Annotated in this window: 47 protein-coding genes and 3 pseudogenes (1 of these 50 only partly in view); 31 read left to right on the top strand and 19 right to left on the bottom strand. The window is 70.2% G+C overall.

From position 1 onward, the window contains the following. Positions 1–603: 603 nt before the first annotated feature. Both ACWCPF_RS32605 and ACWCPF_RS32610 read left to right on the top strand, forming a co-directional pair. Complete coding sequence (locus tag ACWCPF_RS32605; protein WP_451048705.1) at positions 604–1,767, top strand: ATP-binding protein; 1,164 nt, start codon at positions 604–606, stop codon at positions 1,765–1,767. Further along, positions 1,695–2,432, top strand: coding sequence for a DUF4240 domain-containing protein (locus ACWCPF_RS32610; RefSeq protein ID WP_451048706.1), 738 nt, complete (start codon positions 1,695–1,697; stop codon positions 2,430–2,432). The genes ACWCPF_RS32605 and ACWCPF_RS32610 overlap by 73 nt, the downstream gene beginning before the upstream one ends. Before the next feature lie 117 nt (positions 2,433–2,549). Here ACWCPF_RS32610 and ACWCPF_RS32615 read toward each other — a convergent pair whose 3' ends face one another. Then, a complete protein-coding gene (locus tag ACWCPF_RS32615; RefSeq protein WP_451048707.1) occupies positions 2,550–3,104 on the bottom strand; it encodes a TetR/AcrR family transcriptional regulator in 555 nt (184 codons plus the stop codon). A 111-nt stretch (positions 3,105–3,215) separates the two neighbouring features. Between ACWCPF_RS32615 and ACWCPF_RS32620 the strand changes: the two genes are divergently transcribed. The 3 genes from ACWCPF_RS32620 to ACWCPF_RS32630 all read left to right on the top strand — a co-directional run bounded on the left by ACWCPF_RS32620 (position 3,216) and on the right by ACWCPF_RS32630 (position 5,071). Then, a complete protein-coding gene (locus tag ACWCPF_RS32620) occupies positions 3,216–3,638 on the top strand; it encodes a nuclear transport factor 2 family protein (RefSeq protein ID WP_451048708.1) in 423 nt (140 codons plus the stop codon). 428 nt (positions 3,639–4,066) lie between these two features. Further along, the gene (locus tag ACWCPF_RS32625; RefSeq protein WP_451048709.1) at positions 4,067–4,471 is read left to right on the top strand and encodes a nuclear transport factor 2 family protein; all 405 of its coding nucleotides are present in this window, start codon (positions 4,067–4,069) and stop codon (positions 4,469–4,471) included. Between the two features lie 138 nt (positions 4,472–4,609). Continuing rightward, positions 4,610–5,071, top strand: a complete 462-nt coding sequence (locus ACWCPF_RS32630; protein WP_451048761.1) for a GNAT family N-acetyltransferase — start codon at positions 4,610–4,612, stop codon at positions 5,069–5,071. Positions 5,072–5,142: 71 nt separating this feature from the next. Here the strand turns inward: ACWCPF_RS32630 and ACWCPF_RS32635 are convergent, their stop codons facing one another. Beyond that, entirely contained in the window at positions 5,143–5,508 is a 366-nt protein-coding gene (locus tag ACWCPF_RS32635; protein WP_451048710.1) for a hypothetical protein, read from the bottom strand. Positions 5,509–5,903: 395 nt separating this feature from the next. On the opposite strand from ACWCPF_RS32635, the pseudogene ACWCPF_RS32640 reads away from it, so the two are divergent. After that, positions 5,904–6,260, top strand: a pseudogene (locus ACWCPF_RS32640) (DUF5060 domain-containing protein); the annotation flags it as partial. Here the strand turns inward: ACWCPF_RS32640 and ACWCPF_RS32645 are convergent. Further along, on the bottom strand, positions 6,254–6,472 hold the full coding sequence (locus ACWCPF_RS32645; RefSeq protein WP_451048763.1) for a hypothetical protein: 219 nt from the start codon (positions 6,470–6,472) through the stop codon (positions 6,254–6,256). The pseudogene ACWCPF_RS32640 and the gene ACWCPF_RS32645 sit on opposite strands and share 7 nt — an antisense overlap. Between ACWCPF_RS32645 and ACWCPF_RS32650 the strand changes: the two genes are divergently transcribed. Then, positions 6,449–7,402 (top strand): apiosidase-like domain-containing protein, encoded by a 954-nt coding sequence (locus ACWCPF_RS32650; RefSeq protein ID WP_451048711.1) that lies wholly within the window; start codon positions 6,449–6,451, stop codon positions 7,400–7,402. The two genes, ACWCPF_RS32645 and ACWCPF_RS32650, sit on opposite strands and share 24 nt — an antisense overlap. 379 nt (positions 7,403–7,781) lie before the next feature. Here the strand turns inward: ACWCPF_RS32650 and ACWCPF_RS32655 are convergent, their stop codons facing one another. After that, a complete protein-coding gene (locus tag ACWCPF_RS32655; protein ID WP_451048712.1) occupies positions 7,782–7,919 on the bottom strand; it encodes a hypothetical protein in 138 nt (45 codons plus the stop codon). A gap of 566 nt (positions 7,920–8,485) precedes the next feature. On the opposite strand from ACWCPF_RS32655, the gene ACWCPF_RS32660 reads away from it, so the two are divergent. The 4 genes from ACWCPF_RS32660 (at position 8,486) to ACWCPF_RS32675 (ending at position 14,375) form a co-directional block, all read left to right on the top strand. Then, positions 8,486–11,821, top strand: a complete 3,336-nt coding sequence (locus ACWCPF_RS32660) for a glycosyl hydrolase (protein WP_451048713.1) — start codon at positions 8,486–8,488, stop codon at positions 11,819–11,821. Positions 11,822–12,094: 273 nt separating this feature from the next. Then, a complete protein-coding gene (locus tag ACWCPF_RS32665; RefSeq protein ID WP_451048714.1) occupies positions 12,095–13,147 on the top strand; it encodes an MFS transporter in 1,053 nt (350 codons plus the stop codon). Between the two features lie 78 nt (positions 13,148–13,225). After that, a complete protein-coding gene (locus ACWCPF_RS32670; RefSeq protein ID WP_451048715.1) occupies positions 13,226–13,807 on the top strand; it encodes a sugar O-acetyltransferase in 582 nt (193 codons plus the stop codon). Positions 13,808–13,817: 10 nt separating this feature from the next. Continuing rightward, entirely contained in the window at positions 13,818–14,375 is a 558-nt protein-coding gene (locus tag ACWCPF_RS32675; RefSeq protein ID WP_451048716.1) for a TetR/AcrR family transcriptional regulator, read from the top strand. 594 nt (positions 14,376–14,969) lie between these two features. Here the strand turns inward: ACWCPF_RS32675 and ACWCPF_RS32680 are convergent. Beyond that, the gene (locus ACWCPF_RS32680) at positions 14,970–15,635 is read right to left on the bottom strand and encodes a hypothetical protein (protein WP_451048717.1); all 666 of its coding nucleotides are present in this window, start codon (positions 15,633–15,635) and stop codon (positions 14,970–14,972) included. Positions 15,636–15,895: 260 nt separating this feature from the next. Between ACWCPF_RS32680 and ACWCPF_RS32685 the strand changes: the two genes are divergently transcribed. Both ACWCPF_RS32685 and ACWCPF_RS32690 read left to right on the top strand, forming a co-directional pair. Beyond that, on the top strand, positions 15,896–16,609 hold the full coding sequence (locus ACWCPF_RS32685) for an AAA family ATPase (protein WP_451048718.1): 714 nt from the start codon (positions 15,896–15,898) through the stop codon (positions 16,607–16,609). A 454-nt stretch (positions 16,610–17,063) separates the two neighbouring features. After that, positions 17,064–17,738 (top strand): hypothetical protein, encoded by a 675-nt coding sequence (locus tag ACWCPF_RS32690; protein WP_451048719.1) that lies wholly within the window; start codon positions 17,064–17,066, stop codon positions 17,736–17,738. A 307-nt stretch (positions 17,739–18,045) separates the two neighbouring features. Here ACWCPF_RS32690 and ACWCPF_RS32695 read toward each other — a convergent pair whose 3' ends face one another. Next, a complete protein-coding gene (locus ACWCPF_RS32695) occupies positions 18,046–18,477 on the bottom strand; it encodes a hypothetical protein (protein WP_451048720.1) in 432 nt (143 codons plus the stop codon). A gap of 64 nt (positions 18,478–18,541) precedes the next feature. Beyond that, positions 18,542–18,952 (bottom strand): hypothetical protein, encoded by a 411-nt coding sequence (locus ACWCPF_RS32700; RefSeq protein ID WP_451048721.1) that lies wholly within the window; start codon positions 18,950–18,952, stop codon positions 18,542–18,544. A gap of 341 nt (positions 18,953–19,293) precedes the next feature. Between ACWCPF_RS32700 and ACWCPF_RS32705 the strand changes: the two genes are divergently transcribed. The 5 genes and pseudogenes from ACWCPF_RS32705 to ACWCPF_RS32725 all read left to right on the top strand — a co-directional run bounded on the left by ACWCPF_RS32705 (position 19,294) and on the right by ACWCPF_RS32725 (position 24,151). Then, positions 19,294–19,893: a hypothetical protein gene (locus tag ACWCPF_RS32705; RefSeq protein ID WP_451048722.1), complete on the top strand. Its 600-nt coding sequence runs from the start codon at positions 19,294–19,296 to the stop codon at positions 19,891–19,893. Positions 19,894–20,394: 501 nt separating this feature from the next. Continuing rightward, entirely contained in the window at positions 20,395–21,669 is a 1,275-nt protein-coding gene (locus tag ACWCPF_RS32710) for an APC family permease (protein WP_451048723.1), read from the top strand. 747 nt (positions 21,670–22,416) lie between these two features. Beyond that, a complete protein-coding gene (locus ACWCPF_RS32715; protein WP_451048724.1) occupies positions 22,417–23,370 on the top strand; it encodes a phosphotransferase family protein in 954 nt (317 codons plus the stop codon). 170 nt (positions 23,371–23,540) lie between these two features. Next, a pseudogene (locus tag ACWCPF_RS32720) lies at positions 23,541–23,762 on the top strand (DUF5959 family protein); the annotation flags it as partial. A 47-nt stretch (positions 23,763–23,809) separates the two neighbouring features. After that, positions 23,810–24,151, top strand: coding sequence for a hypothetical protein (locus ACWCPF_RS32725; RefSeq protein WP_451048725.1), 342 nt, complete (start codon positions 23,810–23,812; stop codon positions 24,149–24,151). Here ACWCPF_RS32725 and ACWCPF_RS32730 read toward each other — a convergent pair. After that, positions 24,122–24,649, bottom strand: coding sequence for a transposase (locus ACWCPF_RS32730; protein WP_451048726.1), 528 nt, complete (start codon positions 24,647–24,649; stop codon positions 24,122–24,124). The genes ACWCPF_RS32725 and ACWCPF_RS32730 overlap by 30 nt on opposite strands. Before the next feature lie 135 nt (positions 24,650–24,784). Here ACWCPF_RS32730 and ACWCPF_RS32735 point away from each other — a divergent pair, with 135 nt between their 5' ends. From ACWCPF_RS32735 to ACWCPF_RS32745, 3 genes are all read left to right on the top strand, one after another. After that, a complete protein-coding gene (locus ACWCPF_RS32735) occupies positions 24,785–26,137 on the top strand; it encodes a DUF4241 domain-containing protein (RefSeq protein ID WP_451048727.1) in 1,353 nt (450 codons plus the stop codon). A 1,512-nt stretch (positions 26,138–27,649) separates the two neighbouring features. Beyond that, positions 27,650–28,459 (top strand): alpha/beta fold hydrolase, encoded by an 810-nt coding sequence (locus ACWCPF_RS32740; protein ID WP_451048728.1) that lies wholly within the window; start codon positions 27,650–27,652, stop codon positions 28,457–28,459. Positions 28,460–28,926: 467 nt separating this feature from the next. After that, the gene (locus ACWCPF_RS32745; RefSeq protein ID WP_451048729.1) at positions 28,927–32,649 is read left to right on the top strand and encodes a S8 family serine peptidase; all 3,723 of its coding nucleotides are present in this window, start codon (positions 28,927–28,929) and stop codon (positions 32,647–32,649) included. Positions 32,650–32,730: 81 nt separating this feature from the next. Here the strand turns inward: ACWCPF_RS32745 and ACWCPF_RS32750 are convergent, their stop codons facing one another. Both ACWCPF_RS32750 and ACWCPF_RS32755 read right to left on the bottom strand, forming a co-directional pair. Continuing rightward, positions 32,731–33,645 carry a hypothetical protein gene (locus ACWCPF_RS32750; RefSeq protein WP_451048730.1) on the bottom strand — a complete coding sequence of 305 codons (915 nt, stop codon included), beginning with the start codon at positions 33,643–33,645 and terminating at the stop codon, positions 32,731–32,733. Next, complete coding sequence (locus tag ACWCPF_RS32755) at positions 33,642–34,091, bottom strand: hypothetical protein (protein ID WP_451048731.1); 450 nt, start codon at positions 34,089–34,091, stop codon at positions 33,642–33,644. The genes ACWCPF_RS32750 and ACWCPF_RS32755 overlap by 4 nt, the downstream gene beginning before the upstream one ends. A gap of 80 nt (positions 34,092–34,171) precedes the next feature. On the opposite strand from ACWCPF_RS32755, the gene ACWCPF_RS32760 reads away from it, so the two are divergent. Beyond that, positions 34,172–37,579, top strand: a complete 3,408-nt coding sequence (locus ACWCPF_RS32760; RefSeq protein ID WP_451048732.1) for a CHAT domain-containing protein — start codon at positions 34,172–34,174, stop codon at positions 37,577–37,579. 141 nt (positions 37,580–37,720) lie between these two features. After that, positions 37,721–38,782: a tetratricopeptide repeat protein gene (locus ACWCPF_RS32765; protein ID WP_451048733.1), complete on the top strand. Its 1,062-nt coding sequence runs from the start codon at positions 37,721–37,723 to the stop codon at positions 38,780–38,782. A gap of 67 nt (positions 38,783–38,849) precedes the next feature. Here ACWCPF_RS32765 and ACWCPF_RS32770 read toward each other — a convergent pair whose 3' ends face one another. Together ACWCPF_RS32770 and ACWCPF_RS32775 are read right to left on the bottom strand one after the other, a co-directional pair. Beyond that, positions 38,850–41,939, bottom strand: coding sequence for a hypothetical protein (locus tag ACWCPF_RS32770; RefSeq protein ID WP_451048734.1), 3,090 nt, complete (start codon positions 41,937–41,939; stop codon positions 38,850–38,852). A gap of 262 nt (positions 41,940–42,201) precedes the next feature. After that, entirely contained in the window at positions 42,202–42,951 is a 750-nt protein-coding gene (locus ACWCPF_RS32775; protein WP_451048735.1) for an alpha/beta hydrolase, read from the bottom strand. A 262-nt stretch (positions 42,952–43,213) separates the two neighbouring features. Between ACWCPF_RS32775 and ACWCPF_RS32780 the strand changes: the two genes are divergently transcribed. Then, positions 43,214–44,107 carry a polysaccharide deacetylase family protein gene (locus tag ACWCPF_RS32780; protein ID WP_451048736.1) on the top strand — a complete coding sequence of 298 codons (894 nt, stop codon included), beginning with the start codon at positions 43,214–43,216 and terminating at the stop codon, positions 44,105–44,107. A gap of 76 nt (positions 44,108–44,183) precedes the next feature. Here the strand turns inward: ACWCPF_RS32780 and ACWCPF_RS32785 are convergent, their stop codons facing one another. Together ACWCPF_RS32785 and ACWCPF_RS32790 are read right to left on the bottom strand one after the other, a co-directional pair. Next, positions 44,184–45,077, bottom strand: a complete 894-nt coding sequence (locus ACWCPF_RS32785; protein ID WP_451048737.1) for an RNA polymerase sigma-70 factor — start codon at positions 45,075–45,077, stop codon at positions 44,184–44,186. Between the two features lie 71 nt (positions 45,078–45,148). Further along, positions 45,149–46,327 carry an NAD(P)/FAD-dependent oxidoreductase gene (locus ACWCPF_RS32790; RefSeq protein WP_451048738.1) on the bottom strand — a complete coding sequence of 393 codons (1,179 nt, stop codon included), beginning with the start codon at positions 46,325–46,327 and terminating at the stop codon, positions 45,149–45,151. 506 nt (positions 46,328–46,833) lie between these two features. Between ACWCPF_RS32790 and ACWCPF_RS32795 the strand changes: the two genes are divergently transcribed. The 7 genes and pseudogenes from ACWCPF_RS32795 (at position 46,834) to ACWCPF_RS32825 (ending at position 53,612) form a co-directional block, all read left to right on the top strand. Next, entirely contained in the window at positions 46,834–47,595 is a 762-nt protein-coding gene (locus tag ACWCPF_RS32795) for an ABC transporter permease (RefSeq protein WP_451048739.1), read from the top strand. Between the two features lie 101 nt (positions 47,596–47,696). Next, entirely contained in the window at positions 47,697–48,434 is a 738-nt protein-coding gene (locus tag ACWCPF_RS32800; RefSeq protein WP_451048740.1) for an ABC transporter permease, read from the top strand. After that, a complete protein-coding gene (locus tag ACWCPF_RS32805) occupies positions 48,427–49,248 on the top strand; it encodes an ABC transporter ATP-binding protein (protein WP_451048741.1) in 822 nt (273 codons plus the stop codon). The genes ACWCPF_RS32800 and ACWCPF_RS32805 overlap by 8 nt, the downstream gene beginning before the upstream one ends. 66 nt (positions 49,249–49,314) lie before the next feature. Continuing rightward, positions 49,315–50,271 carry an ABC transporter substrate-binding protein gene (locus tag ACWCPF_RS32810; protein WP_451048742.1) on the top strand — a complete coding sequence of 319 codons (957 nt, stop codon included), beginning with the start codon at positions 49,315–49,317 and terminating at the stop codon, positions 50,269–50,271. Between the two features lie 140 nt (positions 50,272–50,411). Further along, positions 50,412–51,602: an FAD-dependent monooxygenase gene (locus ACWCPF_RS32815; RefSeq protein ID WP_451048743.1), complete on the top strand. Its 1,191-nt coding sequence runs from the start codon at positions 50,412–50,414 to the stop codon at positions 51,600–51,602. A gap of 308 nt (positions 51,603–51,910) precedes the next feature. Further along, positions 51,911–52,273, top strand: a pseudogene (locus tag ACWCPF_RS32820) (aldo/keto reductase); the annotation flags it as partial. A 355-nt stretch (positions 52,274–52,628) separates the two neighbouring features. Further along, positions 52,629–53,612, top strand: coding sequence for an alpha/beta fold hydrolase (locus ACWCPF_RS32825; protein WP_451048744.1), 984 nt, complete (start codon positions 52,629–52,631; stop codon positions 53,610–53,612). 103 nt (positions 53,613–53,715) lie between these two features. On the opposite strand, the gene ACWCPF_RS32830 is transcribed toward ACWCPF_RS32825, so the two are convergent. The 5 genes from ACWCPF_RS32830 to ACWCPF_RS32850 all read right to left on the bottom strand — a co-directional run. Further along, a complete protein-coding gene (locus ACWCPF_RS32830) occupies positions 53,716–54,573 on the bottom strand; it encodes an aldo/keto reductase (RefSeq protein WP_451048745.1) in 858 nt (285 codons plus the stop codon). Further along, positions 54,570–55,004, bottom strand: coding sequence for a cupin domain-containing protein (locus ACWCPF_RS32835; RefSeq protein ID WP_451048746.1), 435 nt, complete (start codon positions 55,002–55,004; stop codon positions 54,570–54,572). The genes ACWCPF_RS32830 and ACWCPF_RS32835 overlap by 4 nt, the downstream gene beginning before the upstream one ends. 92 nt (positions 55,005–55,096) lie before the next feature. Then, positions 55,097–56,083 (bottom strand): aldo/keto reductase, encoded by a 987-nt coding sequence (locus ACWCPF_RS32840; protein ID WP_451048747.1) that lies wholly within the window; start codon positions 56,081–56,083, stop codon positions 55,097–55,099. Between the two features lie 2 nt (positions 56,084–56,085). After that, the gene (locus ACWCPF_RS32845; RefSeq protein ID WP_451048748.1) at positions 56,086–56,979 is read right to left on the bottom strand and encodes a helix-turn-helix transcriptional regulator; all 894 of its coding nucleotides are present in this window, start codon (positions 56,977–56,979) and stop codon (positions 56,086–56,088) included. A gap of 185 nt (positions 56,980–57,164) precedes the next feature. Continuing rightward, positions 57,165–57,671, bottom strand: the 3' portion of a protein-coding gene (locus ACWCPF_RS32850) for an MmyB family transcriptional regulator (RefSeq protein ID WP_451048749.1). Its footprint extends 75 nt past the window's final position; only the last 507 of its 582 coding nucleotides appear in the window; the start codon falls outside the window, past its right edge — the gene reads right to left on this strand; the stop codon is at positions 57,165–57,167.

Here is a 57,671-nt window from a genome sequence, read left to right on the forward strand (position 1 = left end):
CGCGGAAACACCGGTGGTACGACCCTGTTCGAGCAGCAGCGTGAACATGGCGACGAGGGCTGCCACTCACCCTCACGCACCACCTCCGCACCGTCCACGCCGGCCCCGCACCCACGGCCCGGCCGAGTTACCCCGGCCGCGCCGGATCGCCGGCTGAATCATGCAGACACGCGAGAGCCTGTCGCGTCGCGATGCCGCCGGACTGGACGAAGTGCGGCTCGCCTGCCCGGACATCGCGGCAGCCTGCGACTTCGCCCGCGCGCTCACCGACCTGCTGCGTCACCGCCGCGGCTTCCTCCTGCACGATAAGACCGGCTTGGCGCGCTCGGCCCGGTCCTCACAGTTTCACCGCCTCCACCCCGGCCGGGGAGGATCTTGCCGGAGTCGAAACTGTGGCCTTGGGGCGGACGGTAAGGGTGCCGTTCACGCCCTCGGCGGGCCCGCCGCCGCACTCCGGCGATGATGCGTGACTCCTGGTCCGCCTGCCTCCGGACAGTCGCTCACACGCCCGCTCGCGACATCGGAGAAATGGCTCTGACCTGGTGTTTTTCCGGGATTCGCCTAGCCTGGGAAGGTCTACTGGACACCATCGGAGGGGACATCGTGGGCGAGGAAGCCACCGGGTACGACGCCAGCCACATCCAGGTATTGGAGGGGTGGGAAGCCGTTCGAAAGCGGCCCGGAATGTACATCGGCTCAACAAGTGAACGCGGCCTGCGCCAGATGGTGTTCGAGATCGCAGACCGAGCGGTGAACGAGGTTCTGGACGGCTGTGCCACCGCCGTCGACGTCACTCTCACGTCCGACGGCGGCGTGTGTGTCGCCGACGACGGGCCGGGCATTCCCATCGACGAGACGGGGCCCGCCGGCGATCCCGGGCTCGAAGCCCTGCTCACTCAAATGCAGGCCGGACCGGGAGCCGGAGGCCGCCACAACGTGACGCTCGGCTTCTGCGGCTTGGGGCCCGCCGTCGTCACTGCCTTGTCGCAACGGATGACGGCCGAGGTGCGGCGCGGGGGAGCCCGATGGGTCCAGGAGTACGCGCGCGGCGTGGCCACCACCCCGCTCACCGAGGCGGGGACGGCGACCGGAAGCGGCACCACCGTTGCCTTCTGGCCTGACGCCGACATCTTCGGAGCCGCAGAGTTCTTGTTCGACGGACTGGCGGAGAGATTCAGGGAACTGGCCTTCCTGAACCAGGGCTTGGAGATCTCCCTGACCGACCTGCGCCGCCCGGATGAGTCCCGTTCGGTGCAGCTCCGGTTCCCGGGCGGGGCGCGGGACTTCGTCGCTTTCCTCGACGGCCACTCGGCGGCGTCCGCTCCCACGGACGTCATCGCCTTCGAGCGCGAGGACCCTCGGATGGCGGGGACGATGGAGGTGGCCTTCCGCTGGTGCAGCTGCCCTGAGGAGCGGGTACGGAGCTTCGCCAACAGCTGGCCCACCGCCGACGGTACGCACGCGGCGGGCTTCCGCGAAGGGATGACGGCCGCAGTCACCGCCTACGCGCGGGAGCAAGGGCTGCTGACAGCTAAAGACCCCGACTTTGGCGCCGATCGGATCGGCGCGGGCGTGACGGCGGTCGTGTCGGTGAAGCTGGACCGTCCCGAGTTCGGGGGCTCCACGCCGGGCGTGCTGGGCAACGCCGAAGTACGCGACTGCGTCGGACAGGCCGTCCAGCACCATCTCGGCAGGTGGCTGAAGGAAGACCCGGAGCGGGCCGCAGCCGTCATCGACCGGATCGTCCAGGGTGCCCGCCGGGACTGACCAACAACGAATCGCCCTGCCGGTCCAGCCCAGCCAAGCAGCAGTTCTGGCAGCCCATTGAGGCAGCCCGCAATCAGGCGTCCAACCCGAGCGACGGCGAAGCGGTCGCTCGCGAGGTGACCTCGCTGGTGGCCTCCCGGTCGGCCGAGGAGATCGTCGCTGCTGAGCAGGTGCTGTGGGACCTGATGGTTGACTCTTGCACTAATCCTCTCTGGGTCGCTGCCTACATCGCCAACGGCGGGTGCTCTGACGATGGCTTCGACTACTTCCGCGGCTGGCTGTTTGCTCAGGGCCGTGGAGTCTTCGAGCGCGCAGTCGCTGACCCCGATGCCTTGGGAGAACTGCCCATCGTTCAAGCCTCCGCGGCCGGCGGCATCGACCTGGACGGTGAGGACATGCTGGGCATCGCCAGGCCGTTGGCATTACCTTCGTTCTCGTCGACCGGAGTGCCGGGCGGATCGTCGCCTGCTCGGCAGGTCGAGGGCCGGCGCAGGGGTGCTCTCTGGCACGGTCCGACCCCGGCCCGCCCGTCACCGCGTTGCGAGATGTGCCGTGCGACCGCGTCTCGGGCTCGGTGTGATGGCCGACGGACCTGTTCTGCGCCAACGACCTGTTGTCCTGGGCGTACTGCGAGCCTCGTGCGAGGCGGGAGCGCGGGTGCCTGACGGCAGGGCTGCAGACGGGATAGACCGGATACGGCGACATCGCATGCGCGGTGTCGGCCAGGCTCGCCCCTTGGGGGCACCCGACTTTCACCTTGCCGGTGGCTCGTCTTTTGGTCGTCAGCGCGGTGTGATGCCGTCGAAGGCGATGTCGAGGAGGCGTTCGCCGGCGTCGGGGGCGAACTCTACGACGGCCGCGATGGTGTTGGCCATCATGAGCAGCTCCACCGGTTTGATGTCCGCGCGAGCCGTGTCGTGTCGGTGGGCGTCGGCGAGCAGTTCGGCCGTCGTCGCGACCAGCGGGTCGTGCCAGTGGCAGATGAGGTTCTTGCTCTCGCCGGCGGTGTTGAGCGTGGCCGAGGCCAGGCCCCTGCGGGCGGTGAGGTGCTCGACGAAAAGGCGCATCCAGGCCTTGAGCGCCTGGCCGTTCCCCATGCTCTTCAGGAGTTGGCGGGCGGCGTCGGTGAGCGCGTCGATCTCGGTGGAGTACACGGCGACCAGCAGTGTGTCCCGGGTGGGGAAGTGCCGGTAGAGCGTGGCGTTCCCCACGCCGGCGCGGCGCGCGATGTCGTCGAGCGGAGCATCGGGTCCGTACTCGGAGATGGCTTTGCGGGCGGCGGCCACCAGCAGGTCGTAGTTGCGGCGGGCGTCGGCGCGCAGAGTCCGGGGGGCCATCACTCGTCACCTCACACTCGTCGCACTCACTAAACGGGGAATCCTCCGGATAGGGTAGCGTCGAGCTAACCGGGGAATTCCCCGCTTCTCTGATGTCGAAAGGGCCTCGTCATGTCCTCCACCATCGAGTCCGAGCTCATGGCCGTCTGTACCGCCAACGCCGCCGGCACCGACCGGCTGGACCGCGAGCTGATGCTGTCGGCGTTCCACCCCGACGGGCGGCTGGTCGTCCCGTCCATGGACTTCGTTGCGGAGGGGCACGAGGAGGTGGGCAAACTCATCGAGTTGCAGGCGCAGTTCGACAAGACCTTCCACTTCATCGGCAACTCCCGTTTCGACATCGCCGAGAGCGGCGACGCCGCCACCGGCGAGATCTACGTCCTCGCCCACCACCTCAAGGACGGCAAGGTGCGCGTGTCCGTCATCCGCTACCACGACGTCTACAGCCGCCAGAACGGTAAGTGGGGGCTCGACGAGCGCACCGTGAACATCGACTGGAACCACACTCACGAAGCGATCGGGTCCGTCCTTTAGCACCGCGACGGAGGGCCTCGCGGAGGCGCGATCGCGGGCGGGGTCGGCGGTCGCAGGCTGCTCAGGTCTTGCGGCCGGAAAGCGGCCGAGCCGTGGAAGGGTGGCGGGCGATCTCGGTCGGGTGAGCCATGCCGAGGTGGGCTGGGACCCGGTGCCCGAAGCCTCCTGCCAGTGGATGCAGTGGATCCAGGGGGTCCGGCGGATCGGGTGGGTCGTTGACCTCGATGGGCCGTACGCGCGAGAGGCCCGCGGCATGCTGGCCTGGTCCGGTTGACCTGCCTCACACCTTCCAGGCAACTGCCCCATACCTGCCCCATGCCTGCCCCACGCCCGTTCCTGCGGTCACCCGGGGCGGTCGATGGCGTCGTCGAACGGCGGGGCCTGCCGCGCAAGTGAACACATGGGACATCGACCGAGGAGAACGTGTCATGGCTCATGGCGGCAACACCGATGTGGTGCTGAGCTTCTTCGAGAGCTTCAACGCGGGCGACGCCGAAGCGGCGTTCGCGCTGCTGGACGATCAGGCGGTGTGGTGGGTGCCGGGCAAGCCCGACCGCTTCCCCCTCGCCGGCGACTACGACAAGCGACGGCTCGTGCAACTCCTTGGCGCGGTCGGACAGACCATGCCGAACGGAGTGGAACTCAAGGTCACCTCCACCACGGCTCAGGACGACCGGGTCGTGGTCGACGCCGAAAGTCACGGGGTTTCCGCGGCCGACAAGGTCTACGACCAGCGGATCGTCTACGTCTTCCAGCTGCGCGACGAGAAGATCGTCCGCGTCAGGGAATACCTCGACACCATCCACGCCGTCGACGTACTGGTGACGAACTAAGGGCTGCATCAAAAGTGCTGGTTGCGACGCTGTGGCCTGTGTTTCTATGCCCGAGTGAACATCGAGAGCTTCGGGGTGCCGGACGAGAGGCCGAGCCGCTGGGTCCGGCAGAGGGCTGACGGCGATGTCGAGGAGTGCGTGCGCGTCCTCGCGGAGGTCCATGCGCGCGACGGCTATCCGGTGAACTGGCCGGATCAGCCCGGCGAGTGGCTGTCACGCGGTCCGCTGCTGGGCTCCTGGGTTGCCGAACTCGAAGGCGGCCTGGTGGGGCATGTCAGTTTGTCGGAAGGCGGCGCAGGCGATCTGGCCCCGATGTTGTGGAGTAAGCGGAACGGGGCGACACGGGGTATGACCGCCGTGGTCAGCAGACTGTTCGTTGCCCCGCAGGCGAGGGGACATCGGATCGGTGCACTGCTGATCGGCCAAGCAGTGGAGGAAGCGCGGCGTCGTGACCTGCATCCGGTGCTCGACGTCGTCGCATCCGATACTGCCGCGGCAGCCCTGTATGAGCGGCTGGGCTGGGAGCTGATGGCCACAGTCGAGCAGCGGTGGAGTCCGCACCAGACGGTGGCCATCCGCTGTTACGCAGCACCATCGTGACGTGGTCGGTCTATAGCCACTCGTTGATGGCCGCGACGAGTACGGTCGCCTCGTAGCGGACCGCGAGCTTGTCATCCCTTGTAGCCACGGCCCGGTGCCCTTTCGAGGCGATTGACGCCGCACTCGACTGAGTGCCGAGCTTCGTAGTCCTGTGGCTCGCACTTCGGCGGCCGGCCGCCGTGCGAACCGCGTTTGTTGCAGTTGCCGGACTGGTCATCCTGGTCGGACTGGTCGGCCTTGTCCGGGATGGTGCCGCGGAACCCGCGCGGCCGCGGGTAAGCGCGGTTCTTCCGGGAGGCGTACGCCTTGTCGGCCCGCACCCGATCGGGCCGCGTGCGCGGCCCGCCCGGCCCAAGACGCGGGACACGGATCTTGTTCAGGACAGCCTCGAACTGCGGGGAACCGCTCCGCTGCCTGGCCGTGATCACGATGGACATGTGCTTCCGGCCCTGTTCGACGGCCCGGTGCAGTCTTTTTGGTGGCCAGGCCGCCGCGCGAGCGCCCGAGCGTCCGAGCCTGTGGTCGTCCGGCTCGACGGTGACGCCGCCAGGCGGGTCGTCCGCCCGTGCCTGTTGGTCGGAGAAGATCGGATGCCAGGTGCCGTCGGCGGAACAAGTCGTACACCCGGCCCCACGGTCCGTTACTCAGCCGGCAGATCCCGCCCCGGGATGGATGCCGGTGCGGACCCGGAACCGTATCCCGTCGGGCAGCCGCCGCTTGGCCCAAGTCGGCGGCCGTCCTGGCTTCTTGCCCGTCGGCAACAGCGGTTTCAGCGCCGCACATTGCTCGCGTGCTCGGTGCGGAGCGCGCCTACGCCAACCCGTACACCGACGTGGAGGTCTGGGCCGACTTCACCCATGACACGGGGGTGACGGTGAGTCGCCCGGCGTTCTGGGACGGCGGACCCACCTGGAGGGTCCGATTCGCCTCGCCGCTGTCCGGCGGGCGCTGGACCTGGCGCACCCACAGTTCGGTCGCCGACTCGGGGCTGGACGGCCGTACAGGCGAAGTCGAGGTGCGGCCGAGGGCGGTGGACTCCCCGAACCCCTTTCTGCGCCACGGCTTCTGGCGGATGTCCCCGGGCGGACGGAACCTGGTGCACGCCGACGGCACCCCCGCCCTGCTCGTCGCGGACACCGCCTGGGCCCTGCCCTGGCGGGCCACCGAGGACGACGTACACATCTATGCGGCCGACCGTGCGGCCAAGCGCTTCAACGCGGTGCTGCTGATGAGTCTCCAGCCCGACATGGACGCCCGCAGCCCGCAGGACCGGACACCGCCGACGAGGGCTTCGAGGGCTTCGACGTCGCCTTCGAGGATCTGCGAGACGGTCACCTCAACAGACCGCGCCACTCCTACTTCCAGTACTTCGACCGATTGCACGCCGTGCTGCTGGAACACGGGATCACCCCGGTCCTGCGACCGGTCTTCCAGGGCTTCGGATGGAAGGGGCTGCGCGCGGTCGGCGCGACGGTTCCGCCCGCCGAGTACGCGCGCTACTGCCGTTACCTGCTCGCCCGTTACGGCGCCGCCCCGGCCGTCTGGCTGGTCGGCGCGGACGGCAGCGGCAGCGAACCGCAGATCGCGGCGGGCAGCCGTGAGATCGAGGAGTGGGACGCGTACGGGCAACCGACCGGCGTCCACTACCGCCCCCACGCCCGCAACGACGCCCACCAGGACGCGCCCTGGCTGGACTTCCAGTGGTGCCAGACCGGTCACCGGGGCGAACATGTCCCCGAACGGGTCGCCGACATGTGGCGCAACCTCCCGGCCAAGGCCGTCGCCAACGGCGAGCCGACCTACGAGAACACCGGTCGCCTCGGCCTCGCGGCCGACTGGTGGCAGGGCCACGAATCCTGGTCGAACCTGTGCGCCGGAGGCACGATAGGCGTGGTCTACGGTGCCGCCGGACTATGGCAGTGGCGCCTCCACCCGGCCGAACCCGGCCACCAGCCCTTCTTTCTCGCTCCGGACGCCGGGTGGCGCGAGGCGCTGGACTTCGAAGGATCACGCCACGTCGGCATGGTCGCCCACATCCTCGCCGGGCTTCCCCTGGCGGACATGAGACCCGACTGGCAGCTCACCTTCGCACCACGCGGCCTGTCCGCGCCCGGCCGGCTCTACCTGAGCTACGCCGAACACGGGGGCCCGCTCAGGGTCCACCCCGACACGGATCACGACGTCCCCCGCCCCTACCGCGTCTACGACCCACGCACCGGCGAGATCACCGGCAAGGGCCACCGGCAGCGAGGGGAACTCGTCATCCCGGACGACGGAGGAGCTCCACGCGTTTTCGTCTGCTGCGCCGACTGGGCGGCGGACGCGCCCTGAAGGCCGACGAGGAGGCCGGATCCGTGGTGCGGCGGTAGGTGTCGGAGGCGAGGAACAGCGCTGCCGCAGCGAGTTTCTTTGGCCGGCCAAGACGGCCCGGAGGACGCGGGTGCCCAGGGGGGTTTGCGGGGAGGGTCTGCGGGTCGGGCCGGAGGTCGATCAGTAGCCGCGGCGCCACGCGCACGTGCGGATGTCGATGACCGGGGCGTCGGACGGCCTGTCGCATTCCGGTTGCGCGTCGGCGCATGCCTTGGTCGGCGGGGAGGCGCAACCGGTGTCCGGACGTAGCCGGAACAAGCTTCGTCCGGCTGTGGCACCGCCGGGTGATGCAGGGCGGTCCGTTGAACCCGGTGCCGGAGCGGCCGGAGGCTGCGGGTGATCAGCGGGGCGGGACCAGGCCGTGGGCGATCATGCCGCGCTGGAAGTCGTTCGTGCCGCCGCCGCCGACGATGACGACGTACAGGATGGACAGGCGCAGGCCGTACGCGAAGGCCCCGCCGCCCGGCACGCCGGGCACGCCTGACCCGCCTGGCCCGCCGGGTACCGATGCCGACATCGCGGCATCAGGGCCGAGGACATCCGCGACAGCCTCGCCGAACCGCTCGGCGAGTCCACCGCCACCGCGTGCTGCACCCTTGGCCTGCCTGCCTACCTGCCTACCTGCCTGCCTGACGGGTCGAGCGGCTGAAAACGTTTCAACAGCCTCGAAGTTGCGGCACAGGACCGCAGGTAACGCCAATGGCGAAAACCTCCGTACGCAACGTCGCGGATTCGGCAGGGCTCAGAGGATCGATCCGCAGGATGTCGTATTGTGCGCGGCTCGCTTTGACTCCCGGCGGGCGTGCTGACCAAGGGGCGTTCCTCCTCGTCTCCTCAAGATCCGTATCGCGGCTGGCGCCGGGATCCGAGGCACTGGTCCGTACCGAATCATTGCCAGCTGGAAGGTTTTGACTTTAGTGTGGCCCACGCTTCATTTGAATCCTTTCAATCGAGGTGCTCATGACCACAGCAAGACCATCGCGTCGCAGGCCGATTGCTCGGCGTGCGGCGCTTGCCGCCACCGGTGCCTTGGCTGTCGCGGGGATGCTCGTTCCCGCCGTGGCGTCCGCCGGGCCTGCGGCCCCCGTGTCCGTGTCCACGGCTGCCCATGCCGACGGGGCAGCCGCAGGCGCCCAGCAGGCGACGCTGTCCGCGGCCACGTTCGCGAACCCTCCGAAGAGCGTGCGCCCCCTGTACCGGTGGTGGATGCCGCTGGCCTACACCGACGACGACGAACTGCGTCGGGAACTGCGCGACATCGCCGCGGGCGGTGGCGGCGGCGTCGAGGTCTCGCCGTTCATCGTGCCGGGGGCCGGCAATCAGAGCAACGCGTTCCTCGCCAAGTACGGCTGGGGGACACCCCTGTGGGCCCACAAGATGGAGGTGATCACCGACGAGGCCGCCAAGCTCGGTCTGCAGGTCGATCAGAACCTCGGCCCGCAATATCCCGCCACGGTGCCGACCCTCAACAGCTTCAACCAGAAGCAGGCAGAGCAGCAACTGATCTACGGGCGGGAGTTCGCCGCCGCCGGGACATCGCGCAGCGGCGCGCTGCCGGCGCCGACCACGGCGCCCCTGTCGGTCACCGCGCCGGTGTGCGCGCCGTCGTCTCCCGGCGACAAGATCCTCCGTCTGCAGAACCTCGGTGGGTTCGCACCGGGCGACACGGTGACCGTGGGCGCCGGAGCGACGGCGGAGAAGGTAGTGGTCAAGGGCCTCGGAGACCGGACGGCTGCCTGCGGGGACCTGTCGGTCTCCGCACTCAAGTTCGCGCACGCCTCCCCGGAGCCGGTCGTCGACGTGGCCCGCACCACTCGCGTCAGGACACTCGTGGCGCAGTGCGCGACAGCCTGCGCGGCCGACGGAACGACCCCGGTCAAGCTCGATCCGTCCTCGGTCCGGGATGTGACCGGTCGGGTCACGGGCGGACGTCTGGACCATCGCTTCCCCACCGGCAACGGGAACCCGTGGGTGGTGATCGACATTCAGCAGACGGCCTCGGGCCTCATCGCCCAGCGGGGCGGCTACACAGCCACGCAGCCGAACTACGTGCCCGACCACCTGAGTCGGGGCGGTGTGGAGATCCAGACCGAGTTCTGGGACGACAGGATTCTCACCCGCGCGGTCCGGGCCAACCTCGACAAGATCGGCCGGGGCGCCGTCTTCGAGGACTCCCTGGAAATGGGCAGCACGCAGAAGTGGACCTGGGAGTTCCTGAAGGAGTTCAAGAGCCGCCGCGGGTACGACCCGACGAAGCTCCTCCCCGCGCTGCTCGGCGCGGGACAGCAGGGCAACCAGGCAGCTGTCTTCGACCTGGGCAGCACCGGCGCGAAGGTCCGGGAGGACTACCGCGAGACGGTGAGTGACCTGTACATCGACCGCTATGTGACCCCGATGCAGCGGTGGGCCCGCGGCCACGGACTGGAATTCCGGGTGCAGCCCTACGGCCTGCCGATCGCGGGAGGCGCGGCGTCCGCCGCAGCGGGTGTGACCGAGGGCGAGTCCCTGGGCATGGGGAACTTCCTCGGCACCGTCGGACCGGAGCAGGGCTTCCGCGCGCTCGCGTCCGGTGCGCACTTCAGCGGTGAAAACGTGGTCTCCTCGGAATGCTGCGCGGTGTTCCAGGGCAACTACCGCTCCTCCGTGGCCGGTCCGCAGGTGCCCGGCATGTTCGGCGAGGGCGGTGACGGGACACAGGTCGGTGGGAAGTACTCCAACGGTCTGCTCGACAGCGTTTACAAGGGCTACGCCGGCGGAGTGAACCAGGTGGTGTGGCACGGCTACGCCTACCGGGACGCTCCCGTGGGCGTGGGCACGAGCGGGCGCGACGGTTCCTGGCCCGGCTATCACCCCTGGGACATCTTCGGCGTCCTCAACGTCAACGACGAGTTCGGTCCCCGCCAGGCCAGTTGGCCGGACTACAAGAACGTCAACGACAGCCTGGGCCGCACCCAGCTGGTGCTGCGGCAGGGCCGCGAGGTCGTGGACCTGGGCGTCTACTACAACGATATCGGGAACTCCGACCACGAGGTGCCCGGCGTCGCACAGCACCTTCTCGGCAACGACTCGGCCACGGCGTCGGCGGGATACACCTACGACTACGTCGCTCCGGGATTCCTGGACGAGCCGCACGTGAAGGTCTCCGCCGACGGCGGCTTCAGCACCGGGAAGGCCACCGAGAAGGCTCTCGTCCTGAACAACCAACAGACGCTCTCGGTCGCGAGTGCCAAGCGCCTGCTCCAGCTCGCGCGGCAGGGGATGCGTATCTTCGTCGTCGGTGACGCGCCGAGCACCACACCGGGCGCGACCCCGGACGCAGCCCAACTGCCCGGTCTTGTCAGCAAGTTGCTGTCCCTGCGGTCGGTCAGGACGGTCGACGCCGAAAAGGACCTGCCGGCCGCGCTGGCAGCCGCCGGCATCCGTCCGTACGTGGCGCCGGCGAAGCCGACGGCCTCCCTGGGGCTCGTACGCCGTGCGGCCCGCGACGCCACGTACGACTTCGTCTACAACCGATCCGCGTCGACGGTCGAGACCGACCTCACGCTCAGCGGCACGGGACTGCCGTACACGATGAACACGTGGACCGGCCGGATCGAACCGGTCGGCAACTACACGAGCACCCCCGACGGGGTGAAGGTGGTGCACGTACGGATCGCGCCCTACGACAAAGTCATCCTCGCCTTGGCGAACCAGAAGGCCGGCCTCCGGACGGCCGCGCCCCTGCACGCGGTGAGCAGCGACGGCGACGTCGTCTCCGTCGACGGCACCACGATGACGGTGCGCTCCGCACAGGACGGTCGCGTGACGGCGAAGCTGAGCGACGGCACCACCCGCACGGCCGATGTGAACGGTCTGGCGCCCGCGCGGCGGCTGAACACCTGGACGCTCGACGCCCAGACCTGGACCCCCGGCGCGAACCAGTACACGACGGTCAAGACCGACCAGCCCCGCCAGACCCTGACCGCGAAGGACGACGGAACCCTGCCGTCGTGGCGCGACATCACCGCACCGGTCGACCTGAGCAAGTCCTCCGGCATCGGCGTCTACACCACCACCGTCGACCTGCCCCCGACGTGGAAGAACACCGATGGCGCCTACCTCTCACTCGGCAAGGTCCTCGACACCGCCACCGTCACGGTGAACGGGAAGCCGGTGACGGTCAACCAGTCGGACCGCGACCGCGTCGACCTCGGCAGGACACTCGAGCCGGGCGGCAACACCATCGTGGTCAAGGTCGCCACGACGCTCTTCAACGCCGTGCGCGCCTCCGGTGACAGCAACTACCAGACCTCCGACTGGCAGAACACCGGCCTGATGGGCCCGATCACCCTGACGCCCTACCGGGACAGCGTCCTGGCCGCTCCGGGCAGGACGCCGTAGCCGACGCGTAGGCGGCTGGGAGCGCCTGACCAACGGGTCCTGACCCCGACACCCGCAGGAGGGGTCGCTGACGCCGTCGCACACCTCACCGCGCACCTCATCGCGCACCTCATCGCGCGCAGTCCAGCGCGCTGTTCGGCCTGGTCCTGGACGGCAAAGCGCCGTCCAGGACCAGGCCGGCGTTCGTGAGTTGGGCGGCGGGAGCGTCCACGCGGCGCGCGTGCCGACGGGTCGGGGCCGAAGCAGGGGCGGGCGGGGCCGGAGCGGGAGTGGGTGGTCGCCGCCTTCGCGACCGGCGCCATCGCCGCCGGGCCGGCGGCGGGAGCGCTCGTCCGCCGGCTGGGCTCGGCGCGCGTCGCGGTGGCCGGCACGCTGCTGACCGGCGCGGGAGTCCTCGCCGCGGGCCTCGCGGAGACGGTGGCGATCTTCGCGGCGGCGCTGTTCCTGGCCGGAGCCATGGACGCCTTCACCGACGTCGCCCAGAACGCCCACGGTCTGCGCGTGCAGCGCCACTACGGGCGCTCCATCATCAACTCCTTCCACGCCATCTGGTCCGTCGGCGCGGTCACGGGCGGCTCCATGGCCGCCGCCGCGATCGCGCTGGACCTGTCGCGCGGGCAGCACCTGTTCCTTTCGGCCGCGGTCTTCGGGGTCGCCGCCTGCGCCGCCCTTCGCTACTGCCTGCCCGGCCTCGACGCCGGGCCCGCGGAGAGCGCGGACACAGACGGTGACGCGGACCCGCGCGGGGAGCGGCCCCCCGCCCTCACCGGCCTGCGGGTCGGATACCTGCTGGCAGCGCTCGTCGTCATCGCCACCGCCGGCACGCTGGTCGAGGACGCGGGCAACTCCTGGGCGGCGCTCTACCTCGCCGGCTCCCTGCACGCATCGGTCACCCTGGCCGCCTGCGGATACATCGCCCTGGTCGGGGCCCAGTTCATCGGCCGCATCATCGGTGACCGGCTCGTCGACCGGTTCGGTCAGTGCGCGGTGGCTCGCGGTGGCGGGCTTATCGCCGCGGTGGGCATGGGCCTGGCGCTCGCCGTGCCCACCGCGCCCGGCACGATCCTCGGCTTCGCCGCGGCCGGGTTCGGCGTGGCCACCCTGGTACCGGCGGCGATGCACGAGGCAGACGAGCTGCCCGGCCTCAAGCCGGGTTCCGGACTGACCGTCGTCTCCTGGCTGATGCGCCTCGGCTTCCTGCTCTCCCCGCCGATGGTCGGGCTCGTCGCCGACGCGACCAGTCTCCGCGTGGGGCTGTTGGTGGTCCCCTTCGCAGGCATACTCGTGATCCTGCTGAGCGCAGTCCTCCCGGGCCGCCGCCGGTAAGCCCCGTCCACTGCGTACGCGGGCGCCTCCATGCCGTCGAGTGTACGTTCGTACGCTCGACGGTGTACGCTCGTACGCATGCCGACGGACCACTTCGCGGACGACCCCCGCACGAACGCGCAGCGCATGGAGGCGGGCGACCTCTACATCGCCGACGACCCCGAGATCGGCCGACGACAGCAGCGCGCCGTCCGCCTGGCCGCCCGCTACCAGGCCGCCTACGCCGAGGACGTCGAGGGGGCCAAGCCGATCCTGGCCGAGCTGCTGGGCTCGCTCGCGGCCGAGGCGCACGTCCGCCCACCGCTGTACGTCGACTACGGCAGCAACATCACCATCGGCGCCCGGACCTTCGTCAACTTCAACCTCACCGCCCTGGACGTCGCGGCCATCACGATCGGCGAGGACTGCCAGATCGGGCCGAACGTCCAGTTGCTCACGCCCACTCACCCGATGGAACCGCAGCCGCGCCGCGACAAGCTGGAGGCCGCGAAGCCGATCACCATCGGCGACAACGTCTGGCTCGGCGGCGGAGTGATCGTGTGTCCGGGAGTGACCATCGGGGACAACTCCGTCATCGGCGCCGGAGCCGTCGTCACCAAGGACGTCCCCGCCGATGTCGTCGCGGTCGGCAATCCCGCCCGCGTGGTGCGGAGTCTGTGAGTCTGTCGCCATGGCCACCGGACACACCGACCCAGAGCGCCGCCCGCGCATCCTCGACGCGACCCTCGACCTGATCGCCGAGGAGGGCATCGCGCGCGTCTCCCACCGTAAGATCGCCGCCCGCGCCGGCGTCCCGCTGGGGTCGATGACCTACCACTTCAACGGCATCGACGACCTGCTGCGCGAAGCCTTCAGCCGCTTCACGGACCACATCGTCGCCGTCTTCGACACGTATCTCAGCGCACCGGCAGACCCCGACCAAGCCCGCAAGGCGGTCGCCGACCTCATCCACTCCCTGTCCGAGGGAAGTCAGCGCGACCTCGTCCTGACCCAGGAGCTGTACACCCTCGCCGCGCGCCAACCCGCCTACCGGGAACTCACCCACGAATGGATGCGCCGCAGCCGCGTCCACCTCGAGAAGCACTTCGACCCGAATACCGCACGCCAACTCGACGCCCTGATCGAGGGCTTGACCCTCCACCGCGCCCTGGCCACCGAACCCCACGACCGCGCCCTCACACTCGAGGCGATCACCCGCATCACCGACACCGGCATCCGGGTCCCCTGACCGCCCGTGCGGCACAACCCTGACCACTGCGCCGCAGCACGGGCCGCAGCCCGAACGCTCCTCGGTCGGGCGCGGTGGGGAGCCCCCGGCGGGTACGGCGAACGCCGAGGCGCGATGGCTCCCTGTGGGAGCCGCCGGGAACGGACCACCGCGCCCCGCTGGGCCGGGTGGCGCGAGCTGGGGCGGGCACGGGCGTAAGGCACGGAGGCGGCCGACGGCCGGGCTAGACCCGCAACGACGCGGCGTAGCTCGCGAAGCCTCCCCCTCCCCGGGGCAACAACCGCACGTCCTACCGGTTCGCCTTGGTGGCGGTGGGCGGAGCTTCGCCTTCGACGGCGATCGCGCGCTACCTTCGGAGAGCGGCGGTTCGTCTCACACGTACGTTGGACGAAGAGGTTCGGCGGAGCGGGCAGAAACCCCACGAGCGCGGGCGCTGGACCCGAACCCGGCCTTCGACGCCTTCGAGGGGGCATCGCCCCCGGCAGTACCCCTCTTGGCGGTGCTCCCACGGAGTTCTCACCACGGCCTTGCTCCTCGTGCGGCGCCTCGCAAGAACAGCCCTCTGACAGGCCTTTCGGACGCCCTCCAGCCGCTTCAGTCGGAGGGGTTCTCCGGCTCGGCGATCTCCAGGATCACAGCGGGAAGCTCGGCCTCCAGGATTTGTCGGTGTGGCAGGGAGAGGCCGAAGTGTCGTTCGATGATCTCCAGTGCGGTGCGGTGCACTTCACGGTGAGGCAGGTTGTCGTCTGGTAGTCCGGCAGCGGCCAGCATCTCCTCGACGCGTATCGCCACCTCGCGGTCACCGTCCACGCCGTCGTATCCCCATGAACGGTCCAGGTGGAGATTGAAGGCACACATGAGGCGATCGTCATGAAGGTAGGAGAACTGCGGCGGCACAGGCTTGCCGTTCGCCTCTTCGAATTCCAGCTGGAAGACGTGTGCACCATCCCGAGAAACAGGTGGTTCCGGGCCGAACTCCGCCTGCCAGCCACCGTACTTGACCACGAACACCCATTCGTCGATCTCTCCATAACGCAGACCGATCGTGGGGTAGGGATCCCAGGGGCCGTCCTCCACGATATCGATCAGTTCCTTGCTGGTGAGGCGGGCCAGACTACGCGGCGTGCGCGTCGGCCCGAACACTGTCGCGGTCAGCCGAGACACCAGCTCTTCGGCGTCCAACCCTCGAGCGAGCACCACGCTGTAGCCGCCGAAGGCGATCGACTGGGGAGCGGCAAGCCATGCAATTCCGTCGGTCATAGCGATCATCGTGACGCACTCGTACCGGGCGTGTCACGAGGCAACGGGAACGCCCAGCAGCAGCGGAACAGAATCGTCCGCCAGATCTACGATCACGCTTCGGCGTGAGCCGGCGGAAGCGGTACCGCAGCGGCCCGTCCGACGCCCGATGGGCCCTGAGCGAGCCGACGTTGAAGGCCCGGAGAAAGGCCCGGCTCAACCGCAGGCCCGCAGGCCCGCCGGGCAGCCGGACGCTTTCCGAGGCGGGCGACACTGGTTGCGTGATTATCGAGCGCGCGTATGCCCATCTCTCCTCGTACGACGAGGGGACCTGGCCTTGGTCGGTGCCGTGTGTCCGGCAGCTTCTCGACGAAGGGCTGCGGTTCACCGCACCGGTGACTTTTCTGGTGGGTGAGAACGGCTCGGGGAAGTCGACTCTGGTCGAGGCGTTGGCGGAGGGCTTCGGCCTGGACTCCTACGGCGGCTCCCACGACTGGCGCTACGCTTCCCCGCGCGGTAAGTCGGCCCTCGGCGAGCGCATGAGATTCGACGCCGCCTCGGGGCGCGGGCGCCGTATGGCCACCAGTTGGTCAGCTCGCAAGGGTTTCTTCCTACGTGCCGAGACCGCGCTGGACGCCCTGGGCAGGGAGGGGTTCTCGCCGGACCATGTCAGCCACGGTGAGGGCTTTCTCGCGGCGTTCCGCGGGAAGTTCCTTGACGCCGGGCTCTATGTTCTCGACGAGCCGGAGGCAGCGCTCTCCTTCTCTTCATGCCTCGAACTGATCGGGCACATCGACCGGTTGGCCAAGGAGGGCGGCCAGGTCGTCTGCGCCACGCACTGCCCGTTGCTGACCGCACTGCCGGGCGCGGACATCATCGAGGTCGGTGAGCAGGGTATGCGGAGGGTGGCGTGGGGGGAGCTCGGCGTCGTGGATCACTGGCGCCGCTACCTCGCCGACCCGCAGTCCTACCTGCGGCACATTGTCGAACCGTAGGCGGGGTCTCCCTCGGCCCTCGTCGCGTGGGCGATTGATCCGTGACAAGTCAGTTGGCACAAGTTTCGAAGTCCTGGCTTGCGGGGTGAAGGCGGTGGCTGCCCTGGAGGCGTGGAACGAAGCGCGATGACCGGTGCTGTCGGGGCGCACGCCTGGGCGTCCCCGCTGAGCTCGGCCGGAGGGTTGTGGTCGCATCGGGTTTCGTGGAGGACCTGCTTCACTCACCCCGAGCCGGCCGTCGGCGCCCGTGCCAGCACCTACGCCTACGGACCATCCCGTAGCCCCGGGCAGAGCGGCTTGTGCCGCCCAGCCGACTTGGAACGGGCCGGATGGCCAGGTCCTGACCGGCCGGTCATGCGACCGGTCCGGGCACCGGTCCGATCCGGGGCGTCGGGAAACTGGGAGGCGCCGGCCCGGGGGATTCTTGGCGCGGTGGCCTGGTAAAACAGGGACCGTGGGTACCCAGGAGCGAGACCGCAAGGTGTATCGGCCGCTGCGGCAGGCCGGCCTTGAGGTGCTCCCGGACGCCGTTCCGGACGGCACCATGCCGTTCGTCGCCGGATACGGTGCCGAGGACGTGGTCGGCGGCTTCTCTCACCGGTACGACACCCCACGGCTCGTCGAGCGGCTCAATGAGGACTGGTACGACCTCGCCGTCTCCTCGGGGCTTCTTGATGACCGGCGTGCGTTTCTCGTCAAGCTTCCACAGGGCACGCGCACGCACCGGGCCGCCCTGCGGAACCTGCACCGCGACAGCGCCGCACCGACGCTGTGGACCCGGGTTCGGCTCCTGGACACCTGGGACATCATGGGCCGGGGCGCGGCATCGGCATTCCTCGGCATACACGCGGGCCACCCGGGCTTCGCCATGATGGCTCTCGACGGCAGCGTGTACGTCACTGCCTCGACGGGCGAGATCGGCGTCGATGTGCTCGCGGTGCGCCACCCGGACCGTTCGGAGAACATCCTGCAGCACCTGGAATGGATCACTCTTCGCGACAGTCCCTACGCCAACCGCGAGTTCAAGGAGCGGATCGCGGTCTGGCTCGCAGGCCGCGCACCTGGCGCTGTCAGCCGTTCAGAGAGAACGCTCGCTGGAAGATCAGGCGCGGGCACCGATCGGGCCTGAGGAGGGCCAGGACGGCACGGCTGATGCTGCCGACCAGGTGGCGGTGGTCGGCAACTGCGCGCCCCCTGACCGCGGCGAGCAGGAAGGCCGGAAGATCCTACGAAGCGCCCTCGATGTCGTTAGTACTGCAACGGTGTCTCGGTGAGAGCGGATGCGCTCAGGACTGTCCCCGAATCCGAATCCGAACCGGCCCCGACCCAGCCCGGGCCGCGGTGTCCGCGCCCATGCCGAACGCCTCCAGAGGATTGGACGGGTCTTGGAGTTGTTCGCGCAGGCTGCCAAGGCCGTGAACCCCTGCGGGGTGTCGTCACCAGAACCGGCCTCCGATCTGGTTCCACGCCGGCGGCCGGCCGTTCGTAGAAGGCACGATCTCGCCGTCCTCACCCCCGAGGTCACCCCAGTAGCGAAGACGACCGACGAAGACGTGGTCCGCACCCATGACTGCCGACAGGCCCGCAAGCCGCTCGTCGACCTCGGGCGACTCGATCCCGGGATCATTCACGCGCAGGTACTTGATGGCCTGCGGACTGCTTTGGCCGTCAGTGCTCGGCTCGGCGTCCGGAACGAGCACCCAGCGGGCCCGGGTGGCAAGTTCGGCCAGCTCCGGTTCGCCCAGCCCGTGGGGCGCGACCTGGCACTTTCCCCGAAAAGTGTCCTGGTCGACCAGCTCTGTCAGCCGCGCGAGCGGGACGGGCGGGCGCAGTTCGATGGTTCCCTCGACGAGCCAGTCGTAGCCCATGGACGCTCCTTCGTTGAGTCGTTTCGGTGGTGTGTCGGGCAGGACCCTTGAGCCGTCCGTCGCTCTACTGGCTCCGGCTGATGAAGGCGCGCAGCCCGGCTCGAGGGTCGGTGGAGATGATCCAGGTCTTGTTGAGCTGATCGGCCGAGCGAATGCCGGTGAGAAGCAAGTCGCGCATCTGCGCGACCGCTTGGCTCCTCGCTGCCGGGATAGAGCCGCACTCCTCCGCGGAGTCGTCAGCGGCCCTCAGCGCCTGGACCAGTTGTTGCTGCCAGGCTCCGACGCGGTCCCACGCGTGCATCTCGCCCTGCGCGGACCCGGCGTACTGCAGACCGACCAGATCCCATCCCTGAGCCTGCGACAGGGGAGTGTCCGCGGACACCCAACTCGTGGCTACTTCCGCTGCGCGCTGAGCGAGTTCCTCGTCGGACATCTCGCAAGCCAGAGCGATGGGTTCTGAAGGTGTCTCGTTCACGATCCGTAGATTATCGTCGTGATGACGATAATATCAAGGTGCGTTTTCCTGACCTACGGGATCCTGTTCCTGCACCGGTGCCTGGTCCGCAGCTGGCGATCGCCCGGAAGACCGGTCATCGCCCTCGCCGACCGGATCCCCGCCCAGGCCAACCAGTCGGACTTGCCCGAGCAGCCGGACTACCCCTGCATCCTCGCCGTCTTCAACCAGGCAACCGGCCCACTTCGGGCCCGCGACGTCTGCGAAGCCTCCGTATCACCATCGACCGCCCCCTCAGAAACCGGCAGGCGCCCCGGGAGCGGATCGTGAGAAGGTGCGGTTCGGACCAGCAGAGGGGGAAAATGGGGCTGACCTACAGCTATGACATCTACCTGCGTCCCCGAAACATCGCCACGGCGCTGGCCAATCTGGCCGAGCTGGCGCCACCGTCCCGTCGCGTGCCGCCGCTTGAGCTGACACTGCCCGGCGGCGAACGGCTCGTCCTCCCGTTCACCTCCGACTTCAAGAGCGAGCCGGTCGACTGCTCCACCAGCAGCACGCTCGAGCTCGACACGTCCATCATGTTCGACGTCGATGACGCACTGCGCGAGTACGCGGAGACGGGCGGCCCTGAACCCGAGGCGGACGGGCGCATCCAGATCGGGTACGTCTACCTGACGATCCGGTTCCAGTCCTTCCTGCATCCGCGTTACGCGTCGATGGACTTCTGGGCGGCGACGTCGGAGATGAGCCGCATGTTCGCGCGGTCGGTTCGCGTCAGGGAGGCGTTCACCGGCCTCACCGCCGCCAGCGGCGGAGTGTGCTGCCTGTTCGACACCGGCGACGGCGGCCCCGAGCAAGTGTGCTGGCTCAACGGTGAGACAACCCAGGAGATGATCGCCGGCCCCCGCTTTCCAGATCGGCGCGCCCTTGTGGCGACTTGGCCTGACCCCGACCCGTGAGCACCGGCCCCCAGCGCGCTGGCCCTGGCCACCCGCCTCGGCCTCGCCAACACCACCTTCCGCCGCAACTTCCCCGGCATTTGCAGGGCCTCGTTGCGGTGGGTGGTCGACTACCCCGGCTCGATGGGCGGGCCGTCGTTGGCGAGCGCATCCGGGAGGTACTGGCTCCGTTCCGAGTGCGGACGAGGCTGCAGGTCAGGCAGACCAGACCCGCGGGAGGATGGGCCGGGATGTCGAACGCGGAGGTGCGCGAGTTTGCGGAATCCTGGATGCCTTGAGCGTTGAACCGGACCGTGGTTGCCGCCCTGGGCGGTGGTGGCGTGCGGGTTTGTGGGGTGGTGGTCTGATGTCGGCGGTCGTTGTGGGCGCGGGGTTCGACAAGAGCCCGGGGCTGTTTCTCTCCTGACGATCGGTGCTGGAGCTTCCTATGGCAGCCCCGGCACGACATCTTCCTCGGCTACGGTGCGCCGGATCGAAGACAGGCGTGAGAAGGGGTCAGTGATGAACACGGTGGGGGCTCCGACCGGCGCGGGCGCGCTGAAGCGTCGTCTGGGTGTGTCCGACGCGGTGGTGATCGGGCTGGGCTCGATGATCGGGGCCGGGATCTTCGCTGCGCTCGGCCCGGCGGCCGGCGCTGCCGGATCCGGGCTGCTGATCGCCCTGGCCTTGGCGGCGGTCGTCGCGTACTGCAACGCGACGTCCTCGGCGCGGCTGGCCGCCTTGTACCCGCAGTCCGGGGGCACCTACGTCTACGGGCGTGAGCGGCTGGGCGACTTCTGGGGCTACCTGGCCGGGTGGGCCTTCGTCGTCGGCAAGACCTCCTCCTGCGCGGCGATGGCTCTGACCGTCGGCGCCTACCTGTGGCCCGGCCAGGCCCACGCGGTGGCCGTGGCCGCCGTGGTGGCACTGACCGCGGTGAACTACGCGGGGGTGCAGAAGTCCGCGCTCCTCACCCGGGCCGTCGTCGCGGTCGTCCTGGCCGTGCTCGCTGCCGTGGTGGTCGCCGCCCTGGCCTCCGCCCGCGCGGACACGGCGCGGCTGGACATCGGCTCGGAGGCCACTGCCGGCGGAGTGCTCCAGGCTGCGGGCCTGCTGTTCTTCGCCTTCGCCGGCTACGCCCGCATCGCCACCCTCGGCGAGGAGGTCCGCGACCCTGCCCGGACCATCCCGCGCGCCATCCCGATCGCGCTCGGCATCACCCTCGCCGTCTACGCTCTGGTCGCCGTCGCCGTCCTGATGGTGCTGGGGCCGGCTGGGCTCGCGGAGGCCACCGCCCCGCTGTCGGACGCCGTACGGGCCGCGGGCGCCGGCTGGCTGGCGCCCGTCGTTCGCGTGGGCGGCGCCGTCGCCGCGCTCGGTTCACTCCTCGCGCTGATCCTCGGGGTTTCCCGCACGACCCTGGCCATGGCCCGCGACCGGCACCTGCCGCACGCTCTGGCCGCGGTGCACCCGCGCTTCGGGGTTCCGCACCGCGCCGAACTGGTCGTCGGGGCCGTCGTCGCCCTGCTCGCCGCGACGAGTGACGTGCGCGGCGCGATCGGGTTCTCGTCCTTCGGGGTCCTGGCCTACTACGCCATCGCCAACGTCTGCGCCTGGACCCTCACGCCGCAGGAGGGGCGGCCCAACCGGCTGGTCCCCGTCATCGGGCTGGCAGGCTGCGCGGTCCTCGCCTTCGCCCTGCCCTTGAGCACGGTCATCTCCGGCACTGCCGTCCTCGCCCTCGGGGCTGCCGTCTACGGACTGCGAAAGGCCTGGACCAGCAACTCCCGGTCCTGACGACGGCCCCGCGCCCGTGGCGGCAGGTTATCCACGCCTCCGGCTGAGTGCCTGTGCAGGTCGGTACAGAGTCTGGGCGGTGTACAGGGCGCCGGGGGTGGCGGCAAGGGTGCCGGGGAGGAGGTGGAGCGCGGGTTCGGGCAGGTGGAGGTTGGAAGCGGGCGCCGGGCCAGTTCGCCGCGCATGGTGCCGAGGCGACCACGGTCAGCGGGGTCACGGCCATCAGCGGCGCAGATCCCCAAACTCTCGGGGACAGCCTGGGCGACGTCGCCGCTGTCATCTCCTTCTACGCCGTGTTCCTCGTGGTGATGGCCTTCGCGGGGAAGGACGGTCAGGTTCAGGACGGTGGGTCCGATGTGGTGGAGCCGGTCGTCGGCGTCGAAACGGGTCGCGCAGGGCCTTGGTGGGAGCGGCTGGGGCACCTGTGACCGCGCCGGTTACGACCTCGGTCGTGTGCCGGGACCACCCGTGGAGCGTCGGCATTCGAGAGCTGCGGTATGTGCCCGCAGGGCGAGCGGCCCCGCATCCGGACCGCCTCACGTCAGCGGTGACAAGGCGTGCGGTTCTCGCGGCAACGGGTGTCCCGTCTCGTTGGCGATGAGGGAGGGGAGCTGCGTGATTGCGGGTGCCGCACCGATGCCGCCGAGTGGCCTGTGCCTGACCCTGGTTTTGCCGAACTAGGGCGCGCGGTCATCGCTTCCCGTAAAGAGTCTGCGCGGGTAGCCGGCCGGATGATGAGGTGGCACGGTGACCAACCACTATGCGGAGGTGACTGTCCGACCGTTGACCGTCGCCTGGGTGAGCCGGCACCTGGAGGCCGGTGAACGAGTGGTCAGAACCGAGGTGCTGCACGGTGGTATCACCGCCGAAGTGCGGAAGCTGACCATCGGCACGCGAAGCGGAGGCACGCGTGACCTGGTGCTGCGGACCTTCGTCAACGTGGAACACGCCGAGGACTGGTTGGACCGGGAGGCTGGTGCCCTGTCCCTGCTCCCGGGGACCGGCGTGCCGGCTCCTGGACTGGTCGCGGTTGATCCGACCGCCGCGCATTGTGAGTATCCGTCGCTCCTGATGACACACCTGGCGGGTCGGACCGTCCTCGACGACGAGGGATTGGACCGGCGCGTCCCCCTGCTGGCCCGTCAGCTCGTGGCGATCCACGCTGTGCGACCCGCTGCGCCGCCCCGCGAGTATGTGACGTTGACGGCCGCCGACACTGTCATGGTTCCCAAGGGTGCCGACTCGGCGGCATGGGCAGCCGCCGTCGACCTCATCCGCAGGTCCCCGCCGCCCCGTGAAGGGCGGTTCCTGCACCGGGACTTCCAGCCGGGAAACGTACTGTTCGACATGCCGCCTTCACAGTCGGCAGACGTCCGGATCACGGGGGTCGTCGACTGGGCGGCGAGCTCCTGGGGCCCGGCAGATCTCGATGTGGCGCACTGCTCCGTCAATCTCGCGCTGCTGCACGGCCCGGCGTGGGGTCTACGGTTCCCCGAGGCGTATGAGCGGGCTGGCGGGGAGCTGGCTGCGGACGCGGGCGAGCGGCTGTACTGGCTGGTCCGGGACGGGCTGGCATCGTCAGAAGAAGTGCAGTCGGTGGCTCAGACATGGCGAGCGGCGGGGAGGACAGAGCTGACGACGCGAGCCGTGGAGGAGCGGCTGGATGCTTATGTCACCGCACTGATGGACGTGCCGGGCTGAGCCCAGGCGTGGCTGTCTTCCTGACCGGTGGGTGAGAGAGGATCAGGGGCATAGCAACCTGGCCCATCAAGTGCGCAAGAGGCAACTGTGGTTGACGGAGCGCAGGCGTTCCAGCTCTTCCGGTTCGCAGACAGGGCCCGAAGTGTCGCCGTTGAGGAACCGAGTGGCCGGCCGGTGGCCGCAGCGCCCGGCTGGACGTGGTTGCTGGTGACCCGGTAGACGTGACCGTGCACGACTCGCCGTCGACGCAGAGTGCGGTGCGTGTACCGATCGACGTCGCCTCGGACTGGCTGGAGGTAAACCGGTTGCCACCCCCACTGCTGGAGCAGCTCCAAGCTGCAGCACCACCCGCAGCACTGACCTCGTCAAGGCCGTCCTCACCCTGGAGCTGACCGCCTCAGCCTGAGGAGGAAGCCTCACTGCCTCCTATACTCCTGACGTGCTTGATACCTCGAACCTCTTCCACGTTTCGTCCGTGCGCAATCGGCAGTCGATCGCACAGCATGGCCTGGATTGGACCCGGATGGGCGCGGCACGGGGAATCGCCGGCAGCCGCCGCCCTGAGGTGGAGGGGATCTTCGTCTGTCAGGGCGAGGAGACAGCAGAGTTCTTCCTGCAGATCAACAACACCGGTGGGCCGGTTGATATCTGGTCCGTGGACGGCATCGACGAGGGGCTGCTCCTCGACAACGGCAACGGATTCGTCTACCTGCCCGGCCGCATACCAGCCGCGCGAGTCCGCCTCGTGCGATCAGACGTTCCTCCGCAGCCCGGTTTTTGACCTCGCGCGGCGGTACGGCTGGGGGCAGGCCCCGCGGAATCTGGCTGCGAGTTCGGCGATGGTCCGGCGGACCATCGCCTTGGCCACGACCACCTTCGTCTCGAAGCCGGACCGTGTCGTCGATGCCAGCCCGCCGGCATCATTCCCGGGCGTCCGTCCAGGACGTGGGCAGACGTGGGCAGACATGGGCAGATACAACCGCCGGTCGCTGAGCGTGCGTCCGCGATATGTCGCATAGGCGAGGAACACCCCGATCTGGCTGTTCTCGGTGAGGGCGGCGGTGCCGGAGTACTGCCCTTCCACGTCGGCCGAGCGGATGCCCTTCTTGGGGAAGCCGGTGTCGTCGACGATCAGGACGGCTCCCGGTCTCCGAGGTGTTCGACGACGTACTCGCGCGCGCACGTCGTTCAGGACCTCGCCGGCGTCCCACTCGATCCGGCTCAGCAGCCGTTGGATGCGATAGGGCCCGCGTGCCCGGCCTCCTCCGCAAGCGTCCAACTGTCCTCCGCTGCAGCGGCGCAACGAGCCCCCGCATGTGCACCGTTGCAGTACTAGTTGCCCTGGCCGTGCCGTTGGCGCGGGCGAGGGTGTCGCACGCCCGGCCCGGTAAGGGCGTTGTCACAGGTGGCGGCTATGTTGCAGCTCGTGACGTACGCGAGCGGGGGAGCGGCAATGGTGGTCGAGGTGGGGTACGCGCAGGCGTGGGATCCGGAGACTCGCGTCCCCTGGCGGCCGATATCCGAGGAAGAGGCCCGTGAGCGGGATGCCGCCGGGCTTCCGTACGTTGTGGTGTATCGGGCGGCGGGCCGAGAGGCTCCGCTGGAGGTTCGGCTCGTCTCCTGGCGGGATCACTATGTCGGGCTGTGGGTCTACGACGCGCAGGGCCGCCGTACCTACGACCTGGACATGCGGCTGCTGGACGACCCGACGCGGCTGCTGCGCCGGTACGCCGTCCGCTGGCACTACACCGGCCCGGAGATGGCGGAGTTCGACGAAGCGTGCCCGCGCATCGCCGTTGAGCTCTTCCCGGACGGAAGAGGCCGGCGAGTGGAGGAGTCCCAGGGCAAGCGCGGGGGTTCCTACATCACCGTGCCCAGGGCCGACGATGACGAGCGCTGGACGGACCGGCCCGCCTTCACAGAATGGCCCCTGTTCTCCGCCCGGTTGCACGGGCTGACGAAGCCGCCGGTATTCGAGATCGTCGAGCCGGCCGCGGCGGCCGCGGCGGCCACCGAGGGCAGGGGGCTTGCGCCCACCACCTGCTGGCGTCCACCCCGCCCCGCGCAGCCAGGACCGATCGGTGAGCTGTTCCGGGCCGGAGTGCGCGTGACCGACGGATACCACCCCGAGATGACGATCGTGGAGCCACGCCGCATCGGCACCCTGCGCGTACCCAGCGGGCTGCTCGCTGTCTCCGGCCCGGACATCGACCACGAAGACGGCCCGCACATCACGGTCCCCGTCCTGCCCGGGGAGTACGTACTGGAGGAGGCGCAGGCCAGACACACCTACCACTGTGAGTGGGAGGGGAGCGAGGTCACGCGCATCGACACCATGGCCGTCCGCCTGCTCGTCAGCGAGGCCCCCGCCGCGACCTGGGAGATGGCGCTCAGGCCCGACGACGACCCCCGGCTGTTCATCGAGAACCAGATCTCCGGGTTCGACACCGACGGCGCCACCGGCTGCTTCGCCGATGCCGGAGCCTGGGAACCCCTCCTCGCGCTCTTCGAGAAGGGGCTGATGCAGGCGGACCCGGACCCGGACCTGGACCCGAACGTCTACGAGGACATCAGCGACTCCATGTACCTGCTGCGTATCCGGGACCAGGCTTCCGGCGGTGAACTGGCGGCCTTCGCGACGACAGGGGACGGCACCTATCCCGTCTGGCTCGGCCGTTCCGAGGTCGGCGAAGTGGTCGGGGTCGCAGTGCTGGTGGAGGGGATGCCCGAACTGCTCCCAGAAGGCGAAGCCGCCGCCGGTGCCTGACGTGGCCTACACGTAATCCGGGGACCCGCAACCGTGTACCCACGGACGGGACCTCCACGAACAGGTAGAGGAAACCGGGAGCCGAAGCATCCGCGCGACCGGCACCTGACCTGCGCACCACGCATGGCGACCCCGCTGAGCGCACACTTGGCCGTACAGGCGGCCTACGACGGCGCTCCGTCCCAGCTGAGCCAGGGCCCAGTCGGCGGCCGGGGCCGGCTACGGCGGTGAATTGCTCTGGCTCGTTCCCGATGCTTGCACGAGGTCGGTAGCGGGGCCCGCCCCTCTTCGACACCGCGTGCGTCCACGGCGCTGAGGTGTGCCTCACGCTCGTCGTGGTCCCGGCACACTGGGACTGTCCGGTCTTCGCTAGGGGCCGGACGTGGCCGCCCTGTCGGAGGCGCAGGCCGACCGAGGTCGGCTGCTCGGTCAGTTGCCTCTGGCTGAGGCACCGGCGCTGGGTGAGGGTTCCGTGCTCAGGCTCACGGGATCGAGGTGGGGCCGACGACCGTGGTGTCGTGGCCCGGGGCGTGCTCCTGCAGGGCGAGGTCGGCGTGGGCGCCGAGGAGGGCTGCAGGGTGTGCTGAGTGACATCAGCGACGTCGTCGAGACAGGGTGCAGGCCTAGGGCCTGTCCGGCCGATCATGCCGCAGACGCGGGGTGTGGCACGCACATCTGCGGCGTTGTCGTCGGTTGCCGACGCTCCGCGTCGACGCCCTCCTCCGCCTTGCAGCTGCACGCACCACACCCCGCTCACCGGTGCTGATATGTGCCGTTGCTTTCCTGCGACTTGATCGGCCGGACAGGCCCTAGGCGCGCGACCTGTGGGCCGGGGCGGATGCCGGGCCCTCCCAGTAGTGGGTGGTCCGGTCGTCGTGCGCCGGGTTCAACTCCGTCCCAGGAGCGCCCGGGTTGGGCGGTTGGATGCGGTGGATGGGGGCGGCTCGTGCACACGTCAAAGTTTGCACTGGGCATTCGCCTGTCCTCGACGACCTGGTCCGCGATACCGCGGCTGGCGCCACCGTGCCGGTCCAGTTCCGCAACCCCAACAAGACCCACCGCTTCTGGACCACACGCGCAGACCACGAGCTCATGGCTACACCATCCGTAGCAGTCACACCGAAGGCACCGGAGACACCCACCGTGAGGTCCTCCGGCCTCCTGGCCACAAAGCCCACTGTTCCAACCCTGGAAACGATCGTTCCGCGGACCGCCGGGGAGACCGCGCAGCCAGACCCCGAACCGCGTGCCGATGCAAGCCCCGAGCCGTGGGAAACGCCAGTTGAACGTCAGCGTGTGGCCAACTCTGCGCGGGGACGCCCTTCACCAGCTGAGCGATCACGAGGAGCGCAAGGGCAACGGCATCTCTGGCTCGAAGCCGCCCAGGCCGCCCAGGCCGCGCAGGCCGCTGTCACGTGGCACGCCTTGGCTCGAGGCCTCAACCGGTTCGACGTCGAGCAGACCGTGTGAGGCGCAGTGTGCGATACCCAGGCGTGAGCGGATCCGACGGCCTTGCGTAAGGACGAGTACATCGCCCACGTCGGATTCGCCCGGCGGTTGGCCGCTGCCAGCCCGAGCGTTGCCGAGGCGTGCGATTGGCGGCCAGCCGGCCTCGTCGGGTTCTGTTTGACCTACGATGACGCGGTGAAGTTCGTCATGGTGCCGGGTGGCTGGCAAGGTGGATGGGTCTTCGACTCGGTGGCTGCCGAGCTGCACCGAGACGGTCACCACGTCGAGGCGGTGACCCTGGCAGGGCTGGAGTTGGACGGCGCAGTCGATGTGGACCGTCCGCCGAACCTCGACACTCATATTGACCAGGTGGCCGAGATCATCGGCCGGAACGACGAAACGCCCCTGGCACTGTGCGGGCACAGCTACGGCGGAATGGTGATCGCAGGCGTCGCGGATCGGCTCAGCGACCGCCTCGATCAGCTTGTCTTCATCGACGCCTACGTCCCGGACGACGGGGATTCGTGTTGGTCTTTGACCAGCGACAGCTTCCGGGAGTTGTTCATTGCGGGCGCCCGCGCCGACGGTCGATGGGTTGCAGTCCCTGACGGGCTCGACCGTCGCGCGCGACCGCATCCCATGGCGAGCTTCATCCAGTCGATCAGGCTGGGAGGCAACCCCAGCCGCGCCCTCGGCCGGACGTTCATCAGCGGTGGCGCGTGGGCAGGTAGCCCGTTCGTCACCCTGACCGAACGGCTGCGCAACGACTCGGGCTGGCGGGTTCACGAGATTCCCGTTGGTCACAACATCGCCCGCCGCGACCCGCATGGCCTCGCGGCCGTTCTCGGTGCGTTGTCGACCGACTCCTCCTGACGCACGACCGTTCACTCCGCGGTTCCGTCGGGTTGATTTTGTTGCCGTGATGGTGAGTTGAGCGTCCTGGCAGGGTGAGTGAGTCACCGAAGCCCGTGCGGAGCTCTTCGCCCTGGTGAAGTGAGCCGACGCGTTCCCGTCCCACGTGCTGAGCGCGGCGCAGAAGGACTTCAGTGAACTCACGCCGCTCGCATCGCCATCCGACACGAACAGTGACTCCACCTCACCGCGGCAGGAATCCAGGAGGAGCGGCGGTCTCGGCGGCGGGGAGTGAATGCGCGTCGTGCACGGACGCTTGCCTCGGTACCTCAACGGGCTTCACGGCGTGCGGTGTTACACGTGTCCCTCCGTGTCCCTCTCCGATCACATGCCCTCTTGCTGGGCGTCGACCGAGCATGATCACATTCGGTCGAACACATCTTCTAGGAGGAACAGTGCAGCATTCCGCTGCTCGAAGACACGGTGTGATGGCTCTGGGCTCCGCCGTCGTGGTGCTGAGCGGTGTCCTGTCGCCCGCCGCTCAAGCGGTGCCGACCGATCGACCGATGGTCGCGACGACGGCAAGCGATGCCCCGTCCACGCGGACCGTCACGTTGATCACCGGCGACAAGGTGACCGTCACCCCCGGGACGAACGGGGCGCCTGCGGCCGTGACGGTGCATCGCCGCGCGGGCGCCACCGGCTCGGTACGGACCACGACCGACGCGTCCGGCACCTACGTGTATCCCGACGACGCCGACGCCTATGTCGCTCAGGGGCTTCTCGACAAGCAACTCTTCAACGTCACCGCCCTCGTCGCCCAGGGATACGACGACGAGCACACGGCCGGACTGCCGCTGCTCGTCACCCGCACCCGCGACGCGGGCGCGTCGCGGCTCGCCGAAGCGGACCTGCCCGGCGTCACCGTCAAGCGCCAACTGACATCGGTTCGCGCCGAGGCGGTCGTCGTGGACCACGCCGAGACGGCGAGCCTGTGGGACACGCTGGTCGCGGCGGAGGGCGCGGCAGCCCGGAAGGGCGCCGAACAGCCGGCCTTACCCGCAGGGATCGACAAGATCTGGCTGGACGCCAAACTCAAGGCGACCCTCGCGGACAGCACGGCCCAGATCGGCGCGCCGCAGGTCTGGAACCAGGGCGCCATCGGCACCGGCGTGAAGGTGGCCGTACTCGACACAGGCATCGACGGCGGCCACCCGGATCTGGAGAAGCGCGTCGTCAGCAGCCGGAGCTTCATAGCCGACGAGGACATCGACGACGTGAACGGGCACGGCACCCACGTCGCCTCGACCATCGCCGGCACCGGCGCGGCCTCGGACGGCAAGGAGAAGGGCGTCGCACCGGGGGCGGACCTGGTCATCGGCAAGGTCCTCAACAGCAATGGAGCCGGTGCCACGTCCGGGATCATCGCCGCCATGGAGTGGGCGTCCAGGACCGAGCACGCCAGGATCATCAGCATGAGCCTGGGCAGTCAGTTCGCGCACACCCAGGACGATCTCACGAGCCGGAGCGTCAACGCCCTCAGCGCGGAAACGGGTGCGCTCTTCGTCATCGCCGCGGGCAACTCCGGGCCCGGCCCGTACACCGTGAACGCACCCGGAACGGCAGCCGCCGCGCTGACCGTCGGCGCGGTGGACTCCGCCGACCAGATCGCCGGCTTCTCCAGCAGCGGCCCGCGGGAGGGCGACGAGGGACTCAAGCCCGACGTGACCGCCCCCGGCGTGCGGGTGCTGGCCGCCCGCTCGCAGTACGCGCAGGGCGAGGGCCCCTACGTGACCTACTCCGGGACGTCCATGGCCACGCCGCACGTCGCCGGCGTCGCCGCGCTGCTCGCGCAGAAGCACCCCGACTGGACGGGGCAGCAGCTCAAGGACGCTCTGATGAGCACCAGCAAGTCGATGCCGGACACCCCCGCCTACCGCGGCGGCACCGGACGAGTCGACGCCTCCGCCGCCTTCGGCACGCAGATCGTCGCCACGGGCGCGGTCGACACCGGCCTGATCAAGTTCTCGCGTGACCCGCAGCCCGTCGAACGCCGTGTCACCTACACCAACCACGGCGACAGCCCGGTGACCCTGCGGCTCACGCTGGACCGGGGGCAGAGCCCCGACACCGTGTTCACCCTGGGCGCCGACCAGGTCACCGTACCGGCGCGCGGCAGCTCGTCGGTGAACCTCGTCGTCGACACCCGCGGCCTGGCCGTCGGCGGCTACACCGGACAGGTCGTCGCACGGGACGCCGCCGGCGCGGTGGCGGCGCACACCGTCCTGCACACCCGGACCGAACCCGAACGCCATGACATGACCTTCGTGGCGAAGGACCGTGACGGCGTGCCCCTCAGCGGCTGGGTCATGCTCAGGGGCACCAAGGATCACGAGGTCCGGTTGCTCCCGGTGCCCGATTCCGGGCGGCTGACCCTGCGTCTGCCCGGCGACACCTACTCCGCGATGATGTACCGGGCTGTCCGTGGGGCGCATGGACAGCACTCCCAGGGACTGGCCGTGCTGGGCGACCCGGAAGTCGAGCTGACGGCTGATCGGACGGTCATGTTCGACGCGACCCAGGCACGCCAGATGCGGGCAGTGACGCCCAAGCCGAGCATGCCGACGAACACCAGGGTCGAGTATTGGCGCTCGTTCGACGCCGCACGCCCCGAAGGGAACCTGAACGACTGGGTCGACAGCATCGAATTCGACACCTCCTACTACGACAGCCTCTGGGTGCAGCCGTCGCCGGAGAAGGCCAAGGTCGGCGGCTTCGACTTCACCACGAGGTGGCGGGCCCCGCAGACCCCGCTCACGGTCTCCCATGACGGTGCCGACCTGGACGTCATCGTTCAGAACGGCGCCAAGCCCCTTCCCGATGGGACGGCGAAGCTGGACGCCGTCTTCGCGGGCACGGGTACGGCGGCGGAGTACGCCCGCCTGTCCGCCAAGGGCAAGGCCGCCGTGGTGCGCTGGAGCGCCGCCGTCTCCCCGTCTCAGCGCGCCCAGGCCGCCCACGCCGCCGGCGTGAAATTGCTCCTCGTCGTCAACGAGCAATCGGCGCGCAGCAACCACTGGTACGGCAACCCCGACGGATCCCTCGGGCCGGTGGCGGTCGCATCGGTGAACCGGGACGAGGGTGAGGCGCTGATCGCCGAACTCTCCGCATCGCCCACCCGCAAGGTGCGCCTGCGAACGACGGCACACCCCGTCCCGTCATACCTGTACGACCTCGTCAGCCACCACACCGGCGGCATTCCCCAGGACGTCACCTACCGGGCCGACTCCCGGAACCTGGCACAGGTGAACGTCACCCTCGGGCGGGGCGAGGGGGAGCAGACCCAAGCCATGGAGACCCGGTCGGACGCTCCGCCCTACGCCTTCGGCTACGTCCGGAGCTTCCCCGCCGAGCCCGTGGCGCGCGGAGAGCGGACGGACTGGGTGTCCACGGACGGCGACTTCGCATGGCAGCAGAACGTGTCCGTCCCGGGCGTGGTGACCGAGACGTCCGAACCGGTCTCGTATCGCTCTCCCGGAACCCATGAGGAGAAGTGGCTCACGCCGATCATGCGTCCCCGCCTGCTCGGCAAGGATCTCCCGGTACGCCAGACCGGCTACATCGAATTCAAGACACGTGCCTGGGGAAGCAACGGAACAGCGCACTCCGGCGACGGAACCTACGGCCAGGGCCTGTCCCAGCGGACGGCGCTCTACCAGGGCGACACGCTGGTCGGCGAGTCGACGTACGACTACGGCTACGCCTGGGACCTGTCCCCGGAGCCGTTGCCGTATCGGCTCGTGACCGAAGCCGCCAACGACAACCCCTCGTTCAGCCGCTACTCCACCTCCACGCGCACCGAGTGGCGCTTCGTTTCCGAGGCGGCCGACGGCAAGGCCGTTCCGCTGGTGCAGCTCGACTACCGGGTCGATCTCGACGACGAGGGCAGGGCCCGCCGCAACGCGGACCTCACGCTCACCCCCTCGGTGGCCGGCGCCCCGCGGACCGACGTGTCCTCCCTGCGCCTTGAGATCTCCTACGACGACGGAGCCACCTGGCACCGGCAGAAGACCGTGCACCGCGGTGGCGTCTGGAAGGCCGACCTGGACGCGCCCCGCTCGGCGTCCTTCGTCTCGCTGCGCACCACCGCCAAGGACGAGACGGGAGGCTCGATCACCCAGACCGTCACCCGGGCCTACGGCCTGAGGTGACGAACGGTCCGGTGCCCCGGGGAACCGCGGCACCGGACCGACACCAGCTGGAGCGGCCGGTCTCGATGGTTCGGCGCTCCGTCAGTCCGGCTTGCTCAGCAGCCGTGTCACCCTCTCTCCCACCGTCTCGGTGAGGCGCCCCTCGCACTCCACGCCCAGCGCCACCGCCAGGTCCCTGCCGTGCAAGTCGGCGAGTGCCTCGGCCAGTTCCGCGAACGAGGTGGTCGCCGTGCGACCGCGTGCCACGCCCGTCGCCACCGTCGCCGCGCCGACCAGTGCCGCCGGCCACCACCAGACGGACAGCAAGAGGTACGCCAGGCCCCAGGCCGTGAGGCGGGCCGCCGAGGTCAAGGCCGTGCGTGCGGTGGTCAGCTCGGTCCGGGTGGTGTCGGGGGCGAGGAGCCACAGGTGCGGCCAGGAGAGGGTCAGATCCAGGCGATAGGCGCGCCAGACACGGCGGTCCGGGCCGGTGATCCTGTCACCGGTCCAGAACGGGTGCCGGGGAGGGACGAGGGAGATCCGGTTGCGGACGGCGTAGCGCAGTTCCGCCTGTTCCGTGAGGGCGGCGGTGTCGGCCGCGGCCGGGCTGCCGATGCGGGCGCGGCCCGCGGCCATCAGGGCCGCACGGTACTCGGCGTCAGCCGTCTGCCAGCGGCGCAGCCGGCGCTCGGTCAGGCGGCGGGTCAGCGGTCCGCGCGCCTCCACGAGCCAGACCTTCTCGATCAGGGCCCCGGCGGCCTGCGCGACGGTACCGGCCATCGCGGCCCCGGCCAGCACGGCGACCGCAGCCACCGCGAGGGCGCCCGCGCTGTGGGCGCCGGGGGAGGCCGCCAGGGAGTCCAGCCGCGTCCGCAGCCGCCCGAAGTCGTGCCAGTGGCTCTGGCCCAGGGTGACCGCCGTGGCCAGCGACACGAGGTACACCAGGCCGGGGATCGTCAGGAGCGCCAGCCAGCGTTCGGCGAGTCTCCCGCTGAGCGCGTTGAGGAACGCGCTCACGGGCGCAGCCCGATCTCGCGCAGTGGTCCGCCGAAGACGCGGCAGGCCGACGGTTCGCCGTCCTCGGGCGTCGGCGCCTCGACGCGGGCACAGCGGCCGCGCGGGCAGGCGAGGACGTAGAGCGAGGGACGGCCGGGTCCGGCGCCGGGGAAACTCTGGTAGGCGGGCGGGGTGTCCGTACGGTAGGAACCGAGGCCCGCGCTGTACCCGGCGGCGAGGAGCCGGTCCTCCAGTTCGTCGAAGGCGTCCTCGACCTCCGCGGGGGAACAGCCGTCGCGCACGCGGGAGATGATGTGCTCGACCAGGCGGTCTCCCTCCGCGCCGAGGTCCGGCATACCCGGTGCAGACGTCAGCCGGTGGCAGAGCGCCGCCAGCCGTTCGTGCCCCGGCCCGTCGGTCGCCGCGGTGGTTCTGCCGCTCCCGTCCCCGTCGCCGAGTCTGCTCACTGCCGCACCTCCTTCGATCAGCCGACCGCGCTCCCAGCATAACGAGCTTGCCGAATGGGCTACTTGGGTAGAATCGGGTTTTGGAGTTCCCGCTGTTGCGCATGGTCGAGAGCCGGCAGCGAGACACACGGGGGCCGGTGATGTCGGAGGCGTACGGAACGGCTGAGGACTCCACCCGGAGGGTGGCCGCGCTGATCGGACAGTTCCACCGCACGGGCGAGCGCGCTCCGCTGGACGCCGCCGTCGAGCTGTGCCGGGCGGCACTGGGCGAGGCGCCCGCGGCGGAACGGGTACGGAGGTTCTGGCGGGAGGCCCTGCGCTCCACGCTGGTGATGCGCTGGCAGTCCTTCCATCAACGGCCCGACCTGGACGACGCGATCGACCTGGGGCAGCTGCTGGCGGCCGGGAGCGCTCCCCACGAGCAGGATGTGCGTCTCCTGGGGTGCATGCTCGCGGACCGTTTCCGCCTCGACCGCGACCACGCGGACAGGGATGCGGCGATCTCGGTGCTGCGGCGAGCCGCCGGGATGCCTGCGGACGGTACGGAGCAACCGGCACTGACCTTCGACACCCTCGGCCTGATGCTGGCGGAGACGGGCAGCGCGGCCGACCTGGCGCAGGCGGAGCGGCTGCTGCGGCACGCCCTGAACCTGCTGGTCGACGAGGAACCGCAGAACGCGGCGGACATCCTCGCCACCCGGAACAACCTGGCGGGGGTCCTCGGCCGCGCCTTCGAGGACCACGGAACACCGTCCGCCGCGTACGAAGCCGTAGAGCTGCTGCGGTCGGTCCTGGCGGCGACGCCTCCCGGCTCGTCCCGCCGGACGCCGGTCCTGCTTCATTTCGCCGAGGCGCTGCGCAGGACGGCGGGCCTGACCTCGGCGGCGACCGACATCGAGGCGATGGTCGCCGCGGCCCGGGCGGCCCACGCGGCGACGCCGGCAGGGCATCCCGAGCGTCCGCGCGCCCTGGCGGCGCTGGGCGTGGCGCTGCGGATGGCGGCCGAGTACACCGAGGGGACCGGCCTGCTGCACGAGTCGGTCGAGGCGCTGCGCGAATCCGTGGAGACCACGAGCCGGGCCGATCCGACCCGTCCGGCCCGGCTGAACAGCCTCGGCAACGCCCTGTTCCGGCTCGGCGAACGCACCGGCGACGTGACGCTCCTCGACGAGGCCGTGCGCCACCTGCGCGAAGCCGTCACGGAGCAGTCCGCCGACGATCCGAGCCACTTCGGCCGCGTCGCGAACCTGGCCCTCGTCCTGCGCGAGCGCTATCGCCAGGTCGGCGACCTCACGACCCTGCGGGAGGCCGCCGACCTGGCCCGGCTGGCTCTGCGCTCCTCGCGGTCGACCCCGCACTCCGACACCAGGCTCGAGAGCCTCGGCGTCATCCTCCAGACCTGGTACGACCGGACCGCGGACGCCGACGCCGCCGCCGAGGCCGTGACAGCGGCGCGGCAGGTCCTGGCCCGGACCCACGAGGGCAGCACCGACCTCGCCAAGCGCCTGAACCACCTCGGCAACGCCCTGCACCAGCGCTACCGTTCCGAGGGCGACCCGGCAGACCTGGACGAGTCCATCGCCATCCTCGTCCGCGCCGTGGCGGAGACGCCCTACGGCGAACCGGAGCACGCGAGTTACCTGCACAACCTCGGGCTCACACAGCTCACCCTGGCCCGGGTGACCGAGGACGAGACACTGCTGAACCGGGCGGTGGCCACGCTCGGCCGCGCGGTCTACGCATCGCCCCCGGGCGCCGCCCACACCGCCAACTTCCTCCAGTCGTACGCCTCCTCGCTCCGCAGGCTGTACGAGGCCGGCGGCGACCCGGCTGTCCTGCGCGCCTCCGAGGACGCGTACCGGCAAGTCGCCGCGATCGAATCCCTCCCGGCCGCGTCCCGCGTCGCCGCGGCCTGTGACTGGGGCGCAGCCGCCGGTGAGGCAGGCCGCTGGGAGGAGGCCCTCGCCGGGTTCGAACTGGCCCTCGCCCTGCTGCCGTTCACCATCACCAGACGGCTGCGGCGAGGCGACCAGGAACACCGGCTCACCGGTGTCCAGGGGCTGGCCGCCGACGCCGCCGCGTGCGCCGTGCAGCTGGGCCGGCTGGACCACGCGATGCTGCTCCTCGAACAGGGGCGCGGTGTCCTGCTCGGCCGGACGATCGCCGCGCGCGCCGAACTGGAGCGGCTGCGCGCCGCGCACCCGGAGCTCGCCGCGGTCTTCGTCCAGTTGCGCGACCACATCGACGCGCTGGACCCGGGGATCACCGAGCAGGAGGCCGCCGGTCACGACTCCGACGCGCTGCACACCCTCGCGGCCCGGTGGGAGCGTCTGGTCGGCGAGATCCGCGCGCTGCCGGGTTTCGAGGAGTTTCTCGGCGCCCCGACGTACGAGGAGATCCTGGCGTGCGCCGCAGACGGTCCCGTGGTGGTGGCGTACTCCAGTGTCTACCGCAGCGACGCGCTGATCCTGCTCCCGGAAGGCATGCGGTCGGTGCCGCTGCCACGGGTGAGCCCCGCGGCGGTGGCGGAACAGGTGACGCGGCTCGACGAGGCGCTCGCCGCCGCGGCCTCGCCGACCGGGGAACGCAGCGCCCAGCAGGCGGTCGAGGGGGTGCTCGCCTGGACCTGGGACCGGGTGGCCGAACCGGTCCTCGGCCGGCTCGGGCTGCTCGGCCCGCCGGCCGACGGTGACGGGCCCCGGCTGTGGTGGTCGCCGGTCGGCGCGCTGGCCGCGCTGCCGCTGCACGCGGCCGGATATCACGGCGAGCCACCCGGTCGCCGGGCGCGGACCGTTCTCGACCTGGTGGTCTCGTCGTACACGCCGACCGTCCGCGCGCTGGCCTACGCACGACAGCGCGCGGCGGGCCCCGAGCCCGCCGGCGATCTGCTCGCCGTGGTCGTGCCCGACGCCCCCGGAACCCGCGCGCTCGGCGGCGTCCGCCGGGAGGTGAAGGAGCTGAGCGCGCTGCTGCCCACGGAGGTCGTCTCCGGTCCGCAGGCGACATTCGCCCATGTCCTGCGCGCGCTGCCCGCGTATCCGTACGTGCATTTCGCCTGCCACGGAGTGAGCGATCCGGACGCCCCGTCCCACGCCCGTCTCCTGGTCCACGACCACCAGCAGCATCCCCTGACCGTCCATCACATCTCGCGTCTGGAACTGCCGGACGCCCGGCTCGCCGTACTGTCCGCCTGCGAGACCGCGCGGGGCTCCGGGCGGCTCGCGGACGAGTCCATCCACATCACCTCCGCCTTCCAGGTCGCCGGCTACCCGCACGCGATCGGCACCCTGTGGCCGGTGCACGACGCGGTGGCGGGACGGGTGGCCAGGATTCTCTACCGCCAGTTGCGCGGTGACAGAGCCGCCGGGTCCTCGGGGCTCGACGCCGACCAGGCGGCTTTCGCACTCCACCGGGCGGTCCGGCAGTGCCGGACCACGTTCCGGGGCAGCCCCAGCCTGTGGGCCGCGCATGTGCACTCCGGAGCCTGACGATCCCACCGGGAAGGAGCTGGCCGCGACATGGCCCTCAAATGGCGCAGGAAGCGGGACGACGACGCGGGGCGGAACGAGCCGTCCCCGCCTCCGCCCCCGCTTCCCTCCCCGTCCCCGCCCCCGTTCGCGGAACTGGTCATGACCTTGGGAGGAGAGGACGGGCAGGAGGAGGAGATCGTCCGGGTCGCCATCCCGCCGCACGAGTTCTTCGGGATGAAGGCCAACGCCGCCTATGAACGCCTGGGGCCCCGCCACCCCGAGACCCTGCTGGCTTTCCGGCAGTACACGCGGGTGCTGGCGGGCATGGAGGGCCGCCGCGAAGAGGCCCGTGACCGGTTCATGGATCTGGTCCGCCTCCAGGCCGAGGAGCTCGGCTTCGTCCATGAGGACACCCTGACGACCGCCGCCGATCTGGCCGACCTCGTCCGGGACATGGGCGACTTCGTGAAGGCGGAGGAGATCTGGCGCAGCGTGTGGACCAGCCGGGGCGAACTGCTCGGGCTCGACCACCCGCAGACGCTGGACGCCGCGAACGGTCTGGCGAGGGTCTTGGAGGACCTGCGCCGTGAGGCGGAGGCCGTCGCGCTCCACCGGGACGTGCTGGAGCGCAGGACCCGCCTCCTCGGACCGGACGACCCGGCGGTGCTGGCGGACGCTGGGCGCCATGCCGCCGCACTGGGCAAGGCCGACCGATGGGACGAGGCCGAACCGGCCCTGCGTGAACTCATCGTCCGCCTGGAGCACGGCAACGAACAGGACGGCTCCGTCGGGCTCGCCGCTCGGGCCAACCTGGGCGCCGCCCTGTGCCGGCTGGGCCGCCTCGACGAGGCCGAGGTGGTGATGCGGGACGTCCTCGCCGCCCAGCGGCGGGCCAACGGCGCGGACCACCCGGAGGCGCTCGCCACGTGCAACAACCTCGCGGCCGTCCTGCACGCCCAACAACGGTACGCAGAGGCAGCGGCGATGCTGCGCGAGATCCTCGCGGCCACGGCCAGGAAACACGGGGACGGCCACCCGGAAACCGTGCACTCCCGCGACAACCTGGCCAACGTTCTGATCGACAACGGCGAGCGCGCCGAGGCCGCGCAACTCCTCGCCCGCTGCCGCGACGACTACACCCGTGTCTTCGGTCCGCACCATCCCCTGACCCGAAAGGCCGTCGAACGCCTCGACTGGCTGCGGGAGAATCCGACCTTGTAGCGGACCCGGAGCATGCGCGCCGACGTCACCGATGGGGCCGTTGACCGGGGAGTCGGCAGCGCGGCTGCTACGGCACCGGTACCTTCACCAGCCGTGCGTCGACGCCCCAGCGCATGAGGCCGGCCAACTGCTTCCACAGCCGCCGGGTGTCGACGTGCGAGGGGACGACCACGACCCGTGTCGGGTTGATGTGGGCCCGCAGGAAGGCTTTGACCTCGAGCTCGCTGACGGCGCCGGGCGCGGTGCCGCGGGCCTGGGCGAGCATGGCGCGCAGCGAGTCGCGGGTGGCGACGGCGCTGGGGTGGCCGCTCTCGCAGAGGCTTTCCACGGCGCCGGTGGTCCAGGCGGGGCCGGCCTGGGTGCCGAGGCTGGGCTTGTTGAGCTTCACCTTGGGCGGGGACTGTCCGGGAAGTGCTGGATTGCGCCACTTCATTTCGAAGTGGTAGACGTCGATGCTGTCGCCGGTGATGACGACGCCGATCCGGTCGATGCCGTTGTCGAGGTGGTTGTGGGCGCCCGGGACGACCCAGGTCATGGGCGGGACGTCCGGGGGGAGTCCAGTCGTCCAGAGTCGGGTGTCGACGAAGCTCTCGAACTCCTTGCCGTAGTTGTCGGCCCGCTGGACCACCGGCTGCACGGACGGTGCCGGGGCGGCCCCGGCCGCGTCGGCGGGTCGCAGGGTGACCTTCTCCAGCGCGGAGGCGGCGTCCGGCAGCGCGTCGATGACGGCCTCGAACGCCTGGACCGTACCCGCGCCGGCCATCAGCGCGCCGAGCGCGGGCGGGACGGCGTTCACCGCGGCGCCGGTGGCCGCTCCGGCAGCTGCCTGGGTGAGCATGCGTCGCATACCGCGGTCGAAGCCGTCGGACCAGGTCTGGTCGTGGGCCGCGGCGTCGACCGCGCTGCTCAGCCCGCCCACCGCCGCGCCCTCGGCCATCCTGGCGCCGGTGCCGGAGGCGAAGCCGCGGAAGGCGTTCGGGGCGGCGGTACGGGCCGCGTCCGCCGCGGCCTCGGCGAGTTCCGGCGCGGCCCGCAGGCCCTTGCCGACCGCCGGGCCGACGACGTTGAGCATGCCGTCGACGGCGCCGGTGACGAAGGCGGCCGCGCCGTCGGCGCCGACCACGTCGAACCGGTCGCCGCGGACCAGCTTCTGCGAGACGACCCGGGCCAGCGCGTTCGCGGCGGCGGCGCGGGCGGCGGCGAGCAGGATCATCTCGATGCCGCCGACGCCACCGGTCGCCACCCCGACCAGCAGGCCGACGGCCATGTCCACCGCGGTGGACACCGCGGCCTCCAGTTCGTCGCGGTAGGCGACGAACGCGGTGAGCGCGTCCTGGGTGCGGCCGGCCAGCCGGTCCAGCTCGGCCTCCTCCTCCGGGGTGGGCTTCCGCCCGCCGGCGGTGAAGCGCTCCTTGGCCACCTGGAGTTCCCGGTTCTCGTCGCCCAGCGTCTCGGCGCTGCCGGTGAGCGCCCCGACGCCGCTGCCCGACTCCCGGGCGACCGCGGCGTCCAGCCACACCGCGCGTTCCTGCGGCGTCAGGCCGCCGGGTTCGAGGACCAGCAGCACCTTGTTCCGGGTGGCGGTCGGCTGCCGCGCCAGCTTCGCCCCGAACGCGGCGTCGGTGGCCAGGCCGCGCCGGGTGCCCGCGTCGGCGAAGGACGTGACCAGGAAGACGAGGTAGTCGTCCATGCCGGGGTTGGCCATGGCGTAGTCGAGCCGGGCGGGCAGGTCGGCGAAGACATAACTGGCCAGCCAGCCCTTCTGGGAGTTGCCGGCGAACTGGCTGACGTACCGGTTGAGCGGGCTCCGGGTGTCGCCGTACGCCTCCCGGTACGCGGTGTACGCGGCGCCGGTGGAGTTCTTCAGCACGTCGAAGACGCCATCGCCGCCGTTGCCCCCCTCCGCGCGCAGCCGCCGTACCAGGGGATCGCCGAGGATGCCGGTGTTGTCGCCGACCCCGACCAGGGCGTTGAACCGGTCGCGCTGCTCCGCGTTCATGCCGCCGAAGGTGTCGTCGATGCTCCGCAGCCGTGGGTCCTTGGCCTCCATCGCCTTGCGGAAGGCGGCGAGCTGCGCGTCGTCGGCGTGGCTGACGGCATCGAAGATGAAGTCCGCGTCCGCCGTGGTGTAGCCGGCGGTGGCGATGCGGACGGTCTCGATCAGCCGGTCCGCGGGGGCGACCGTGCCGTCGATGAGCATCAGGGCGCGGGCCTTGGTGTGCAGCGAGGTCTCGCGCGCGAGGTACTGCTTGAGCGGCTCGTGGTACGAGGCCTCGAAATCCTTGCAGATCTTCGTCGCGTCCTCGCGCTGGAGGGCGTCGAAGAGAAGGCCCGCGTCGCTGGTGGCCTGGACCGTGGCGATCTTCACGTCGTCGGCGGCGCGAGGGGCGCCGTACGCCAGTACGGCGGCCGTCCGGAACCGCTCGGCGAACGTCGCGGCGAGCATCTCGGCCATCAGTGCCCCGCCGATCCGGCTGCTGCTGCCGTCGGGCAGGGTGGCGTCGGCCGGGTACTGGGCGCCGTAGCTGTCGGCGAACTCCCGCTCATTGGCCGCCCGGTCGCGGGCGATCTCCGGCGCGATCCGGCGTACCGCGGTCTGGTCGGTGAGTTTGCCGTGGACCGCCAGGAAGATCTTGTCGGCCGGACGCAGCGTGCCGAACTCCAGGTAGCACCGGGCGCGGACCGCGTCGTCCGCCGGCAGCGCCCGCAGGTCGTCGTCAAGGCTGCGGCTGAACTTCTCCCGGTACTTGGGCGCCAGCTCCGAGCGGTGGTCCTTCTGCATCAAGATGGCCCGCAGCACCCGCTCGCTGCTGCCCCGGTAGCCCACGAGCAGGCCGTAGAGGTCCTGCACCGCGTCATCGACACGACCGGGCGCAACATCGCGCTGCACTACCGGCCCGGCACCGGACACGGCTCCCTGGGCCGGGGCCGGCGCAGCCGCGTACCGGGCACTGACGGCCCGGTTCCCGGCCAGCGCCTGCAGCCGCAGCACCTCCACCGGCATGGCCCCGGCCGCGCCGACCGCCGGCCGCGCGACCGGCGCTCCCGTCCCGGACGCCCCGCAGGCACCATCCCGCACCAGCCTGCCGCCGTCGGCCGACCGCCCGGCCCGCGGGCTCCGACCGTGCTCACCCTCTACCTCGTGGCTGCTCGGCACGGCAACACGATAGGCGCCGACGACAAGGGCCGGACGTCCCCCGTATCGCCCCGTTCGGGCAGAAACCGCCGCCCTTCCGGGCAACCGCGCCCGCGCGCAGGTGACGGCCCTGCCGCAGCCCTTCGTACGGCGGCGGGTCGCGGCGGACAGGGTTGGGCGGTCGCACCAGGTCCGTGCCGTCGTCGAGCGTGAGTCGGCGCAGCTGGGAGCTTCAGCCACCGGACAGCAGGCGCCCGTCGGCGACCGAGCGGCCGGGGCCGGGTTACTTGGCCACCCACGCGCGCGTGGCCGTCCAGCCACGGTCGTCGACGCCGGTCAGCACGGCCTCCACGAACTCCCGCCGGTCCTCGTCATGATCGCGGAACCACAGGCCCAGCTGGTGCTGCGCGTCCGTGAGGTCGAACCGCGTGTACTGGGCGCGCGCGGCCAGCGCATCCTGTACGGCCTCGGTCACCGCCGACGGAATCACCGCGTCCGTGCCCGGCACGACGAGCACCGCCCGGCCCTCGTAGGCCCGCAGCATCTGAAGCGCGGGCGCCTGCCGCCAGCTGTCCGGTTGCCGGATGATCTCGCTGAACCGGCCGTTCCCGTCCCCGAAGGGCACGTCCCACGCTTCGGCCGCGTACACGGCGGGCGCGCACAGCCCCAGCGCCGCCACCCGATCCCCGTAATGCCGGACGAGATCCGCCACCGTCTGCCCGCTCATGCTGAACCCCACCAGGACCAGCGGCCCGTCCGCCCCCGCGTACGCATTGATCACCGCGACGGCCTGCTCGAACCGTCGCCGCAGGCTCAACTCGCGCAGTTTGCCGGTGCTTTCGCCGTGCCCGGAGAAGTCCAAGGCGACCCCTCGGCAATCGAGGGTCACGAACTCCCGCACCAGCGGAAGCAATCGCTCCGTGCTGCTGGTGCCTGCGCCATGCAGCACCACGGCGGTGACCCCGGACGGATCACCGCCGTACACACCGCTGAGTCGTTCACCGTCGTGGTCGTGCGTGAAGTCGAAGAGCATGCCCTCTATTCACTCACGTCGTGGCTTCTGCGCTGCGAGGTCGATCGGGAGGCGTGACGCCACTGCCACGCCTCCCGCCGGACATCATCAGGCAGCTGGGCCAGGAGTGCCCTGAGCCTGCCCGGGACCCCTCTATGCACCATGCGTATACGTGCTGTGTATAGTCGCGTCTGCGCGCACGACCGAACGGTCGCGGCACTCGCCGCACCCCGTTGCGCGCCCACACCACCGGCGCGAAGCCACCACGGAGGGGGACACCGTCATGCCCGCAGCACCCGGCACCACGAGCGCCACGCCCAGGAGAACGAGCCGGATCCGGCCCGGGATCGCCTCCGCACTCGCCGTGATGTCGCTTGCCGCCCTCGGCCTCACGGGCTGCTCGGCCGACTCCACCTCCGACTCCGAGGCCCGCGCAGTCGCCCCGAAGGACACCGCGGCCTCCACCGGAGGCACCAAGGAGCCCAGCTCCACGGGAGGGGACGGAAAGCCCGCCTCCGCCGCACCCGACCCGGGCCCCACCAAGCCGCCCGTCGACTGCGCGAAGGCCAAGTGCATCGCCCTCACATTCGACGCCGGCCCCGGGAAGGACACCCCCGAGCTCCTCGACATCCTCAAGAGGGAGAAGGTCCACGCCACCTTCTTCCTGCTGGGCAAGAACCACGTGCTCAAGTACCCGCAGACCGTCCGCCGTCTCGCCGACGAGGGCCATGAGGTGGCCAACCACACCTGGTCCCACCCGCGGCTCGACACTCTCGGCAAGGACGCGATACGCGACGAACTGACCCGCACTCAGGACGCGATAGCCGAGATCACCGGCGAGAAGCCCACCCTGATGCGCCCGCCGCAGGGCCGCACCAACGAGAACGTCGCCGCCGTCACCAAGGAGCTCGGCCTCTCCCAGGTGCTGTGGACCACGACCGCGAAGGACTACTCGACCACCGACTCCGCCCTGATCACGAAGCGCACCCTCGACCAGGCCGGCCGGGACGGAATCATCCTGCTGCACGACATCTACGACGGCACCGTGCCCGCCGTACCCGGCATCATCGCCGAGCTGAAGAAGCGCGGTTACACCTTCGTCACGGTCTCCGAACTCCTGCACCCCGCCGAGCCGGTGCCCGGAGCGGTGTATCGCGGCGGGCCCACCCTTCGCTGAGACGGGACCGGACCACTACTCCACGGACGTCACTCATCCGCCTGCTGCCTTCTGACCTTGCCACGGACTGAACGCTTCAGGGCAGCGCCAAGCTGTTGTCGGTGGTCAGGCCGCTGAGCTTTTCGGGGTTGACCTGGAAGCGCAGGTTCTGGATGCGGCCGTCGGCGAGGTCGAAGGAGAGCGCGCCGACCGTGTGGCCGTCGAGGGCGGCCAGGACGCCGAGTTCGCCGTTGATGACGACCGCTTCCATGGTCAGGGCTGCCAGTTCGGGCTTGGCCAGGAAGCCCACGAGCCAGCGCGCGACGCGGTCGGCGCCGTGGAGCGGGCGGCGGGCCGCGGTGACCTTGCCGCCGCCGTCGGACCAGGCGGTGACCTCGGGGGCGAGCAGCTCCATCACGGCGTTCAGGTCGCCGCCCGCGCAGGCCTTCATGAACTGGGCGGTGACCTGCCGGCGCCGGGTCTGGTCGGCGTCGAAGCGGGGGCGGCGGGCCTGGACGTGCGCGCGTGCGCGGTGGGCGATCTGGCGGACCGTCGGCTCGGCGCGTTCGAGGGTTTCGGCGATCTCGGCGTGCGAGTAGCCGAAGACCTCGCGGAGCAGGAAGACGGCGCGTTCGACGGGGCTGAGGGTCTCCAGGACGACCAGCATCGCGGTGGAGACGCTGTCGGTCAGTTCGGCATCCGCGGCGATGTCGGGGGAGGTCAGCAGCGGCTCGGGGAGCCACGGGCCGACGTAGGTCTCGCGGGTTGCCCGTACGGAGGTGAGGCGGTTCAGCGAGAGGTTGGTGACCGTCCGCACCAGGTAGGCCTTGGGGTGGCGGACCGAGTCGTGGTCCACTGCGCTCCAGCTCAGCCAGGCGTCCTGGAGGACGTCCTCGGCGTCGGTGACGCTGCCCAGCATGCGGTACGCGGTGGCGAACAGAAGCCTGCGATGTTCGAAGTACGGGTCCGGCTCGTCCCTGGCGTCGACCATCGGCTCATGCTGCCAGCGCCGAAACCGGGGGGCAAGGCCCGAGATCACGGCGCTGGGAGCCGATGCGCCCTTCATGCCGCGGGCCTGCGGGTGGCGCGGCCGCCCCTGGAGACGATGGTGGTGACGTTCACGCGCTTGCTGAATCGGTAGGTCGTGAGCGGGCTGCCGCTGACCGTCTCCTTGTACGCGACGGCGCTCCGGCCGGTGAGGTGCATGCGGCGGGGGGTCTCGTCGGCCCTGGTGAACTGGATGACGGCATCACGGCGGCCGAGACTGACCGGCTGGTGGAAGTAGCCGAAGCGGAACGGCTTGACGGCCTTGCCGCGCACGAGCCGCGCGATCGTGTCGGCGGTGTACTGGGCGGTGGGCAGGCCGCTCTGGCAGGTGCCGTGGAGCTGTCCCCAGGCCAGCCGGACGGCGGCGGCGTCGCCGATGGCGTGGATCTCCGGGTGGGAGACCGAACGCAGGGTGGCGTCGACCAGGATGAGGCCGCGGGCGTCGGTGGCGATCCCGGCGTCGGCGGCGAGCGGCGACACCTTGACGCCGGTGGTCCACAGGCAGGCGTCGGAGCGGGCGAGCCGGCCGTCGGCCAGTTCGACGGCGTCGGGCAGCACTTTGGTGACGCGCGTGCCGGTCTCGAGAGTGACGCCGAGGCGGTCCAGCGCGCCGTGGAGGTAGGCGCGGGCCTTGGGACCCATCATGCCGCCGGGCTCGTCCAGGCTGATCAGCGTGACGTTCAGGGCGGGGTGGCTCTCGGCGATCTCGGTGGCCGCCTCGATGCCGGTCAGGCCGCCGCCGCAGACGGTGACCGCGCCGCCGGACGCGGCGATCTCGGTGAGGCGCGTGGCGAACCGACCGGCGACCGCAGGGTTGTTGAGGGTGAACGCGTGGGTGTCGGCGCCGGGGACCTGGCCGGTGTCGGTCGAGCTGCCCAGCGCGTAGACCAGTGTGTCGTACCCGAGGGTCTCGGTACCGTCGACGGTGATCTGCCGGGCCTCGGGGTCGATGGCGGTGGCGGCGCCCTGGACGAACATGACGCCGGTCCCGGCGAGCAGGTCGGGGATCTGATGGTCGGCCAGCTCCTGACCGGCGGCGATCTGGTGCATCCGCAGCCGCTCGACGAACCGGCTAGAAGGGTTGACCAGGGTGATCGTCACGTCGGTCCGGCGAGTGCGGTGGGCCAGCCGGATGGCGCTGAACAAGCCCGTGTAGCCGGCTCCTAGGATGACGATGCGGTGGCCGTTGTTCATCGGATCTCCCAAGGTCGGGCACCGGCTTCGGTGCCGGTGACGGCCATGGGACAAGCACCCCGCACTGGACGTGACAGGTCGCTAGTGTGAGCCACATCACGCAATGCTCGCTGTCGGCGCGCTGGCAAGAACCCCGTCGGTTTCCTCGCGGTACCGGGCCGCCCGCGGAGAATTTCAGAAAGCAGGCCTGAGGGTGGTCGCAGGCGGACACGGGCGGCAACCGGATGCGAGGAACCACCGCTGGATCAGATGCAGGCCGTGTCCGGATGCCGACCATCTTCCCCAACCTCCCTACTGGGCAGGGGATTTGATCTCCGTCCATGGGATTGAGCATGGACACGGCTAGACACTACCGTCGCAGGTACGTCGGTAGGGGGGCGGTGGACGCGGACATGACTGCGGTGCGCGGCTCCGGATCCGACTCCCACTCCGCGAGTCGGTCGATTCGGCGTGTCGAAGACACGACGGGTGCCGCGCGTGCCGCCGGTGCGTGGTGGCACAGACCGGTGCGGGCTGCCAAGGGGATCGCGGGTGTTGTCGGGGCCGTCTGCGTCTGGGAGATCCTGCGCGCCACCTCGGTTCTGCCGGAGGCCAACGCTCCGTCCGTACGCGCGATCTCGTCCGCGCTGTTCCACGAGATCGGCGAGGGTCCGCTTGCCACGGCCGCGGCGCAGACCGCGTACGCGTGGGCCGTCGGCTTCGCCACCGCGGCGTCGATCGGCGTACTGCTCGGCACGCTGGTGGGACTCTCGCGGTGGGCGGATGCGGCCACCGGGCCGCTCTTCAACTTCCTTCGGCCGATTCCGGCGGTGGCGCTGGTACCGGTGGCCATCGTGCTGCTGGGACTCGGGCTGCGCATGCAGACCTTCCTCATCAGCTTCGCCTCGGTGTGGCCGGTGGTGTTCAACACGCGTTACGGCGTGCGGAACGTGGATCCTCTCCACCTCGACAGCGGGCGGATCCTGGGACTGCGCCGACTCGCTCTCGTCCGGCGGGTCGTCCTGCCCGGCGCATTGCCGGCCGTCTTCACAGGACTGCGGCTGGCCGCCTCCATCGCGGTGGTCGTCACCGTGGTCAGCGAACTGGTCGCCTCCGGTACCGGCCTGGGGCACTATGTCGACCTGCACCAGCAGGTCGGCGACATGCCCGAGGCGTACGCGGGGATCGTCGCCGCCGGGACGATCGGGTATCTCGTGAACGCCGCCGTGCTCGCGGCCGACCGCCTGACCGTCCGCTGGCGCGCCATCACGGTGGGAGGCGACCGGTGAGCCGCGTCCAGGGCCGGTCCCGCCGGAGCCGCCAGACCTGCCGGTCCCGCCGGACCCGCCAGTCCCGCCGAGTCCGCCGGGCTCGTCGGGCCGTCGGCGTGGTGACCACCCTCGCGGTACTGGGGATGTGGGAGGCGGTGGGGCGATCGGGCTCCGTCATGTTCCTGGAGCCCTTCTCCGTCGCCGCCCGCGGAGCCTGGGACCTCGTCTCCGGCCCCGGTCTGCGCCGGGACGTGCTGCCGTCGGTCGCTCGTACCGTGGTCGGCTTCTTCATCGGATCGTCGCTCGGCGTCGCCGCCGGCCTGCTGCTCGGCCACTTCCGTGCACTCGACCCGTGGGTACGCCCGGTCCTGGAGTTCCTCAGGGCCGTTCCTCTCCCCGCCGTGCTCCCCGTCGCCGTGCTCGCCTTCGGCCCGAACTCCGGTACGCGGGTGGGCCTGATCGCGCTCGGAGCCGTGTGGCCCGTCCTGCTCAACACCATGGACGGGGCTCGGACGGTCGACGCGGGCTTCGTGGACGCGGCGCGTGCGGCGCACGTCGGACGGTGGCGGGTGGTGAGCCGGGTGATCTGGCCGGCCTGTCTGCCGCAGGTCTTCGCGGGGCTGCGGATCGCCCTCGGCATCTCACTGATCATGATGGTGATCAGTGAGATGGTCGCCTCGACGAGTGGTCTGGGCTTCTTCGTGCTGCAGGCCCAACGGGCGTACGCCTTCCAGGACATGTACGCCGGCGTCCTCGTCCTGGGCCTGCTCGGTGGCCTGTTCACCCTGCTGTTCAGCGTTGTCGAGTACCACGTGCTGGCCTGGTACGAGGGGCAGAAGGGAATCGGCCGTGGCTGAGGGGGACTTAGCCCGGGACACCGGGGCGGCGTCCGGGCGCACTGTGCTGGAGGTGGACCGGCTGGCGAAGGTGTACGCCGCATCCCGCTCGTCCGGCACCGGCACCGGCACCGAGGCGATCGCCGACCTGACGTTCAGCGCCGCCCGGGGTGAGTTCGTGGTGCTGGTCGGCCCCTCCGGATGCGGCAAGACGACACTGCTGCGCTGTCTCGCCGGACTCGACAAGCCGTCCTCCGGCGCGATCCGGCTGGACGGGCGGGCCGTGCAAGACGTACAGCATTCCCTCGCCGTGGTCTTCCAGGAGTACACGCGCAGCCTGTTCCCCTGGCTCTCCGTGCGCCGCAACGTCGAGTTCGGGCTGCATGCCCTGCACCGCCGGGAGCGCGCCGCCCGGGCGGCCGACTCTCTGGGGCACGTCGGGCTCACCGAGTTCGCGGACCACTATCCGTGGCAGTTGTCCGGGGGCATGCAGCAGCGCGTGGCGATCGCCCGGGCCATCGCCTCCCGGCCGTCGTATCTGCTGATGGACGAGCCCTTCGCCTCCGTGGACGCGCAGACCCGTGCCCAACTGGAGTCCATGGTCCTGGATCTGTGGCGTGAGTTCGGCTGGACCGTCCTGCTCGTCACCCACGACATCGACGAGGCGATCTTCATGGCGGACCGGGTGCTGGTCCTGTCGCGCCGTCCCAGCCGTGTGCTGCGCACCGTGACGGTGGACCTCGATCGGCCCCGCGATCAGGTGGAGACACGGGCCCTCCCGGAGTTCCAGCAGTACCGCAAGGAGATCTTCGGACTCATCGGAACGGCGGGATGAACGTCCACCCGCGCTCCCACTTCTGACCCGGCTGAACCGCCCCGCCCGGGTCCCTAGGAGGCACTCGTGAAACGGTTCCTGCCCGCGTTACTCGCCCTTCCCCTGCTGCTCGTCGCCGCGTGCGGTGACGACTCGCCCACCTCCTCCTCGTCCTCCGGAGGCCTCACGAAGATCACTGTCGCCAACGCGGCGGTTTCCAACTCCGCCTCCTTGGTACTGGGCGTCGAGAAGGGCTTCTTCCGCTCCGAGGGCCTGGACGTGAAGCTCAAGGACACTCCGCCCGCCTCGACACAGGCCGCCGTCGTCAGCGGCGACGCGCAGTTCGGCTTCACCAACGTGCCCGCCGTCCTCGTCGGCGCCTCCAACGGCCTTCCGGTGCGGATCGTGGGCCCGGCCGGCAAGTTCGCCCGCGACAACGACAAGGTGCACATCCAGGTCGTCGTACCGAAAGACTCCTCGATCCGCTCCGCCAAGGACTTCGAGGGCAAGAAAGTCGCCGTGGACACCCTCTACCAGCTGCCACACCTGAGCTTCATCGTCTCGGCGCGGAAGATCGGCGTGGACACGGACACGATCAAGTTCGTGGAGACGCCGTTCTCGGCCATGGCCGACGCGCTCGCCAAGGGCCAGGTCGACGCCGCCGACCTGGCGGAACCCTTCCTGTCGGCAGCACTGCAGAAGGGAGACCGCAGCGTCCTGTCCAACGGCTCCGGCTTCGAACCGGAAACCGTGCAGACCATGTGGATCACCTCCGCCTCGTACCTGGCAGGGAACAAGGCAACGGTCGACAAGTTCACACGGGCGCTGAAGAAGTCCAACGAATACGCCGCCACCCACGACACCGAAGTCCGAAAGGCCATCACCACGTACACGAAAACATCCGAGCAGCAGAGCAAACAGCTCCTGATGCCGCACTTCTCGGCCGCGACGGACCGCGAAAACTTCCAGACGTACCTCACGACCATGAAAGACCTGAAAGTCATCAAGAACGACGTCGATCTGGACGAACTCTTCATCAGGTAGCCCCGCTGCCTCGGTGGACGCGGCGTTTTCGAGGTCTGCCCCGCGGCTCACCACTGGCGGCGGGGTCCCGCGCAGGGCTGCCGAACCCGTTCCCCGTATGCCGGCCCTGTGCCGAGCGCCCGAACCGAGGAGCCGTGAGGATGACAGCGTCCACCACCGCACCGCCGAGGATCGCCGTGCTGGGCGGCGGTGTCGGCGGCCTCGCGACGGCGGGGTTCCTGCGCCGCGCCGGGCTGCCCTGCACGGTGTACGAGCAGGCGCCCCGTCGCACGGACGTGGGTGCGGGGGTGGTCGTGGCGCCGAACGCCGCCCGTCAGCTCCGCAGACTGAAGGTGCTCGACGTGTTCCGCGAGCGGGCGGTACGGCTCGACACCGGCTGGGAGTTCAGACGGTGGCAGGACGGGACGGTCCTGTCCTCGGAAGACCTGTCAGCCGCCTGCGAACGGCTGTACGGCGAGCACACCTACACCGTGCACCGGGCGGACCTGCTGACCGCCCTCATGTCATCCGTGCCGGACGACAGCATCCGGCACGGTCACGCATGTATCGGCCTGGACCACGCGGGCGACGCGCTGCGGCTCCGCTTCACCCACGGGAGACAGGCCGAGGCCGACGTCGTGATCGGCGCCGACGGGGTCCACTCCGTCGTGCGCGGCACGCTCTTCGGCGCCTCACCCGCGACCTACTCGGGTCTCTGCGCCTTCAGGGCCCTCGTGCCCGCCGAGCGGGCCCCGCGCTTCGCCCACCGCCCGGCCCAGACGCTCTGGATCGGCCCCGACCACCACCTGGTCCACTACCCGGTCTCAGCAGGTGCGCTGGTCAACCTGGTTGCCGTCGCGCCCGCGGGCGACTTCACCGTCGAGTCCTGGGCGGCCACCGCCACTGTCGCGGAGTTCCGCGCCGAGTTCGACGGCTGGGACCGGCGGCTGACCGACCTCATCAGCGCCGCCGGTACGCCCGGCCGCTGGGCGCTGCTGGACCGGGCGCTCCTGCCCCGGTGGTCCGAGGGAGGAGTGACACTGCTCGGTGACGCCGCGCACCCGATGTTTCCCTTCCTCGCCCAAGGAGCCGCCCAGGCGATCGAGGACGCGGCGGTGCTGGCCCGGTGCCTGGCCGCAGGCATCGACGACCCGCCCGCGGCACTACGCAGCTACGAGCAGCTGCGCCTGCCACGCACCACCCGGCTGCAGAGCGCCAGCCGCGACCGCGCGCACACCAACCACCTCCCGGACGGCACCGAACAACAGGCCCGCGACAAGGCCTTCGCCCGGCAGGACCCGCTCGTCGCCAACGGCTGGATCTACGCCTACGATCCCGACACCGAGCGGTGAAGCGAACGGGCGACGCGGCGTTGAGGAGAGGTGGAGCTCCTGATAGATCGGCGGGCACAGGTCCGTATCACCGACATCGTCAAGGCCCGTCCTGGCTTCGCACCTTGCACCTTGCCACGGCAGCCTGAGGTCGCTGCGGCCGGAGGCATGGACAAGGGCAGCAAGGGAGACCGTTCACCGTGACAGACGTCAGAGTCACCTACGACAAGACCGTGAACGCAGCGTACGTATACCTCACCGAAGCGCAGGCCCGCGTGAAGTCCGCGGTCGGAACCTGACAGGGCGCACATGCCCGACGCCTCCGAATTCCGGACCGGGGCGGCGAGCCCTGGTCGCTGGGCGCGGACGCCGGCCGGGACATCATCAAGCAGGCCATCGAGGGCGGCGTCAACTTCCTCGACACGGCCAATGGGTATAGCGCCGGAAGCAGCGAGGAGATCGTAGGCCAGGCGGTCAAGGACTTCACCCGGCGCGAGGAGGTCGTTCTCTCCACCAAGGTCTGGATGCGGATGCGGATGCGTCCCGGCCCGAACGGCGCCGGGCTGTCCCGCAAGGCGATCTTCGCCGAGCTCGACGCCTCCCTGAAGCGACTGGGGACCGACTACATCGACCTGTACCAGATCCACCGCTGGGACTACGACACCCCGTTCGAGGAAACCCTCGAGGCGCTGCCAGCCGCACCCTGTGGCGGGCTCCCGGTAGTCCGGGCCACCGCCGGGCCTTCGACGAGTCCTTGGCCTCGGCTTTCACAGTCCTGTGGTCGGCCCGGCGGTGCTTGCGGGCGGTCGCGCGCAACCGCATGATCCGCACGCTGCCCGCCGCCGGGGGAGCGGAGCCGAGAGGGTGCTTGTCCGGGTGGGGTGCGGCGATGTACTTCGTCGCGGTGGTCGTGCCCAGTCCGAACGTGCGCATCAGGTGGACGGGGACGATGTTGGGCTCTTCACCCGTTGGGACCGGCTCGGGGTGCCGCTTCCACCGGCCGAATGCACTGTGGTCAGCGTCTGCTTCCTCTGAGAAAGAGTGGTCATGACGCACATACGACGCGCCGCCGCAAGACGGGCGCTTCCTTTCGCCGTCCTCCTCCCCGCTGCGGCTCTGATGGCCGCCGGCCCCTCCCTGGCTTCCGAGGGCGGAGACGACGTCGCGCCTTCCGAGGGAACGTCCGGAGGCACCAAGCCGACGGTGGTCCTGGTGCACGGGTACTGGGCGGACGCCTCCGGCTGGGACCGCATCGTCGAGAGCCTTCAGGCCCGAGGCTATCCGGTGGTCGCCACCGCGAATCCGCTGCGAAGTCTCTCCGGCGACGCCGACTACCTCGCCGCCCGGCTCAAAACCATCAAGGGCCCGATCGTCCTCGTCGGACACTCCTACGGCGGAGCCGTCATCACCAACGCGGCGGCCGGCAACCCGAACATCCAGTCCCTCGTCTACATCGCAGGGTTCGCGCCCGAGAAGGGCGAGACGGCCTTCCAGCTCGCGTCCAAGTTCCCGGGCAGCCGGATTACGGACGACCCGACGGCCCCTGTCCCCACCGCACTGAACGCCGTTCCACTCGGCGGGAACGCCATGAACGTCGATCTGTACCTCAAGCCGGAGAAATTCAGCGACGTCTTCCTCAGCGACCGGCTCGACGCGAGCCGAGCCCAGGTTCTGGCCGCCACCCAGCGGCCCGCGACCGTCGCCTCCGGCAACGAGCCGACCGAGGCCGTCGCGTGGAAGACGATCCCGTCCTGGTACCTCGTCGCCACTGACGACCGCACCATCGGCACCGAAAACCTTCGCTTCATGGCGAAGCGGGCCAATGCCACCACTGTCGAGGTCGACGCGCCGCACGCCGTCATGGAAACCAACCCGGACGACGTGACCAACCTGATCCTGCGGGCAGCGGGCGACTCGAGGCCGAGTCTCGCCAAGACCGGCACGCACGGGCAGACCGCGTTCCTCGGCGGCATGGCGGTCCTCGCCGTCGCCGTGGGCACGGCCGTGGTGATCCGCGCTCGCCGCAGCTGAGCCGCCACGAAGCGCGCCCCCGGCGCACTCTCCCAGGGCAGGAGAGGCCGAGCCCGTGATCGTCGATCATCGGCGTGCGGTCCCCGTCCAGGCTCGTCCGGCATCACTTGCCGCTGTAGACGGGGAACGCGCTGTGCTCGCCGTAGTCCACGTCGCGCAGGCCCCGCAGGGCGTCCATGTCCTCGGCGGAGATCTCGAAGTCGACGTCGGCGTTGGAGCGCATGTGCTCGGGGTTCGCCGTCTTGGGCAGCGACACCGTGCCCAGCTGCAGGGTGTAGCGGATGCACAGTTGCGGGACGGACACGCCGTACTTCGCGGCCATCGCCTGGACCTCGGCGTTCTGCAGGATCGCTCCGTGCGCGATCGGCGAGTACGCCTCGACGAGGATCTGCTTGCCCTCGCAGTAGTCCAGGAGCTCCGAGGGGGTGTTGCCGGCGTGGACCAGCAGCTGGTTCACGTGTGGCACGACGGTCGCGTCCCGCAGGATGTTCTCCAGGTCCCGCTGCTGGAAGTTGGACACCCCGATGGAGCGGATCTTGCCGGCCTGATGCGCTTCTTCGAGCGCGCGCCACGCTTCGCGGTTGCCCTCGGCGTAGTCGCTGCCGCGGAAGTCGTCCCAGGGCTGCGGGCTGTGGATGAGCATCAGGTCGATGTACTCGATCCCGAGCTTCTCCAGTGACCCGTCGATGGCGTCGACCGCCTGGTCGTAGTCCTTGATCTCCGCGGCGAGTTTGGTCGAGACGAAGAGCTCGTCGCGGGGTACGCCGGCGCTGCGCATGCCCTCGCCGACGCCGCGCTCATTGCCGTAGGCCTGGGCGGTGTCGATGTTGCGGTAGCCGATCTCCACGGCTGTGCGGACTGCCTCGGCCGCCCGGTCGTCGTCGATGAACCAGGTGCCGAGCCCCAGCTTGGGGATTTCGACGTTGTTGGACAGCGTGCAGGTCTCGTCCAGGATGGTCATGCGGGTGCTCCGTTCTTCCGCAGCTCGCGGTACGCCTCGTCGGTGACGGGCTCGAGCCATTCGTTGCTGACGTCTTCGCCCGGGGTGATGAAGGCGACGTGGGAGAACCACGAGTCGGCCTTCGCGCCGTGCCAGTGCTTAGTGCCCGCCGGGACGCGGACCACCGTTCCCGGCTCCAAGCTGACGGGGTCCTCGCCCTCGGCCTGGTACCAGCCGCTGCCCGCCGTGCACAGCAGGATCTGGTCACCGCCGCCGCCCGTGCCGTGGTGGATGTGCCAGTTGTTGCGGCAGCCCGGCTCGAAGGAGACATTGCTGACGGGAACGCTCCCCGAGGCGAGCGGAGCCAGGTAGCTCTGGCCGATGAAGTACGGCGCGAAGGCGTCGTTCTTCTCCCCGAGCGGGAAGATCTGGTCAAATCCGTTGACGGTCATTTCGTGCTTTCCTTCTGCTGCAGCGCGTCCCGCCGGGCGCGGGATGCGGCAACGGCGTCATGGGTCCGGCAAGGCCGGACTGCGCAGCGTCCCTAGCGGTTGACGTAGGCCATGTGCTCGGCGTTGTAGCGATCGCCGCTGACGCCGACCCGCTGGGCGAGGCCGTCGAGGTCGGCGACCTCGTCCGCGGACAGCGCGAGGGCCGTCGCGGCGTTGTTCTCCTGGATGCGTGCCGTGCGGCGGGTGCCGGGGATCGGCACGATCCATGGCTGCTGCGCGAGCAGCCAGGCCAGGGCGATCTGGCCCGGCGTCGCGCCCTTCCCTTCGGCGAGCTGTCGGACGTGGTCGACGAGCGCCTGGTTCGCGGCCCGGTTCTCCGCCTCGAAGCGGGGGACCCGGTGGCGGATGTCCCCGACGGCGAAGGTCGTGGCGGTGTCGACGGTGCCGGTGAGGTAGCCCTTGCCGAGGGGGCTGAACGGCACGAAGCCGATGCCGAGCTCGGCGAGCGCGGGGAGCACCTCGGCCTCGGGGTCCCGTGTCCACAGCGAGTACTCGCTCTGGACCGCGGTCACGGGGTGTACGGCGTGTGCGGCGCGGACTGTGGCGGCCGACGCCTCGGAGAGCCCGAAGTGCCTGACTTTCCCCTCGGCGGTCAGCTCGCCGACCGTGCCTGCGACGTCCTCGATCGGCACGTCAGGGTCGACGCGATGCTGGTAGAACAGGTCGATCGCATCGGTGCGGAGCCGCTTCAGGGACTCCTCCGCGACGCGGCGGACGTGCTCGGGGCGACTGTTCAAGCCGACGCTCCGGCCGTCTCGGATGTCCCATCCGAACTTGGTGGCGATCACAACCCGGTCGCGGATCGGCTCCAGCGCCTCGCCGACGAGTTCCTCGTTCACGTAGGGCCCGTAGACCTCGGCGGTGTCGAAGAAGGTCACGCCCTCGTCGACCGCGGAGCGCAGCACCGCGATCATGTCGTCACGGCTGCCGGGGTTGGGACCGTAGCTCTGGGACATGCCCATCGCGCCGAGCCCGATCGCGGACACCTCCAGACCGGGTCCGAGTGTTCTGGTGTGCATGGTCAACCTTCTTGGATCGTGGTCGGGTGCCCGCTTCGGGGCGGTGCGGCGGTGGGCGTCGCGGCGAGGCTCGCGAGCAGTTGCAGGCGCTCCTGGCTGGGCGAGCCGGGCTCGGCGGTGTAGACGAGGAAGGACAGCCCGGGCTCGGCGGTCAGCTCCATCCCCTCGTAGGTCAACGTGAGGTCGCCGACCTCGTGGTGGTGGAACTTTTTGGTGCCCGATCCGTGGCGGCGCACGTTGTGCGCTCCCCACCGGGTGCGGAACGCGTCGCTGCACGTGGACAGCTCGCCGATCAGGTCGTGCAGGTGCTTGTCCCCGGGATCCCTGCCGGCTTCGGTGCGTAGGATCGACACGGTGACGTCCGAGGCCGCCTCCCAGTCGGGGTAGAACGCCTTGGCCCGTTCGTCGAGGAAGCAGTAGCGCGCCAGGTTTCCTTGTCCGGGACCGTCGAACACCTCGTCGTAGAAGGCACGCCCAAGGGCGTTGGCGGCGAGGACGTCCATCCGTCCGTTACGCACGAACGCGGGCCCGAGGGCGATGGCGTCCAGCGCACGGATCAGGCTGTCCCTGGGCACCCACTTCCTCGACCTGCGCCTGGGTACGGGCCGGGCCGCGCCATTGGCTGCCCGGGCGAGGTCGAAGAGGTGCTCGCGCTCGGCGTCGTTCAGCTGCAGCGCCCGGGCCACCGACTCGAGGACGGCATCGGAGACGCCGGCCAGGTGGCCGCGCTCGATCTTGGCGTAGTACTCCGGGCTCACGTCCGCGAGCGTTGCCACCTCTCCGCGGCGCAGGCCCGCCACCCTCCGGTGCCCGGAGACCGGCAGCCCGACCTGCTCGGGAGTGAGGTTCGCTCGACGGGACATGAGGAACTCCCGTGCTTCGTTCCTGGCGTCCATGCGTTCCACGCTAAAGCGCAAAGCCCCTGTGAGGGATGCCCTGCCAGTACGTCCTTCACCGGGGACTCCCCGGATGGTCCATTACGGCGACGGCCAGGGCGCCGCCGATCTCGCGGCTGGTGCTGACGACACCGCCGGCGGTCCCGGTGCGCTCTCCTTCACCACGCGTGCCGGACGGACGTCGATCAACGTTCAGTTCGTGGACGGGATGTCGGTGTCCTGCTCCTGGCCGGCGGGGTCGGCGGTGGCGGACCAGCTCGCGAGGAGTTTGAGTGCGTCTTCGGAGGCGGTGTTCGGGGGTGGGGTGCGCTGTAGACGACCACGCTGAGTCCGTCGTCGTCGAGCTGCATGCTTTCATGGTCGAGTTGCAGGTCGCCGACGACCGGGTGGCGCAGGCGTTTGGTGCCTTCGCGGAAGACGTGGACGTCGTGGGAGCCCCACATGGTGCGGAAGATGCCGCTGCGGGTGCACAGCTCGCCGATGAGGTTCGACAGTTCCTTGTCGTAGGGGTTCTTGCCGGCCGCGACGCGCAGAACGCCGACGGATTCGTGGGTGACCCGCTCCCAGTCGGTGTAGAAGTGGCGGGCCGCGGGGCTGAGGAACGCGAACCGGGCGGTGTTGGCCCCGGTCGTGGGGTCGGCGTACAACGGTGCGAACAGGGCCCGGCCCAGCGCATTGGCGGCGAGGATGTC

It is taken from the genome of Streptomyces sp. NPDC001858, assembly GCF_053594615.1.

Excerpts from the sequence above, each read along its gene's own strand:
- ACWCPF_RS32835 (WP_451048746.1), bottom strand. The coding sequence starts at position 55,004 with ATGACCGTCAACGGATTTGACCAGATCTTCCCGCTCGGGGAGAAGAAC.
- ACWCPF_RS32780 (WP_451048736.1), top strand. The coding sequence starts at position 43,214 with ATGCCCGCAGCACCCGGCACCACGAGCGCCACGCCCAGGAGAACGAGC.
- ACWCPF_RS32790 (WP_451048738.1), bottom strand. The coding sequence starts at position 46,327 with ATGAACAACGGCCACCGCATCGTCATCCTAGGAGCCGGCTACACGGGC.
- ACWCPF_RS32840 (WP_451048747.1), bottom strand. The coding sequence starts at position 56,083 with ATGCACACCAGAACACTCGGACCCGGTCTGGAGGTGTCCGCGATCGGG.
- ACWCPF_RS32825 (WP_451048744.1), top strand. The coding sequence starts at position 52,629 with ATGACGCACATACGACGCGCCGCCGCAAGACGGGCGCTTCCTTTCGCC.
- ACWCPF_RS32735 (WP_451048727.1), top strand. The coding sequence starts at position 24,785 with ATGTTGCAGCTCGTGACGTACGCGAGCGGGGGAGCGGCAATGGTGGTC.
- ACWCPF_RS32675 (WP_451048716.1), top strand. The coding sequence starts at position 13,818 with ATGGCCACCGGACACACCGACCCAGAGCGCCGCCCGCGCATCCTCGAC.
- ACWCPF_RS32710 (WP_451048723.1), top strand. The coding sequence starts at position 20,395 with ATGAACACGGTGGGGGCTCCGACCGGCGCGGGCGCGCTGAAGCGTCGT.
- ACWCPF_RS32625 (WP_451048709.1), top strand. The coding sequence starts at position 4,067 with ATGGCTCATGGCGGCAACACCGATGTGGTGCTGAGCTTCTTCGAGAGC.
- ACWCPF_RS32660 (WP_451048713.1), top strand. The coding sequence starts at position 8,486 with ATGCTCGTTCCCGCCGTGGCGTCCGCCGGGCCTGCGGCCCCCGTGTCC.
- ACWCPF_RS32680 (WP_451048717.1), bottom strand. The coding sequence starts at position 15,635 with ATGACCGACGGAATTGCATGGCTTGCCGCTCCCCAGTCGATCGCCTTC.
- ACWCPF_RS32745 (WP_451048729.1), top strand. The coding sequence starts at position 28,927 with ATGGCTCTGGGCTCCGCCGTCGTGGTGCTGAGCGGTGTCCTGTCGCCC.
- ACWCPF_RS32670 (WP_451048715.1), top strand. The coding sequence starts at position 13,226 with ATGCCGACGGACCACTTCGCGGACGACCCCCGCACGAACGCGCAGCGC.
- ACWCPF_RS32695 (WP_451048720.1), bottom strand. The coding sequence starts at position 18,477 with ATGGGCTACGACTGGCTCGTCGAGGGAACCATCGAACTGCGCCCGCCC.
- ACWCPF_RS32815 (WP_451048743.1), top strand. The coding sequence starts at position 50,412 with ATGACAGCGTCCACCACCGCACCGCCGAGGATCGCCGTGCTGGGCGGC.
- ACWCPF_RS32705 (WP_451048722.1), top strand. The coding sequence starts at position 19,294 with ATGGGGCTGACCTACAGCTATGACATCTACCTGCGTCCCCGAAACATC.
- ACWCPF_RS32775 (WP_451048735.1), bottom strand. The coding sequence starts at position 42,951 with ATGCTCTTCGACTTCACGCACGACCACGACGGTGAACGACTCAGCGGT.
- ACWCPF_RS32620 (WP_451048708.1), top strand. The coding sequence starts at position 3,216 with ATGTCCTCCACCATCGAGTCCGAGCTCATGGCCGTCTGTACCGCCAAC.
- ACWCPF_RS32765 (WP_451048733.1), top strand. The coding sequence starts at position 37,721 with ATGACCTTGGGAGGAGAGGACGGGCAGGAGGAGGAGATCGTCCGGGTC.
- ACWCPF_RS32845 (WP_451048748.1), bottom strand. The coding sequence starts at position 56,979 with ATGGACGCCAGGAACGAAGCACGGGAGTTCCTCATGTCCCGTCGAGCG.
- ACWCPF_RS32635 (WP_451048710.1), bottom strand. The coding sequence starts at position 5,508 with ATGTCCATCGTGATCACGGCCAGGCAGCGGAGCGGTTCCCCGCAGTTC.
- ACWCPF_RS32830 (WP_451048745.1), bottom strand. The coding sequence starts at position 54,573 with ATGACCATCCTGGACGAGACCTGCACGCTGTCCAACAACGTCGAAATC.
- ACWCPF_RS32785 (WP_451048737.1), bottom strand. The coding sequence starts at position 45,077 with ATGGTCGACGCCAGGGACGAGCCGGACCCGTACTTCGAACATCGCAGG.
- ACWCPF_RS32615 (WP_451048707.1), bottom strand. The coding sequence starts at position 3,104 with ATGGCCCCCCGGACTCTGCGCGCCGACGCCCGCCGCAACTACGACCTG.